At 64.9% G+C, this 57,671-nt stretch carries 44 protein-coding genes and 3 pseudogenes (1 of these 47 running past the window's edge); 16 read left to right on the top strand and 31 right to left on the bottom strand.

Annotated elements, in window-relative coordinates:
* The 4 genes and pseudogenes from H3V53_RS08320 to H3V53_RS08305 all read left to right on the top strand — a co-directional run.
* Window positions 1-2,699, top strand: the 3' portion of a protein-coding gene (locus tag H3V53_RS08320; RefSeq protein WP_336597554.1) for a response regulator. It extends 2,272 nt beyond the left edge of the window; 2,699 of the gene's 4,971 nt are visible here — the last part of the coding sequence; its start codon lies beyond the left edge, outside the window; its stop codon occupies window positions 2,697-2,699.
* A 110-nt stretch (window positions 2,700-2,809) separates the two neighbouring features.
* Window positions 2,810-3,439: a DUF2239 family protein gene (locus H3V53_RS08315; protein WP_336597553.1), complete on the top strand. Its 630-nt coding sequence runs from the start codon at window positions 2,810-2,812 to the stop codon at window positions 3,437-3,439.
* Between the two features lie 340 nt (window positions 3,440-3,779).
* A pseudogene (locus H3V53_RS08310) lies at window positions 3,780-5,318 on the top strand (methyl-accepting chemotaxis protein).
* A gap of 192 nt (window positions 5,319-5,510) precedes the next feature.
* On the top strand, window positions 5,511-6,818 hold the full coding sequence (locus H3V53_RS08305; RefSeq protein ID WP_336597552.1) for a solute carrier family 23 protein: 1,308 nt from the start codon (window positions 5,511-5,513) through the stop codon (window positions 6,816-6,818).
* 61 nt (window positions 6,819-6,879) lie between these two features.
* On the opposite strand, the gene H3V53_RS08300 is transcribed toward H3V53_RS08305, so the two are convergent.
* Window positions 6,880-8,544 carry a Na+/H+ antiporter gene (locus H3V53_RS08300; protein ID WP_336597624.1) on the bottom strand — a complete coding sequence of 555 codons (1,665 nt, stop codon included), beginning with the start codon at window positions 8,542-8,544 and terminating at the stop codon, window positions 6,880-6,882.
* A 379-nt stretch (window positions 8,545-8,923) separates the two neighbouring features.
* Between H3V53_RS08300 and H3V53_RS08295 the strand changes: the two genes are divergently transcribed.
* Both H3V53_RS08295 and H3V53_RS08290 read left to right on the top strand, forming a co-directional pair.
* Entirely contained in the window at window positions 8,924-10,198 is a 1,275-nt protein-coding gene (locus tag H3V53_RS08295; RefSeq protein ID WP_054917751.1) for an EAL domain-containing protein, read from the top strand.
* Window positions 10,199-10,234: 36 nt separating this feature from the next.
* A complete protein-coding gene (locus tag H3V53_RS08290) occupies window positions 10,235-10,939 on the top strand; it encodes a copper homeostasis protein CutC (RefSeq protein WP_336597551.1) in 705 nt (234 codons plus the stop codon).
* A 65-nt stretch (window positions 10,940-11,004) separates the two neighbouring features.
* Here the strand turns inward: H3V53_RS08290 and H3V53_RS08285 are convergent, their stop codons facing one another.
* Window positions 11,005-14,595 carry an indolepyruvate ferredoxin oxidoreductase family protein gene (locus H3V53_RS08285; RefSeq protein ID WP_336597550.1) on the bottom strand — a complete coding sequence of 1,197 codons (3,591 nt, stop codon included), beginning with the start codon at window positions 14,593-14,595 and terminating at the stop codon, window positions 11,005-11,007.
* A 320-nt stretch (window positions 14,596-14,915) separates the two neighbouring features.
* Between H3V53_RS08285 and H3V53_RS08280 the strand changes: the two genes are divergently transcribed.
* On the top strand, window positions 14,916-15,533 hold the full coding sequence (locus H3V53_RS08280; protein WP_336597549.1) for a glutathione S-transferase family protein: 618 nt from the start codon (window positions 14,916-14,918) through the stop codon (window positions 15,531-15,533).
* A gap of 62 nt (window positions 15,534-15,595) precedes the next feature.
* Here the strand turns inward: H3V53_RS08280 and H3V53_RS08275 are convergent, their stop codons facing one another.
* The 8 genes from H3V53_RS08275 to H3V53_RS08240 all read right to left on the bottom strand — a co-directional run bounded on the left by H3V53_RS08275 (window position 15,596) and on the right by H3V53_RS08240 (window position 24,125).
* Window positions 15,596-16,534: an ion channel gene (locus tag H3V53_RS08275; protein ID WP_336597548.1), complete on the bottom strand. Its 939-nt coding sequence runs from the start codon at window positions 16,532-16,534 to the stop codon at window positions 15,596-15,598.
* A gap of 145 nt (window positions 16,535-16,679) precedes the next feature.
* Entirely contained in the window at window positions 16,680-16,925 is a 246-nt protein-coding gene (locus H3V53_RS08270) for a hypothetical protein (RefSeq protein ID WP_054917745.1), read from the bottom strand.
* A gap of 82 nt (window positions 16,926-17,007) precedes the next feature.
* Window positions 17,008-17,229: a hypothetical protein gene (locus tag H3V53_RS08265; protein WP_336597547.1), complete on the bottom strand. Its 222-nt coding sequence runs from the start codon at window positions 17,227-17,229 to the stop codon at window positions 17,008-17,010.
* A gap of 208 nt (window positions 17,230-17,437) precedes the next feature.
* Window positions 17,438-18,364, bottom strand: coding sequence for a carbohydrate kinase family protein (locus H3V53_RS08260; RefSeq protein ID WP_336597546.1), 927 nt, complete (start codon window positions 18,362-18,364; stop codon window positions 17,438-17,440).
* A gap of 18 nt (window positions 18,365-18,382) precedes the next feature.
* Window positions 18,383-19,645: an AGE family epimerase/isomerase gene (locus H3V53_RS08255; RefSeq protein WP_336597545.1), complete on the bottom strand. Its 1,263-nt coding sequence runs from the start codon at window positions 19,643-19,645 to the stop codon at window positions 18,383-18,385.
* Window positions 19,642-20,628 carry a substrate-binding domain-containing protein gene (locus H3V53_RS08250; protein WP_054917731.1) on the bottom strand — a complete coding sequence of 329 codons (987 nt, stop codon included), beginning with the start codon at window positions 20,626-20,628 and terminating at the stop codon, window positions 19,642-19,644. Before H3V53_RS08250 ends, H3V53_RS08255 begins: the two co-directional genes overlap by 4 nt.
* A gap of 360 nt (window positions 20,629-20,988) precedes the next feature.
* Window positions 20,989-22,830 carry a phosphodiesterase gene (locus tag H3V53_RS08245; RefSeq protein WP_336597544.1) on the bottom strand — a complete coding sequence of 614 codons (1,842 nt, stop codon included), beginning with the start codon at window positions 22,828-22,830 and terminating at the stop codon, window positions 20,989-20,991.
* Between the two features lie 272 nt (window positions 22,831-23,102).
* Window positions 23,103-24,125: a bile acid:sodium symporter family protein gene (locus H3V53_RS08240; RefSeq protein WP_336597543.1), complete on the bottom strand. Its 1,023-nt coding sequence runs from the start codon at window positions 24,123-24,125 to the stop codon at window positions 23,103-23,105.
* Between the two features lie 552 nt (window positions 24,126-24,677).
* On the opposite strand from H3V53_RS08240, the gene H3V53_RS08235 reads away from it, so the two are divergent.
* The 4 genes from H3V53_RS08235 to icmF all read left to right on the top strand — a co-directional run bounded on the left by H3V53_RS08235 (window position 24,678) and on the right by icmF (window position 31,591).
* Window positions 24,678-25,334: a hypothetical protein gene (locus H3V53_RS08235; RefSeq protein WP_336597542.1), complete on the top strand. Its 657-nt coding sequence runs from the start codon at window positions 24,678-24,680 to the stop codon at window positions 25,332-25,334.
* Between the two features lie 519 nt (window positions 25,335-25,853).
* Window positions 25,854-26,933: a porin gene (locus H3V53_RS08230; protein WP_336597541.1), complete on the top strand. Its 1,080-nt coding sequence runs from the start codon at window positions 25,854-25,856 to the stop codon at window positions 26,931-26,933.
* A 164-nt stretch (window positions 26,934-27,097) separates the two neighbouring features.
* Window positions 27,098-28,036 carry a LysR substrate-binding domain-containing protein gene (locus H3V53_RS08225; RefSeq protein ID WP_054917724.1) on the top strand — a complete coding sequence of 313 codons (939 nt, stop codon included), beginning with the start codon at window positions 27,098-27,100 and terminating at the stop codon, window positions 28,034-28,036.
* A gap of 183 nt (window positions 28,037-28,219) precedes the next feature.
* Window positions 28,220-31,591 (top strand): fused isobutyryl-CoA mutase/GTPase IcmF, encoded by a 3,372-nt coding sequence (icmF, locus tag H3V53_RS08220; protein ID WP_336597540.1) that lies wholly within the window; start codon window positions 28,220-28,222, stop codon window positions 31,589-31,591.
* A gap of 87 nt (window positions 31,592-31,678) precedes the next feature.
* Here the strand turns inward: icmF and H3V53_RS08215 are convergent, their stop codons facing one another.
* On the bottom strand, window positions 31,679-32,638 hold the full coding sequence (locus H3V53_RS08215; protein ID WP_336597539.1) for an NAD(P)H-dependent flavin oxidoreductase: 960 nt from the start codon (window positions 32,636-32,638) through the stop codon (window positions 31,679-31,681).
* Window positions 32,639-33,003: 365 nt separating this feature from the next.
* On the opposite strand from H3V53_RS08215, the gene H3V53_RS08210 reads away from it, so the two are divergent.
* A complete protein-coding gene (locus H3V53_RS08210) occupies window positions 33,004-33,894 on the top strand; it encodes an alpha/beta fold hydrolase (protein WP_336597538.1) in 891 nt (296 codons plus the stop codon).
* Between the two features lie 40 nt (window positions 33,895-33,934).
* On the opposite strand, the gene H3V53_RS08205 is transcribed toward H3V53_RS08210, so the two are convergent.
* Complete coding sequence (locus H3V53_RS08205; protein ID WP_336597537.1) at window positions 33,935-34,420, bottom strand: Lrp/AsnC family transcriptional regulator; 486 nt, start codon at window positions 34,418-34,420, stop codon at window positions 33,935-33,937.
* A 114-nt stretch (window positions 34,421-34,534) separates the two neighbouring features.
* Here H3V53_RS08205 and H3V53_RS08200 point away from each other — a divergent pair, with 114 nt between their 5' ends.
* The gene (locus tag H3V53_RS08200; protein ID WP_336597536.1) at window positions 34,535-35,434 is read left to right on the top strand and encodes a DMT family transporter; all 900 of its coding nucleotides are present in this window, start codon (window positions 34,535-34,537) and stop codon (window positions 35,432-35,434) included.
* Between the two features lie 227 nt (window positions 35,435-35,661).
* Here H3V53_RS08200 and H3V53_RS08195 read toward each other — a convergent pair whose 3' ends face one another.
* The 6 genes and pseudogenes from H3V53_RS08195 to H3V53_RS08170 form a co-directional block, all read right to left on the bottom strand.
* Window positions 35,662-36,615, bottom strand: coding sequence for an MBL fold metallo-hydrolase (locus H3V53_RS08195; protein ID WP_336597535.1), 954 nt, complete (start codon window positions 36,613-36,615; stop codon window positions 35,662-35,664).
* Window positions 36,612-37,070: a MaoC family dehydratase gene (locus H3V53_RS08190; protein WP_336597534.1), complete on the bottom strand. Its 459-nt coding sequence runs from the start codon at window positions 37,068-37,070 to the stop codon at window positions 36,612-36,614. The genes H3V53_RS08195 and H3V53_RS08190 overlap by 4 nt, the downstream gene beginning before the upstream one ends.
* The gene (locus tag H3V53_RS08185; protein ID WP_336597533.1) at window positions 37,067-37,315 is read right to left on the bottom strand and encodes a DUF1289 domain-containing protein; all 249 of its coding nucleotides are present in this window, start codon (window positions 37,313-37,315) and stop codon (window positions 37,067-37,069) included. The genes H3V53_RS08190 and H3V53_RS08185 overlap by 4 nt, the downstream gene beginning before the upstream one ends.
* Window positions 37,312-37,837: pseudogene (locus tag H3V53_RS08180) on the bottom strand (YbaK/EbsC family protein). The gene H3V53_RS08185 and the pseudogene H3V53_RS08180 overlap by 4 nt, the downstream one beginning before the upstream one ends.
* A 44-nt stretch (window positions 37,838-37,881) precedes the next feature.
* Entirely contained in the window at window positions 37,882-38,808 is a 927-nt protein-coding gene (locus H3V53_RS08175; RefSeq protein ID WP_336597532.1) for a hydroxymethylglutaryl-CoA lyase, read from the bottom strand.
* Between the two features lie 102 nt (window positions 38,809-38,910).
* Window positions 38,911-39,852: a 2-hydroxyacid dehydrogenase gene (locus tag H3V53_RS08170; RefSeq protein ID WP_336597531.1), complete on the bottom strand. Its 942-nt coding sequence runs from the start codon at window positions 39,850-39,852 to the stop codon at window positions 38,911-38,913.
* Window positions 39,853-40,067: 215 nt separating this feature from the next.
* Here H3V53_RS08170 and H3V53_RS08165 point away from each other — a divergent pair, with 215 nt between their 5' ends.
* Window positions 40,068-40,667 carry an alpha/beta fold hydrolase gene (locus H3V53_RS08165; RefSeq protein ID WP_054917950.1) on the top strand — a complete coding sequence of 200 codons (600 nt, stop codon included), beginning with the start codon at window positions 40,068-40,070 and terminating at the stop codon, window positions 40,665-40,667.
* A 16-nt stretch (window positions 40,668-40,683) separates the two neighbouring features.
* Here H3V53_RS08165 and H3V53_RS08160 read toward each other — a convergent pair whose 3' ends face one another.
* Entirely contained in the window at window positions 40,684-40,998 is a 315-nt protein-coding gene (locus tag H3V53_RS08160; protein ID WP_054917700.1) for a hypothetical protein, read from the bottom strand.
* Between the two features lie 272 nt (window positions 40,999-41,270).
* Here H3V53_RS08160 and H3V53_RS08155 point away from each other — a divergent pair.
* Window positions 41,271-42,295 (top strand): annotated as a pseudogene (locus H3V53_RS08155) (sulfate ABC transporter substrate-binding protein).
* A 103-nt stretch (window positions 42,296-42,398) separates the two neighbouring features.
* On the opposite strand, the gene bioB reads toward H3V53_RS08155, so the two are convergent.
* The 12 genes from bioB to H3V53_RS08095 form a co-directional block, all read right to left on the bottom strand.
* Window positions 42,399-43,460 (bottom strand): biotin synthase BioB, encoded by a 1,062-nt coding sequence (gene bioB, locus H3V53_RS08150; protein WP_336597530.1) that lies wholly within the window; start codon window positions 43,458-43,460, stop codon window positions 42,399-42,401.
* A 48-nt stretch (window positions 43,461-43,508) separates the two neighbouring features.
* A complete protein-coding gene (gene bioD / locus H3V53_RS08145) occupies window positions 43,509-44,228 on the bottom strand; it encodes a dethiobiotin synthase (protein WP_336597529.1) in 720 nt (239 codons plus the stop codon).
* Window positions 44,225-45,409 carry an 8-amino-7-oxononanoate synthase gene (gene bioF, locus H3V53_RS08140; RefSeq protein WP_336597528.1) on the bottom strand — a complete coding sequence of 395 codons (1,185 nt, stop codon included), beginning with the start codon at window positions 45,407-45,409 and terminating at the stop codon, window positions 44,225-44,227. Before bioF ends, bioD begins: the two co-directional genes overlap by 4 nt.
* On the bottom strand, window positions 45,409-46,752 hold the full coding sequence (gene bioA / locus H3V53_RS08135) for an adenosylmethionine--8-amino-7-oxononanoate transaminase (protein ID WP_336597527.1): 1,344 nt from the start codon (window positions 46,750-46,752) through the stop codon (window positions 45,409-45,411). The genes bioF and bioA overlap by 1 nt, the downstream gene beginning before the upstream one ends.
* Window positions 46,753-47,493: 741 nt before the next feature.
* Window positions 47,494-48,777 (bottom strand): dienelactone hydrolase family protein, encoded by a 1,284-nt coding sequence (locus tag H3V53_RS08130; RefSeq protein WP_336597526.1) that lies wholly within the window; start codon window positions 48,775-48,777, stop codon window positions 47,494-47,496.
* Window positions 48,778-49,343: 566 nt separating this feature from the next.
* Entirely contained in the window at window positions 49,344-49,805 is a 462-nt protein-coding gene (locus H3V53_RS08125) for a YchJ family protein (RefSeq protein WP_336597525.1), read from the bottom strand.
* 17 nt (window positions 49,806-49,822) lie between these two features.
* Complete coding sequence (locus tag H3V53_RS08120; protein ID WP_054917682.1) at window positions 49,823-50,953, bottom strand: acyl-CoA dehydrogenase family protein; 1,131 nt, start codon at window positions 50,951-50,953, stop codon at window positions 49,823-49,825.
* Window positions 50,954-51,036: 83 nt separating this feature from the next.
* Entirely contained in the window at window positions 51,037-51,714 is a 678-nt protein-coding gene (locus H3V53_RS08115) for an SDR family oxidoreductase (protein WP_054917681.1), read from the bottom strand.
* Between the two features lie 40 nt (window positions 51,715-51,754).
* Window positions 51,755-52,948 carry an acetyl-CoA C-acetyltransferase gene (locus H3V53_RS08110; RefSeq protein WP_336597524.1) on the bottom strand — a complete coding sequence of 398 codons (1,194 nt, stop codon included), beginning with the start codon at window positions 52,946-52,948 and terminating at the stop codon, window positions 51,755-51,757.
* Window positions 52,941-53,714 (bottom strand): carbonate dehydratase, encoded by a 774-nt coding sequence (can, locus tag H3V53_RS08105; RefSeq protein WP_054917678.1) that lies wholly within the window; start codon window positions 53,712-53,714, stop codon window positions 52,941-52,943. The genes H3V53_RS08110 and can overlap by 8 nt, the downstream gene beginning before the upstream one ends.
* Before the next feature lie 64 nt (window positions 53,715-53,778).
* Window positions 53,779-55,608 (bottom strand): bifunctional isocitrate dehydrogenase kinase/phosphatase, encoded by a 1,830-nt coding sequence (gene aceK / locus H3V53_RS08100; protein ID WP_336597523.1) that lies wholly within the window; start codon window positions 55,606-55,608, stop codon window positions 53,779-53,781.
* Between the two features lie 198 nt (window positions 55,609-55,806).
* A complete protein-coding gene (locus tag H3V53_RS08095) occupies window positions 55,807-56,256 on the bottom strand; it encodes a MerR family transcriptional regulator (RefSeq protein WP_336597522.1) in 450 nt (149 codons plus the stop codon).
* 200 nt (window positions 56,257-56,456) lie between these two features.
* Between H3V53_RS08095 and H3V53_RS08090 the strand changes: the two genes are divergently transcribed.
* A complete protein-coding gene (locus tag H3V53_RS08090; RefSeq protein WP_336597521.1) occupies window positions 56,457-57,533 on the top strand; it encodes an MBL fold metallo-hydrolase in 1,077 nt (358 codons plus the stop codon).
* Window positions 57,534-57,671 lie beyond the last annotated feature (138 nt).

The following is a 57,671-nucleotide window of genomic DNA, read 5'->3' as shown; positions in this document are numbered from 1 at the left end:
CCGACGACTATCTGATCAAGCCGTTCGCGGCGCGCGAGCTGCTCGCGCGCGTGGCGGGCAATCTGCAGCTCGCGCGTTTGCGGCGCGAGACGGGCAACCGGCTGCGCGACGAATCGCGCACGCTCGAAATTCTCAACCGCGTCGGCACGGCGGTGGCGGCGGAGCTCGATCTGAACCGCGCGGTGCAGGTAGTCGTCGATGCCGCGACCGAACTCACGGGCGCCGCGTTCGGCGCGTTCTTCTACAACGTGCAGGACGATCAGGGCGGCAGCTACATGCTGTACGCGCTATCGGGCGTGCCGAAGGACAGCTTCTCGAAGTTCCCGATGCCGCGCAACACGGCCGTGTTCGCGCCGACATTTTCGGGCGAAGGCATCATGCGCTCCGACGACATCACGAACGATCCGCGCTATGGCCGCAATCCGCCGCATCACGGCATGCCCGACGGGCATCTGCAGGTGCGCAGCTATCTCGCCGCGCCCGTCGTGTCGCGCACGGGCGAAGTGCTCGGCGGGCTGTTCTTCGGTCATCCCGTGCCGGGCGTGTTCACCGCGCGCGCCGAGCGTCTCGTCGAAGGCATTGCCGCGCAGGCCGCGACGGCTATCGACAACGCGCGTCTCTATCAGGCCGCGCAGCGCGAAATCGCTGAGCGCACGAAGGCGGAAGAGGCGCTGCGCGAACTGAACGAAACGCTCGAGGCGCGTGTGGTCGAAGCCGTCGCGGATCGTGACCGTCTGTGGGAATTCAGCGAAGACCTGCTGGTGGTGGCGAGCTTCAATGGCCAATTGCAGCGCGTGAGCCCGTCATGGACGCGCGTGCTCGGTCACGACACGCGCTGGCTCACGCTGCAGTCGTACTACTCGCTGATCCATGCCGACGACCGCGCGATGGTCGAAGCGCAACTCGACGACCTGCGCCGCACGCGCGTGCCCGTGCGGCACGAAAACCGTCTCAGGCACATCGACGGCTCGTGGCGCTGGATTGCGTGGACGCTTTCGCTCGATCCCGATACCGCGCGCATTCACGGTGTCGGGCGCGACGTGACGAACGACCGCGAAACGCAGGAAGCGCTGCGTCACGCCGAAGAGGCGCTACGCGTCGCGCAGAAGATGGAAGCGATCGGCAAGCTGACGGGCGGCGTCGCGCACGACTTCAACAATCTGCTGCAGGTGATCGGCGGCAATCTGCAGCTGCTCGCCGACGACGTCGTCGGCGAAGAGCGGCCCGCGCGGCGCGTGCGCAACGCGCTCGCGGGCGTGGCGCGCGGCGCGAAGCTCGCCTCGCAGCTGCTCGCGTTCGGACGCCGGCAGCCGCTCGCGCCGAAGGTGGTGAACCTCGGGCGCTTCGTGCGCGGCCTCGACGACATGCTGCGCCGCGCGCTCGGTGACGGGATCGAGATCGAGACGGTCGTGTCGGGCGGACTGTGGAATACGCTGGTCGATCCGTTCCAGGTGGAAAACGCGCTGCTCAATCTGGCCATCAACGCGCGCGACGCGATGGACGGCCACGGCAAGCTCACTATCGAAGCAGGCAATGCATCGCTCGACGATTCCTACGCAAAACGTCACGCGGACGTGACGCCCGGCCAGTACGTGATGGTCGCTGTCACCGATACGGGCTCGGGCATGTCGGCCGATGTGCAGGAGCATGTGTTCGAGCCGTTCTTCACGACGAAGCCCGAAGGCCAGGGCACGGGGCTTGGCCTGAGCATGGTGTACGGCTTCGTCAAGCAGTCGGGCGGCCACGTGAAGATCTACAGCGAGCCTGGCCACGGCACGACCATCCGCCTGTATCTGCCGCGCGTTCGCGACGAAGAAGATCTCGAAACGGATATCGACGCCGGTCCCGCGAAGGGCGGCAGCGAAACGATCCTCGTCGTGGAGGACGACGAAGATGTGCGCACGACGGTGGTCGAGATGCTGGCGTCGCTCGGCTATCGCGTGCTGAAGGCGAAGGACGCGCAAAGCGCGCTCGCGATCGTCGAGAGCGGCGTGCCCATCCATCTGCTGTTCACGGATGTCGTGATGCCCGGCCCGCTGCGCAGCACCGAACTCGCGCGCAAGGCGCGCGAGCGGCAGCCGGGCATCGCGGTCCTGTTCACGTCGGGCTATACGGACAACGCGATCGTGCATGCGGGGCGGCTCGACGAAGGCGTCGAGCTGCTGAGCAAGCCGTATTCGCAGGAAGCGCTCGCGCGCAAGATCCAGCACGCGCTGCGCCTGCAGTACGCGCGGCCCGACGACGGGGTGACGTTGCACGCAGAAGACTCGCAGACGGTGAAGTTCGTCGACCGGCACAGCAACGAGACCTTCGAGGCGATCCGTCACCTGCGCATCCTGTTCGTCGAGGATGACGAGCTGGTGCGCGTGAGCACGGCGGAACTGCTGCGCACGTTCGGGCTCGACGTCGTCGAAGCGGCCACGGCGGCGCAGGCGTTGCAGATGACGGACAGCCTGCCCTTCGACGTGCTGCTCACTGACGTCGGACTGACGGACGCTTCGGGCGTCGATCTGGCCATCGAGGCGACGGCGCGCCAGCCCGCCATGTGTGTGATCTTCGTGACGGGCGCCGAGGCCGCGATGTCGCCGCAGCAGCGCGCGCAACTGCGCGACGCCGCGCAGTTGCGCAAGCCCTACGATCCCCTCGACCTGATCGACGCGCTGCAAGCGTGCGCCGGGGAGCGGCGGCGCACGCAGTAGGTGGGTCGTTCGTCGACCGCGTGGTTCGATTAATTTTATCCGGGCAATATTGCTTTTTCTATTTATACCCGGATAAAATGCGCGCATCGACATTGATGATGCGAGACATCATGACCACGAATCACATGGCAACCTGCACCGCTTTCGAAGGCGTCCGGCGCCTGGCGTCAGGTGAACTCAAAGGCGTCGCGCTGGCCGCCAGAGCCGCGATCGAGCGCGATGCCGGCGCGTCCGTGCTGATCTTCGACGACGAAACCAGCCGCCCCATCGACCTCGATTTGCGCGGCTCGGAGCGCGACGTGCTCGCAAGGCTCGCGGACCGCGCAGCCGGCAGCGCGCCGTCAACGGAAGACGCGGGCGAGGCGCCTTCGGCATCGCGCGGGCGCGGACGGCCGAAGCTCGGCGTCGTCGCGCGCGAGGTGACCTTGCTGCCCAGACATTGGAACTGGCTGAACGAACAGCCGGGCGGCGCATCGGTGGCGCTGCGCAAGCTGGTCGACGCAGCACGCATCGCGAGCGAGGGGAAGGACCGCATGCGCCGCGCGCAGGAATCGGCGTACCGGTTCATGACGGCGATGGCGGGCGATCTGGCGGGCTACGAAGAAGCGACCCGCGCGCTGTACGCGAACGACGCCGCCCGCTTCGACGCAATGACGGCCGCATGGCCCGCCGACGTCCGTGATCACACGCGCAAGCTGGCGGCGCCTGCATTTAGCCAGGACGTTGCCCGCAACGGGTGACGCGTTTGACCCGCGAGGCGCGGCGAAAATCGACAGGCGAAAAAAAAACCGCTCATGCCGGGGAGCATGAGCGGAAAGTCGGAGAGTTACAACATCGCTTGCGCTACTCAAAATCGGGGTCACGCAGCCCATCAAGTGTAGAGAGCGCGGCATGCGCTCCGATATCAGAAAACTCCCAAAGCAGACTTCATTGCAAAAAACCTCATGCCGGCTTCCTTATGCCCGGCATCCGTTCATCAAGTCCGCGTCACGCACGCCGTAAAGCCTTGCAGCCCGCGGCCTGCGATGCCTGCGAGTCGACCCGTCGCTGAACGGCTGATGAACTGTCGAGGATCACACGATGAAGTGGTTTGACCGCATGACTGTCTGGAAGAAGTTGCTGATCGCGTTCGCGATCGTGATCGGCTTTGGCGTCGCGGTGGGCGCGGCGGGCCTGTCGGCGCTCGCGTCGATGCACGGCATCACCGAAGCCATTTCGAGCCGGCACATGGACGGCCTCTACTGGATGGAAGAGGCGAACCGCTACAAGATCGACACCGATCTCGACGCCGCCAATCTCGGCTATGCGCCCGACGAAGCCGCGCGCCAGAAGCTCAAGGACGACATCGTCGCGTCGCTGAGGAACATGCACGACGGATACGCGCGCTATCGCACGACCATCGCGGGCAACGACGGGCAAGCGCTCTACGACGACGTGCTGCGTAAGACGGCAGCATGGGAAGCCATCGTGCATCAGCAGATCGGGCTGCAGCCCGTGCCCGCCGGCGTCGACAACGCCGAACTCGTGCGGCGCGCGATTGCCGCGAGCGAGGCGTTGCGCGACAGCATCGTCGGCTGATCGATCACGCGCGAGCAGCTGCGCGAGCAGCGCGAGCAGCGCGAGCAGCGCGAGCAGCGCGTGCTGCGCGCGCTGGTGCTGGCGTCGGTGGCGGCGGGCGCGGCGCTCGCCTGGCTGATCGCGCGGCGCCTTACGCGCCAGCTCGGCGGCGAGCCGGACTACGCCGCGCAGATCGCAAACCGCATCGCCGCGGGCGATCTGGCCGTGCGCGTCGAGACGGAACCCGGCGACACGGCGAGTCTGCTGCACGCGCTGGCGAACATGCGCGGGCAACTGGCGTCGATCGTCGGCAGGATCAGCGAGTCGAGCGAATCGATCCTGCTCGCGTCGGGCGAGATCGCGCAGGGCAACACCGATCTGTCGCAGCGCACGGAAGAGCAGGCGGCGTCGCTGGAAGAAACGGCGGCGACGATGGAGCAGCTGACGGCAACCGTGCGGCAGAACGCCGACAACGCGCAGCAGGCGGGCGGCGTCGCGCGCGGGGCGTCGGAGGTGGCGGCGCGCGGCAGCGGCCTGGTCGGCGACGTGGTCGAGACGATGCGCGAACTCGCGGCGGGTTCGAAGCGGATGACGGACATCATCGGCGTGATCGAAAGCATCGCGTTCCAGACCAACATCCTCGCGCTGAACGCGGCCGTCGAAGCCGCGCGCGCCGGCGAGCAAGGCCGCGGCTTCGCCGTCGTCGCGGGCGAGGTGCGCGCGCTCGCGCAACGCAGCGCGGTGTCGGCCAAAGAGATCAAGGAGCTGATCGAAAACTCGACCTCGCGCGTCGACAGCGGCGCGCGGCTCGCCGAGCGCGCGGGGAGCACGATGGCGGAAGTCACGCAGGCCGTGCAACGGATGACGGACATCATGGCTGACATCTCGGCGGCTTCGGGCGAGCAGAGCACGGGCATCGAACAGGTGAACCGCGCCGTCGCGCAGATGGACGAAGTCACGCAGCAAAACGCGGCGCTCGTCGAAGAGGCGGCTGCGGCGGCGGGCGCAATGGCCGATCAGGCGAGGCATCTGAAGACGGCCGTCGCCGTGTTTTCGCTTTGATACTTTGATACAACACTTGCCGCGCATCGATGCGCACGGGCATTTTGCGCGGCTTGTCATGGGCAAGCGCTCTCCGTAAACTCGCGCGTAGTTCAAGAATCCCATCCTGGACCGCGCCGCCTCGAGGTCCGACCACGCGTCCGGCCACGGCGGCGTCACCACACAAACGCCAATAGAGGAGAACCCCCCGCGATGGCCGATTCCTGGTTTCCGCGCTGGCGCGTCCAGCCGGCGAGCGTCGAAGGGCGCGTCGTCAATACCGACGAGCGCCTGCCGTTTCCGCAAATGCTCGCGATGGGCATTCAGCACGTCGTCGCGATGTTCGGCTCGACCGTGCTCGCGCCGCTGCTGATGGGCTTCGATCCCAACCTGTGCATATTCATGTCGGGTATCGGCACGTTGCTGTTTTTCGTGCTGGTCGGCGGCCGCGTGCCGAGTTATCTGGGTTCGAGCTTCGCGTTCATCGGTCTCGTGATCGCGATCACGGGCTACACGGGACACGGCCCGAACCTGAACATTCCCGTCGCGTTGGGCGGCATCATCGCGTGCGGCGTGACCTACATCGTGATCGGCTTCATCGTGTCGGCCATTGGCACGGCGTGGATCGAAACGCTGATGCCGCCCGTCGTGACGGGCTCCATCGTCGCGGTGATCGGCCTGAATCTCGCCCCCATCGCGGTGAAGGGCGTGAGCGGCAGCGCGTTCGAATCGTACATGGCGCTCGTCACGGTGCTGTGCGTCGGCGGCGTGGCCGTGTTCGCGCGCGGCATGGTGCAGCGTCTGCTGATTCTCGTCGGGCTGCTGATCGCCTACGTGATCTACGCAATCGTCACCAATGGCATGGGCATGGGCAAGCCGGTCGATTTCTCGATCGTCGCAAACGCGCCGTGGTTCGGCATGCCGCATTTCACGTCGCCCGTGTTCAACGGCCAGGCCATGGCGCTGCTCGCGCCCGTCGCGGTGATTCTCGTCGCGGAGAATCTCGGCCACATCAAGGCCGTCAGCGCGATGACGGGACAAAATCTCGACGGCTACATCGGCCGCGCATTCATCGGCGACGGCATCGCGACGGTGGTGTCCGGCTTCGCGGGCGGCACGGGCGTGACGACGTACGCGGAGAACATCGGCGTGATGGCCGTGACGCGCATCTACTCGACGCTCGTGTTCGTGATCGCCGCCGTGATCGCGCTGATTCTCGGCTTCTCGCCGAAGTTCGGCGCGGTGATCCAGACGATTCCCGGCCCCGTGCTGGGCGGCGTGTCGATCGTCGTGTTCGGGCTGATCGCGGTGACGGGCGCGCGCATCTGGGTGGTGAACAAGGTGAACTTCTCGGACAACCGCAATCTGATCGTCGCCGCCGTGACGCTCGTGCTCGGTGCGGGCGATTTCTCGCTGAAGTTCGGCGGCTTCGCGCTCGGCGGCATCGGCACCGCGACGTTCGGCGCGATCATTCTTTACGCGCTGCTTCGCCGTAAAGGTCCGCAAGAGCCCGCTGTCTGACGCGGCGTTTCAGTACGGAGCCGGCGCATCAACATGGCGCTGGCTCCCTTCCGCATCACCCTCACTTCTTTCCCATGCCGCGCGTCAGCAGCGCGGTTTCCGTCAGGTCCACCTCGCGCATCAGCTTGTTCAGCGTGTCGTCGTTGATGAACTGCTGGCCGCGCAAGTCGAGCAGCGCCGCGCGTTCGGCGCGCATGGCGGCGAGCTTCATCTGGAACTCCAGCATCTCGCTGCGCCGCGCGTTCGCGGCGGGCTCCTTGTCGTCGTCGAGCGTCGCGAGCCGGCGACGGTAGATGCCCATCACGCGTGCCGTCACTTCGGCGGCGCGCGCGGAATCCGCTTCGTCGAGATCGGCGGTCGCGCGCTGCTGATAGTCGTCGATTGCGCGAATCGCCGACTGCGCGGCCTGAATGCGCGCGGCGCGTTCTTCGGCGGCATGCGGATCGGCACGGCGGCGCGCGCCGTTCATCAGAAGCGGCAAGCCGATCACAGCGACGACGAGCGACGCGAGTATCACACCTGACGCAATGAAGATCGCGGTATCGCGTCCGGGCAGCGGCTGTCCGTTCGACAGCGCGACGGGCAGCGACAGCACGCCCGCGAGCGTCACCGCGCCGCGCACACCCGCGATCGTCGTGAGCGACACGGTGCGCAGGCCGGGCACCGCGTTCGCGACGCCGTGCTTCGCCGCGCCGCGGCTCGAGAACCAGCGCAACAGCCACACCCACACGAAGCGCAATGCGTAGAGCGCGAGCAATACAGCCGCGACGTAGAAGATGAGCCGCAGCTCCGAGCCGCTCGCTTCCGCGTGCGCATCGAGCAGCGCGCTGCCGATGATGTGCGGAAACTGCAGCCCGAGCAGAATGAACACCATGCCGTTGAAGATGAACTCGATCATCGTCCACGTAACGCTGGCGCGCACGCGCGCCGACGCCGGGCTCGTGCGCGTGAATGCCGACGAATTCATCGTCATGCCGCCCGCGACGGCAGCGAGAATGCCCGAGAAACCGAAGTGCTCGGCGAACAGATAGGCGGCAAACGGAATCAGCAGCGTCATCACGACGCCGGGCGCGGGGTCGCCTTCTTCGGTGAGATTGAGGATGCGCGTGGACGCATAGCTGAAGAGCCACGCGACAGCCGCGCCCGTCGCGAGTCCGCCGAGCGCGATGATGACGAAGCTCACCGACGCGTCGCGCAGCGAGAACACGCCCGTCAACGCGGCGGCAATCGCGAACTTCAGCGCGACGAGACCCGACGCGTCGTTCATCAGCGCCTCGCCTTCGAGGATATGCATCAGATGATCGGGCAGCCGGTTGCGTCCCACGATGCCCGACAGCGCGACGGCGTCGGTCGGCGACAACACGGCCGCGAGCGCGAACGCGACGGGCAGCGAGATCGACGGCACGATGGCGTGAACGAAGTAGCCGACGGCGACGACCGTCATGAACACGAGGCCGAGCGCGAGCATCAGGATCGCGCGGCGCTGCATGAAGAACTCGCGCTTCGGCATGCGCCAGCCGTCCGCGAACAGCAGCGGCGGGATGAACAGCATCATGAACAGTTCGGGATCGAAGGTGACGTGCAGCGAAAGACGCGGCCACGCAAGCAGTGCGCCGAACACGATCTGCACGAGCGGCAAGGGCAGCCTGAACGGCGCGAGCCGTACGACGATGCCCGACGCAGCAACGGCCAGCAGCAGGATCAATACGGTAAAGACGATATCCATCTGAAGCGGGATGTGGGGAAAGAAGCACTGACGCGCGACGAACAGAGCGACACTACAAGTCTGCGTCACGCAGCGCGAAGCGCCGCGTTGGAAAGCCATGCGGCGCACCGGTAGGCCGAAGTGTAGCCCGATCGAACGAACGCGCGCCGCAGAGGTTGCAAGTCGCCCGAAAGCTGCGCGCACCGTTGCGGTGCGGAAAACGCCCTCGCGCGACGCATACGCTCTCGGCGCGGTGCAGCCCTCGATGCAAATTTCGAGGATACGTGCGCCTTCGTGCGCATGGAGCTTGCTTAACAGCTGTCGATAACGCACATTTCGAGGACGGCGCACGCGTGCCAGACGCGCTGCGCGCGCCGTGACGCTTGCGTGAGAGGACTGCATGACCATTGCGCAACAGGAAAGAACAGCGGTGCCGCACGGCTTCGAACTCAGCATGACTTCGGGCCTGCAGCGCTATTCGGTACAACATGGCGAACTGACGCTCACGAGCGTCTTCCAGCCGATCTTCAGCCTGTCGCACATGCGTGCCGTGGGCTACGAGGGCTTGCTTCGCGCGCACGACGCTTTTGATCGCGTCGTGTCGCCCATCGACGTGTTCGGCCACGCAGCGCGCGTCGGCGACGTGCTGCAGGTCGACCGGCTCGCGCAGTCGCTGCATCTCGAGAACTTCAAGGTGCTCGGCGCCGAGCGCGAGTGGCTGTTTCTCAACGTGCATCCGGGCGTGCTGATCGACTCGTATCATTCGGCCGCGCTGCTCGCCAATCTGAAGCGGCTGAATCTGTCGCCGCGCCGCATCGTGCTCGAGGTGCTCGAGCAGAGCGCGCAGGACATCGACCGTCTCGCCGATGCCGTGCGCCAGTTTCGCGAGCGCGGCTTTCTGATCGCGCTCGACGATTTCGGCGCGGGCCATTCGAACATCGAGCGCATCTGGCAACTGAACCCCGACATCGTGAAGCTCGATCGCATCATGCTGTCGCACGCGTCGCACCGCGCGGACGTCGCGTCGATCCTGCCGGGGCTCGTGGCGCTGCTGCACGAGGCGGGCAAGCTGGTGCTGATCGAAGGCGTGGAGACGGAGCACGAAGCGCAGATGGCGCTCGAATGCAATGTCGATTTCGTGCAGGGCTTTTATTTCGGGCGTCCGCATCCGGGGCTGGCCGACGCGCCGCATGCGGCTGAGTGCATCGGCGAGCTGACCGAGCGGTTCCAGAAGCAGACGGAAGAGCGCGAGCGGCGGAGGGCGTCGCGGATCGCGCCGTACATTCGCGCCTTCGAGCGGGCAGCCGAGCGGCTTGCGGCGGGTGAGCTGCTCGACGAAGTGTGCTGGAATTTCCTCGCGCTCGATCACGCCGCGCGCTGCTATCTGCTCGACGAAAAGGGCCGGCAGGCGGGGCGCAACGTCGTGCTGCGCGCGGACCGCGCGTCGCACGAAACGCGCTTTCTGCCGCTCTCCGACGCGCAGGGCGCGAACTGGCTGCGGCGCCCGTATTTCCGCGCCGCGATCGACGCGCCCGAGCGCGTGCATGTCACGCGGCCGTATCTGTCGATCAACGAGGCGGTGCCGTGCGTGACGCTATCCGTGGCAACGCTGATCGGCAATCGCATGTGCGTGCTGTGCGGCGATATCGACTGGTTCGAGGAGCCGCACTTCTGAGATCATGTCGGTCCTCCTCACCACTTGATCCCTGACATGAAAACAGAACGCGTGCTGCTCGAAGTCATCGCGACGACGCCCGCCGATGCGCACGCTGCCGCGCGCGGCGGCGCGGACCGTCTCGAACTCGTCACCGCGATGGGCGAGGGCGGATTGACGCCGAGCATCGGCATGATGGAAGCCGTGGCGGCGGCCGTCGATATTCCCGTGAACGTGATCGTGCGGCCGCATAGCCGCTCGTTCGTCTACGATGCCGACGACCTTGCCGTGATGCTGCGCGACGTGCGCGCGGCGAAGCGGGCGGGCGCGAATGCCGTCGTGATCGGCATGCTGACGACGTCGCGCGAAGTGGATCGCGAGAGCCTGAAGCGTGTGGTCGACGCCGCCGACGGCATGCCCATCACGTTTCATCGCGCGTTCGACGAAACCCGCGATCTGCACGAAGCGTTCGATGTCCTGCTGGGTTTCGATGCTGTCACGAACGTGCTGACGTCGGGCGGCAAGGCTTCCGTGCTCGACGCGGCGGCCCGGATCGAGGCGTTGGTGACGCGCGCGAGCCTGTCGCATTGCACGGTGCTGGCGGGCGCCGGATTGACCGTGGACCGTGTCGCGGACTTCGTGTGCGCGACGCGTGTGACCGCGGTTCACTTCGGTTCGGGCGTGCGCGTCGGCGGCAACGGTTTGGCTCCCGTCGACGAAGACCAGGTCCGACGCGTGCGGAGTCTGCTGGACGCCGTGTGAGCGTCGTCGGCGTGTGCCGTGTGCATGGATCGCTCTTTGCACGGCACACGCTTTCATCCATCACGTCATTTCGCCACGACGACGGGAATGCCCCGCAACGTACCCGCGCCCTTCGCTTCTTCCAGCGCCTGCTTGACCGCGGTGCCCGTCGCCGCGTCGATATGCAGACGCGCGGCCAGTTCGCGCTCGCTACGTTTCACTGCCGCGAGGTTCGCCAGCTTCACGTGTCCATAGCCGCGCACGCGTGCAGGCAGATCGGCGAGCCTGACGATGTCGTCGGCCGTGACGTTGTTCAGCATGGCGAACGCGCGCTGCATGGTCGTTTCGTAGTCTGCGGGCAACTCGCGCTCCATCCGCCGCTCGACGGTGCGGCCGAACGGATCGAGCATCGTGCCGCGCAGCCCGCGCCATTTCGCCATCACGCCGAACACGGGCCACATCCATTGACCGAAGGTTTTCTTCTGGGGCTTCGCGCCGTGGCGGGCGCGTGAAATGGTCGGCGGCGCGAGATTGAACTTCACGCCGAAGTCCTTGCCCGCCACGCCTTCGAATTGCGCTTCGAGCGCCGCGCGGAACGCGGGATCACTGTGCAGACGCGCGACTTCATATTCGTCTTTCACGGCGAGCAGACGATAGAAAGTGGTGGCGACCGCGCGGCTCAGGCGGCCCTCATGCGCCTTTTCGAGCTTGCGCTCCGCCCGACGCGCCGCATCGACCAGCGCGCGATAACGCTGCACGTACGCCACGCCACCGTAGGCCGACAGACGCGCCTCGCGATCCGCGATCAACGCATCGAGCGTTTCCAGCGATGCAGCGGGCTTCGCGGCATGACGCTGCGTCCACAGCGCTTCGAGTCCGACGGGATCGGCGGCCGCCATGCGTCCGATCGAAAACGCCAACTGGTTCATCTGCACGGCAACGTTGTTCAGTTCGATCGCGCGCATCATTGCGGCGAACGACACGGGCACGAGACCCAACTGCCACGCAAAGCCGAGCATCAGGATATTCGCGCCGATCGTATCGCCGAGAAAACGCGTCGCGAGGGCTTGCGCATCGCACGACGACATGCGCTCTTCGCCAGCGGCGTGGCGCATCTTGTCGAGCAGGGCATCGGCGTGCAGATTTGCGTCCGGGTTCTGCACAAACGACGCGTTCGGAATCGCATGCGTGTTCACGACGATGCGCGTGCGCCCATGCCGCACTGTCTGCAATGCATCCGCGCTCGCGCCCACGACCATGTCGCACGCGAGCAGCACGTCGGCCTGCTGCGTATCGATGCGCACCTGATTGAGCCACTCGTCGCGCGCGGCGAAACGCACGAACGACAGCACCGAGCCGCCTTTCTGAGCAAAGCCCATGAAATCGAGCACCGACGCGCTCTTGCCTTCGAGATGCGCGGCCATGCTGATCAGCGCGCCGACCGTCACGACGCCCGTGCCGCCAACGCCTGTCACGAGGATGTCGTACGGCGCGGCGTCGAGTTGCGTCGCGGGCAGCGGCAAGGCGTCGACGCGCGCAGCGAGCGCTGCCGTATCGAACGCTGCGCCCGCTGCCTTCTTCAGCTTGCCGCCTTCGATCGTCACGAAGCTCGGGCAGAAGCCGTTCACGCACGAATAGTCCTTGTTGCACGACGACTGATCGATGCGACGCTTGCGGCCAAGCGGCGTTTCAACCGGCTCGACCGACAGGCAATTGGATTGCACGCCGCAATCGCCGCAGCCTTCGCACACTTCTTCGTTGATGAAGAGGCGCTTGTCCGGGTCGGGAAACTCGCCCTTCTTGCGGCGACGGCGCTTTTCCGCCGCACACGTCTGGTCGTAGATCAGCACCGTCACGCCGTCGATGTCGCGCAGCTCGCGCTGCACCTTGTCGAGTTCGCTGCGATGGTGGAATGTCGTGCCCTTCGGAAAAAGGCCGTGATGTCCGTCGTATTTTTCAGGCTCATCGCTGACCACGACGAAGTGCGACACGCCTTCGGCTTCGACCTGTCGCGCGATTTGCGGCACGGAGATGCTGCCATCCACCGGCTGGCCGCCCGTCATCGCGACGGCGTCGTTATAGAGAATCTTGTATGTGATCGTCGCCTTGGCCGCGACCGCCTGGCGGATCGCGAGAATGCCCGAGTGGAAGTACGTGCCGTCGCCGAGATTCTGGAACACGTGGCGCGTTTTCGTGAACATCGAATGCGCGGCCCAGTCGACGCCTTCGCCGCCCATCTGGATCAGCCCTGTCGTGTCGCGCTCCATCCACGACGCCATGAAGTGACAGCCGATGCCCGCCTGCGCAATCGAGCCTTCCGGCACTTTCGTCGACGTGTTGTGCGGACAGCCCGAGCAGAAGTAGGGCGTGCGCTTCACGGCGTCGGCGGCATTGGAGAGGATTTGCGGCGCGACGAGATCGACCACGCGCTCGCGGCGGTCGAGCGCGGGCTTGTGCTTCGCCAGCCACTGCGCGAAAACGGGCAGGATGCGCGACGGCCGCAATTCGCCCAGCGACGACAGCAGCATCGAGCCATCCTGCGCGTGCTTGCCGACGATCACTGGCCGCGCGCCTGCCGTGCGGTTGTACAGATAGTCCTTGATCTGCTGCTCGATCACAGGCCCTTTCTCTTCGATCACGAGCACTTCGGAAAGGCCGGACACGAACGCATCGATACGCGTCATTTCGAGCGGAAACGACAGGCCCACCTTGTAGATGCGCACGCCCGCCTTGTCCAGATTGGCGACGGTGAGGTCGAGCCGGCGCAGCGTTTCCATCAGATCGAGATGCGCCTTGCCGCAGGTGATGATGCCGACGTTCGCGTGCGGGCTGGGCGCGATCCACTTGTCGATGCTGTTGAAGCGCGCGAAGTGGCGCACGGCGTCGAGCTTCGCGTGCAGACGCTGTTCGATCGTGAGGCTCGGCAAGTCGGGCCAGCGGTTATGCAGGCCGCCTGCGGGCGGCTCGAACCCTTCGGGCGCCGACCAGCTGGTTTGCAGCGCGTCGAGATCGACAGTCGAGCCGGATTCGACCGTTTCGGAAATCGCCTTGTAGCCGACCCACGCGCCCGAGTAGCGCGACAGCGCCCAGCCGTACAGGCCGAATTCGAGCATATCGGCGATGTTCGACGGATTCACGACGGGCATGTGCCACGCGATCATCGCAAAGTCGCTCTGATGCGGCATCGACGACGACACGCAGCCGTGATCGTCGCCCGCAACGACCAGCACGCCGCCATGCTGCGACGAGCCATACGCGTTGCCGTGCTTGAGCGCATCGCCCGCGCGGTCCACGCCGGGGCCCTTGCCGTACCACATCGCGTACACGCCATCGACGGTGCGTTCGGGGTCCGCTTCGACGCGTTGCGTGCCGAGTACGGCCGTGCCGCCGAGTTCTTCGTTGATCGCGGGGAGGAAGCGGACATCGTGCGCGTCGAGCAGCTTTTTTGCTTTCCACAACTGCTGATCGACCATGCCGAGCGGCGAGCCGCGATACCCGCTGATGAAGCCGGCCGTGTTCAGACCGCGTGCCTTGTCCAGCTCGCGTTGCATCAAGGCGAGACGCACGAGCGCCTGCGTGCCCGTCAGAAAGATGCGGCCGCGCGTAGCGGTCAGGTTGTCCGAAAGGCGGTAGTCGGCGAGTGCGGGCGTGCCGTCGATGGGTTGACGCGCGGTCATGGGGGAGTCTCCGTTTTTGGGTTCCGCAGCGGCGCCATGCATGCGAATGGCCGCCGTGGCGAAAGAGACTCCATTGTTTCGCGTCAAATGGAGAGAATTCTTGCTACTTTTTGCGGCAGATCGCGGCTTCGCGAGACGTTTCCAGGCATTCCGGCTGAAATTGAGATAGATCCACCGTCCGTTTGCAAACAGCTGATTTCGCAAAGTTTCGGATGGCTCTTTGGCCGCTCTTAGGCCGTTTGGACGAGGCGCGCCCGGCTTGCCATTGCGTTACGCTATCCCGACTGCGCTTTGCAACCACCGCAACCGGGAGACGGGCGATGAAACTGTATTACTGGCCGAAGACGCGCGCGTTCCGTGCGCTGTGGATGCTCGAAGAGATCGGCGCGCCGTACGAACTCGCGCGGGTGAACCTCCGCGCCGGCGAGCAGGACACCACCGATTTCCACCACGTCAATCCGATGTGCAAGCTGCCCGCGCTCGACGACGCCGGCGTGCAGGTCGCCGAATCGGGCGCGGTGCTGCTGTATCTGGCCGACCGTTTTCCGCAGGCCGGTCTTGGCGCACCCGTCGGTGATCCGTCGCGCGGGCGGTTCCTGCAATGGCTCTTCTTCACGCCGGGCTGTCTCGAGCCTGCGATGGCCGAAAAACTGACGGGCGCATCGGGCAATTCGTTCAGCTTCGGCTGGGGCAGTCTGGAGCGTGTGAAAGCCGCGATCGACATGGCGCTCGACGAAGGCGAGTGGCTGCTAGGCGCGCGCTTTTCGGCCGCGGATCTGCTGCTGGCGAGCACGCTGCAAATCGCGTTTATCGCGAAGTTGCTGGAACCGTCGGGGCGCATCGGCGAATACGTCGAGCGGGCCATTGCGCGCGACGCGCATGCGCGCGCAATGGCCATCGAACAACGGGAAACCGATGCGCTGAAAGTGGCGAAGTAGCGTCGGCTTCGGCTTTGGCTTCGGCTTTGGCTTTGGCTTTGGCTGCGGGCGGGAGAAGCGCGTCAGCCTGTCGGCTGTTGTTGCAGATCGGCTGGACGTAGCGGTTCGACGTCGTCGAAGTGCGTGTAGTCGATGTGGCTCACGCCGTTCTCTTCGCGGATCAGATCGACGAAGCGGTATTGCCAGCGAATGTCGTCGCTCGGCCACGAGTAGCGCGCCTGCATGGTCTGCGAGGTGTTCTCGTCGGAGCCTTCAATCGTGATCAGCAGCGAGGCGTCCTGCGCGCCAAGGCTCTCGGCCGTTTGACCGTGCAGCGGGCTTGCTTCGTCAATCACGTGCATCAGGTTCCAGCCCAGATAGAACATCGGCTGCTGGTCGCGCACCAGCTTGAGGTCGTAGATCTTGCGCAGCACGTAGCCTTCGCTCGACTGCTCAAGGCGCATCAACCGCAGCCGCGCGCGCGCTTCGACGATCACGTTCTGCCGCGCGTTGGCCGTGCGCACCATCAGCGTCGTGCGTCCGTCGATGGGGCGCACGATCGCGAAGCGCGAGAACATGATCTTCGCGCGCGGCCGCGAGAAGCGCGCGAAGATCAGACCCGTGGCCAGCGCGATGCCCGACATGCCGATGAAGATTTCGAGCGTCGCGACGAGATGCGCGTAGAACGTCTGCGGATGCATGTCGCCGTAGCCAACGGTGGCGAGCGTCTCGACGCTGAAGAAGAACGCGCCCGCGAAACCCTTGGGATTCTGGTTCGCGATCGACGCGCCGCCCAGTTCGTAGAGCGACGCGAACATCGAGTTCAGCAGCAGGAACAGGACGGCGAGCGACGTGAAGAACACGGGCCAGCTGATGGTCAGCGCGCGGTGATACAGGTCTTGCCAGACGCGCAGCGGCAAGCCGTGCACGATGACGGTATGGGAGCGCATGCGAATCTTGCGATCGGCGATGCGACTTTTGCGTGCGGGATAGTCGTTGAATTCAGGCGGGGTCGCGCTCATTCTTTTTCTGTTCTGCTGACGAGTGGGTCTCGCAGCGTGGCGGCGCAGCCGTGACGCGCAGCGCCCGCTGCGGTAGCTAGTGTAGCCCGGCCGCTACGTCAGAAGCGGCAATGCGTCGTGTCAGGCGGCCCGACCGCCTGCGCGATCACGGAAACGCGCGCGGCTTCGGCACGCCTGCGCCGTGTTCGATGTCGGCCACGGCTTGCTGGTGCGCGGTTTCGACGGCTTCGGCCGCCGTCGCAAATCCTGTGTCGCCACCCACGGTCGTCCAGTGCTGCACAGGGTGATCGCGATGCCGGATTTCGTATTCTGCGTCCCAGCGCGCGCCTTGCAGCTCGAGTGGACGCACGTGTATCGAATACACGCCGTAGAGAAAGAGCGGTTCTGCCATGATCGCCTCCGCCTGTTCGACATGAAAAGACCGTGGGCGCGGCGCGCGGCGGACGCGCCGTGCCTCGTTTGCGCAAAGAGCCCTAGAGTTCGATCTCGCCGAGAATTCTGTGGGCCAGCGCCTTGGCTTCTTCGAGCGCTTCGTCGGCTGTCGCCGAGGTGGCTTCGACTTCGTAGACGGTGTCCTCCGTCTCGTCGCCCTCGTCGCGCGAGAGCGCAACGACGCCCTGATACTGCCCGCCATCTACCGGCCGGACGGTTGCCGTCGCCGTATAGAGACCTTTGGTGTAGGTGACGTCCTCCATGATGCATCTCCTGCAAGGGGGAGATTCCATCCTAGCACGCGATTTCGACGCTCACATGTCGGCCTTCTGCACCCTTTCGGGACGTAAAAGCGGGCTCGCGCGTCGCCGCGCCGGTGGCGAAAGGGCCGGTCCGGCGCTTGCTCTGGCAACCTCTTGCGCCCGTTTATCGGAGCGTCTTTTGAGCCGGCTTCAGGACAAGGTAGCTAGCTCAATCCTGCAGCAGCGATACCACTTCATCGAGCGTCGGCGAATGCGCGCCCGAATGACGGCACGCCGCCGCGCCCGCTGCGAGCGAGAACGCAAGATGCTCGTTCCACTTGCGCTGCGGCGCCGTCATCAGGCTGAACAGCAGCCCGCCGATCGACGCGTCGCCCGCGCCCACGGTGTCCGCGACGGCCACGCGCGGCGGCCGCGCCTCGAAGGTCTGGTCGCCGTCGATCAGCGTCGCCTGCTCGGAGCCGCGCGTGACGAGCACGATCGCCTTCGGGTTCATCGCGCGAAGCTGCGTGAGGGCGGCGGCTTCGTCGTCCGTCTTGAACAGCAGGCGCAGGTCTTCGTCGGACACCTTGATCAGATCGGCCAGCGACGCCATGTGCCGCAAGGTCGGCTCGTAGCCGTGCGCCATCAGGTTGCGGTAGTTCGGATCGAAGCTGATCTTCACGCCGCGCGCGCGCAGTTCGGCGGCGAGTCTGGCGAGCGTCGCGCCAAGCGGCTGGCGCACGAGGCTGATGCAGCCGAAGTGCGCCCATTTCACATGCGACATCCAGCCTTCGGGCAGCTTCGACGGATCGAACGCGAGGTCCGCGCTGTTGTCGCCCATGAAGAAGTACGCAGGCGGATGCGTCTGATGCACGACGGCCAGCAGCGGCGCACGCTCGACGCGCTGCATGAAGCGCATGTCGAGACCGGCGGCGACGCTCGCGTTCCACAGATCGTCGGAGAAATTGTCGACACCGAGTGATCCGGCGCAGGCCGTCGGCAGACCGAGCCGCGCGACGGCGCGCGCGACGTTCCAGCCTGCGCCGCCCGGCACGGACAGCCAGCTGGCCGGGCCCGTGCGCACGAGATCGGTGAGGATGTCGCCGGCGGAAACGAAGTCAGGATACTCAGCGGGAAATTCGGGACTCGCGTTCATTTTGCTCACCCTACCAGGTTATGCGGACGCGCCCGAAGGCTGCAACGCATGGTGCAGCACTTCGTAGCAGGCGCCCATCGTGTGATAGTCGGTCTTGCCGGCCGGGCTCTTTTCGTCGCTGTACTTGCGGTTGTCGCACGTCAGGATGCGATACCACGCGCCGTAGCGATGATCGACGAAATGCGTCCAGCTGTAACGCCAGATCTCGTCGTACCAGTCCCAGAAGCGTTCGTTGCCGGTGCGCTTGCCGAGCAGCGCCGCGGTAGCGAACGTCTCGGCCTGCACCCAGAAGTATTTGTCGTGATCGCAAACCGTGCGGTCCGGGCCGAAGCCGTAGTAAAGGCCGCCGTGATCGTTGTCCCACGCGTGGGTCATCGCGGCGTCGAACAGTTCGAGGGCGCGCGGCAGCAGCCACGGCAGCGGACGATGCCGCTCGAGAATCAGCAGCAGCTTTGCCCATTCCGTCTGATGGCCGGGCTGGAAACCCCACGGGCGGAAGATGTTCGAGCTGTCTTCCTCGTTGTAGTGCCAGTCCACCGACCAGTCCGCGTGAAAGTGCTCCCACACGAGTCCTTGCGACAGCTTCGCCTGACGCAGCGTGATGTTGGTCGCGACGCGTTCGGCACGGTCCAGATACACGAGGTGGCCCGTCGCTTCGTACGCGGCGAGCAGCGCTTCGGTAGTGTGCATGTTCGCGTTCTGGCCGCGATACGAACTCACGCGCCAGTCGGCCGTGGCTTCGTCGGCGTAGAGACCGGCGGCCGGGTCCCAGAAGCGGTGCTCCATCAGTTCGAACGTCGCGGCGATCATCGGCTTCGCTTCTTCGATGCCCGCCATCGCGGCGTGCGCGTAGGCGAGCAGCACGAACGCGAGGCCGTAGCAGTGGCGCGTCGCGTCGAGCGTGCGCCGGTGGCCGTCGCGCCAGTCGATTTCCCAGTCGTAGCCCTGATGATGCGCGTCCCAGTGGCCGTCGCGCAGGAACTTCAGGCCGTGCTGCGCGTATTCCAGATGCTGCGGATCGCCGAACTGGCGGTACGCCATCGCGTAGTTGAAGACGTAGCGGCAACTGCTGACGAGGTGGCGCGCGGTGCGGTTGTAGATCGAGCCGTCGTCGCGGAAAAAGTGAAAGAAGCCGCCGCTCGGATCGAGCACGTTGGGCGCGTAGAAGCGCAACGTGTCCTCGATGTGCGACAGCAGAAACGCGCCGTCGCGGAAACTCTCGACGGGCGGGGCCTCGTGGGTGGCGGTGTTGTTCGAAAGAGTCGTGTCGGGTTGTTTCATGGCGTATTCACCGAGGTGCTGGCACGGACAACGAGTTGGACCGGAATGCGGATGTCGAGTGCGGGCGGCGCGTCTTCGAGCAGCAGTTCGACGCCGCGGCGGCCGAGCGCTTCCTTGTCGACGGCGATCGTCGTGAGCGGCGGGCGCGCATGCGCGGCGGCGGGAATGTCGTCGAAGCCGACGATCGCGATGTCGTCCGGCACGCGCACGCCGCGCGCGAGACACACGCGCAGCGCGGCGAGCGCGGCGAGGTCGTTGTAGGCGAAGACGGCGTCGGGGCGCGGGCCGGGACGGTCGAGCAGTTGCTCCATTGCGAGCGCGGCGCCGGAATCGGGGTCGAGGCCCGCGTCGATCGTCAGTTCCAGCGACGGATCGAACAGCAGCCCGGCATCGAAGAACGCGCGCCGGTAGCCCAGCGCGCGCTGCGCGATGCTGTAATGCGCAAGCGACCCGCCGATGAACGCGATGCGCTTGCGGCCCTGCGCGAACAGATGCTGCATCGCGAGCGCGGCGCCCGCCTGGTTGTCGAGATTCACCGAGCGCAGGTTCGGCGCCCACAGGTCGATCAGCACCAGCGGGCGCTGCATCGCGGCGAGCGTCGTCAGCGTTTCCGGCTCGACGAAGCCGGCCACGGCGATCGCGTCGGGCGCGTGCAGGCGCATCTGCTGGACCACGTCTTCCGTGGGGCCGGCCGTCAGCACGGACGGAACGATGCCGCGCTCGCGGCACGCGTCTTCGACACCGTGCAGCACGTGCGAGAAGAACGGGCTCACGGCGAAGTTGTTGTGATGACGATGGAGCAGGAACGTGAGCCGGCGGATGCGTGGACGCAGCTGCGCGGAATCGTAGCCGAGCCGGCGAGCAGTTTCGACGACGCGCTCGCGCGTCGATTCCGACAGCCCTGGCTGGTTTTTCAGCGCGCGCGAGACAGTGCCGATCGACACGCTGGCCGCGCGGGCGACGTCGCGGATGGTAGTGGCCATCAGGAAAAACGGCGGCAAGCGGGTGCGCCGCGGCGGAGTTCAGGTTCGGGTGATTGTATAGTAAAACGGCTCGCCGACATCCCGATCTGACTGCATCCGGTACGCGTAGATACCCGTATATAGGCGCAGGCAACGGACCGCGTGTGTTTAGTAAAATTCACTAAACGTTCCGCTCGATGCATGAATCGAAACGATCGAGCTGCTGTCTCGCCGACGGCGCGTGCGCGGCGCAGCACGCCGCGCGGGCGGCGCGCGGCGGACGGGAATCCGCGGAGGGAAAACGTGCAATCCAGCAGGGCGACCGCGCGTCGTGACAGGGACGCGTCGCGGCGGCGCGTTTCGCTGCCGCCGATGATTGGCTCAGTCGATCAGGGCGGCGGACGTGCGGCCCTGCAGCAAGGCCTGGCTTTCTTCGAACTCGACTAGCACGAGGCCGAAAGGCTCGCTCTTCGCGCGACGCTTCGCAAGCGCGGCCACCGACGCGATGTCCTCGCTGCTGTACATCGCGTCGCCGGTTTGCGGCAGGACGTGCACGCAGCCGATCGCCATCGTCACGAAACCGAAAAACGTCGGGTTGCCGCGCCGGTCCTCGCCGTGGATGCCGCCCGCGAGCCGATCGCCCGGCGCGTAGAAACGTTGCGCGCCGTCGTTGAACAGCTGGATGGCGCGTTGTGCGCGCTCGTGCCAGTCGTCGCTCTGGAACAGGATCAGGAAGTCGTCGCCGCCGACGTGCCCGAGAAAATCGCGCGTCGGATCGCACACTTGCGCGAGCACGTGCGCGGCGAACTTCAGCACTTCGTCACCTTGCCAATAGCCGTACTGGTCGTTGAACGGCTTGAAGTGGTTCAGGTCGACGTAGCACGCGCAGAAGCCGGCGTCGTGGCCGAGCAGCCGCGTGATGTGCGAGCTGATGGGAATGTTGCCGGGCAGGAAGGTGAGGGGATTGGCATAGCGGGCCGCCTCGATGCGCACCTCCGTCACCGCGCGCACGAGGCTTTCGCCCGTGCCCAGACCGACGTACTTGCCCTCGTCGGTGATGACGAAGCCGTCCGCGAGATAGCGCTGGTCGTCGCTGGCGAGCAGCTTGGCCATGTCTTCGACCGTCATCGACTTTTCGATCACGACGGGCGACGCGTTCGCGAACAGCATGCACGGCCGCTTGCCGAACAGCTCGCGGTGATACGGCAGGGCGTAGCGGTCCATGAATGCGCGCCGGTTGATCAGCGCGATGGGCACGTCGTGCTCGACGACGGCCACGGCATGCAGGTTCGGCAGTCGGTTGAAGAGTTCGAGCACGTCGTTGTTAGTGGCCTCGCGCGGCAGCGCGGGCGCGTGCACGACCATCTTCGCCGACGCCATGCCGCCAGACGGCGACGCGCTCACCGTGCGCGTGGCTTCCGGGAATACGGCGATGTGGCCGGCGCGCAGCGCCTCGCGGGCAGCGTCGGGGACGGCGCGCGGCGGCTGCGCGAGCGGCTTGCCGAAGAAATAGCCCTGTCCGCACGTGATGCCCATGTCGCGCACGACGATCAGGTCCGCCTCGTTCTCGATGCCCTCGGCCACGAGCCGCGCGCCGCTCGCCGCCGCGAAGTGCTGCATCGCCTTGACGGCTTCGAACTTGAGCGGATCACTGGCGATGTCGTGAATGAAGAAGCGGTCGAGCTTCACCATGTCCGGTTTCAGCCGCACCCACAGGTTCATGCTGGCGTTGGCTGTGCCGTAATCGTCGAGCGCGAACTGGGCGCCCGCCGTGCGCAGCACGGAGATCGCGGGCAAGAAGCTGGCGACGTCGGGAATCGCGCTCTGCTCGGTCAGCTCGATCACGATGCGCTCCGCATCGACGCCCAGGTCGCGCAGCATGACGAACGTGCCGTCGCGGTCGTCGGCGAGCTGGCGGATCCCGCCTGCACTGAAATTCAGGAACAGCTTGCCTTCGCACGCAAGCTGCGCGAACGCCTCGATGCACGTGCACGCGGCCGCGCGCTCCAGCGCGATCACGCTGCCTTCGGCAGCGGCTTGCGCGAACAGCGCATACGGCGTCTCCAGCGCGGTACCGGCCGGACCGCGGATCAGCCCTTCGTAGCCGAGAATCGCGCCCGCTTCGAAATCGACGATCGGCTGAAAGACGGCGGACAGCTTACGTTGCGCAATCAGATCGACGATGCGCAGCGCAGGAGCGGGGAGCGGCGAGCGTTGGGACATGAGGCACGGCGGGAGCATTGGACCGTCGGCTTATCGGCAGCAAGGCGCTGAAATTAAATGAATTTTTAATGACGACTGGCACCGTTGCGGTGCGTGCTGCGCGCTTTTTGACTATCTGGGATGGGAGCGGGCTATGCGTTTGTCCTATGCCGTCGAGCCGAGGCGACGGCGAGCGGATTCAGGGCTGAAATAGCAAAAAGCCGCCCAGAGGCGGCTCTCACGACAAGCACTCAGGGAGAGCGCTCATGAATCTGGTTTCATTCGAAGCAAGCCTAACGGCGCGACACAGCCGCCGTCGTACCTTTTTGCGCGGCGCGCTTTTCGGCGCTGACGTCGCGGGCGCCCCAGCGCTGCGCGAGCGCAGCGCACACCATCAGCTGGATCTGATGGAAGAGCATCAGCGGCAGCACGACGGCGCCCACGGCGTGCGTGGCGAAAATCACCTTGGCCATCGGCACGCCTGCGGCGAGGCTCTTCTTCGAGCCGCAGAAAATAATCGTGATCTGATCGGCTCGGCTAAAGCCGAGGCGCCGGCTGACAAACATGGTCACGACAAGCGCGAGCGCCAGCAGCACCACGCATACCACCAGCAGACCGCCCAGCGCGGCAAGCGGAATCTGATGCCACAGTCCTTCGTTGAGGGCCTCGCTGAACGCCGCGTAGACCACCAGCAGGATCGAGCCCTGATCGACGAACTTCAGCACGGCGCGGTTGCGCTCGATCCACCCGCCGATCATCGGCCGCAGCAATTGCCCGGCCACGAACGGCACCAGCAGTTGCAGCACGATGTTCCAGACGGTGTGCCACGGCGAGGCGCCGCTCGCGGCCTGGTTCGAGACGACCAGGCTGACGAGCGCCGGCGTGATGAAGATGCCGAGCAGGCTGGACGCGGACGCGCTGCAAACGGCGGCGGGTACGTTGCCCTTGGCGATCGACGTGAACGCAATCGACGACTGAACCGTCGACGGCAGCGTGCAGAGGAACAGGATGCCGGCGTAGAGCGCAGGCGTCACGAGGGGCGAAAGAAGCGGTTTGAGTACGAGCCCGAGCACCGGAAAGAGCGCGAAGGTGCTTAACAGGACAACGAGATGCAGGCGCCAGTGCGTCGCGCCTGCGATGATCGCCTCGCGGGACAGCTTGGCGCCGTGCAGGAAAAACAGCAGCCCCACCGCGATGTCCGTGACCCAGTTGAATGCCATCGCCGCCTGGCCGCGAACGGGGAGCAGGCTCGCCAGAACCACCGTGCTGATCAGGCAAAGCGTGAAGTTGTCGGGAAGGAGCTTGGGACGGGCCATCTTACGATCTCGATGCGGGGAGGCGGTAATGATGCGAATAGGCGCGCAGCGAGCGCCATGCCTACAGCTTGCTATTGTCGACGCAAAGCGATTGAAAAAGCAAATTCATTTGCCGAATTGATTAATTACTTTGACGCATGAAAGCGCGGTGTGGCAATGGTTGCGTTCGCATCGGCATGGGCGGCGCACCGCCACGTCATCGGCACACGCAATGCTCAGACGAAAACTTCGCAATGCAGCATTTTTCGCGCCTTCTGATCAGACGAAATCAGTTGTTCGAAGCACTTTGGCGCAGCGTTTTTTCCCCTCGATCCGCAAGGCACCTGTGGCGAAAAAACGTCGCAGTAACAATGCGTTACAAGAGTGCCGACGACCTAACATATTTTGGCTCGACACCCCTGTGGGGTGCCCATAAATTACTGTTCGAAGGCCGTTGGGGTATTGCGCGAAGGTATCGCGCGACGCAGGTTTCCAGATTCGCGTTTGCCCCGGAATCAGCCCAGCCGTAGCTCGAACGGCGGGCTCTCAGGCAGGTCGTCGGGCAGGTGAAACATGGTGCATGTAGGGCTGTCGAGGATCAAATGGTGGATGACGGGCGCGCTGATCGTGGCCCTGACCTCGCTCGCCTATGCGAAGCCGGCCTTCGTCGGTCATGAAGGACATGGCTTGTTCAGCGGCGGTTCGGTTTTCCACGGCTCGCCGCATGGTTCGTCGTGGGGATCGTCGGTGGGTTCGTCTTTTGGCGGCCCGGTCCACGGCAATCCGGTGCCTCGGGCAAGCCTTTCGCGCAGGGCGCCGAGCGGCATGGCGGCGGCGAACCGCGCGGGCAAATTTGCGCGCAATGACGCACCCCAACGCGCGCGCGCCAACCCGGCAGAGCGCGCGGGCCCGAACGACGCATTCGCGGGACGCGTCTACGGCGCCAACGCCTCGGGCTACAGCGCGCAGCGCATGGCGCTCCCCGCCGACGTCTATCGCAATCGTCCGGCAGCACAATACGTCGGCACGCAATACGCCGGCGCCATCACGCCCATCAGCACCGACACGCGCAACGTGCCGCGCCCGCCCGCCAATGCGCAATCGGCGCATGTCGGTTCGATCCGCGACGACGTCGCGCGATACAACGAAGAGCGCGGTGCATCCCGTCAGATTCCGCGTCCGCCTGGCGATTCGCCGCGCGTCCCTTCCGTTTCGCCGTATCGCAACTGATCCCTGGTTCTGTTCTGAACCACGTCTGATCCCACTCTGACTTTTGACCCGCCTCATGCAGAGGCGCCTGGTCCATTTCTTTTCCGTCTCCTTCGGCTTTCCGTGTCCGGCCGCTCGATGACAGCGATGTGACGTACGCACGCCACACTTTATTGAAATCGCTCGTCAGCGATCGGCCTTTTGTCATCAAATCCCGTCTTCGTTGGCGCAGTGCGTCAAAACATCTGCGATGCGAGCCGCATCGCGGGCGATGACGGCCAGTGCGCTTGCTGCAAAGCGTGAACGCGGTTTTGCGGCGCTGCGAAAACAAGATGCGCGGGCAACGAGTAACCGGCTGAAAGTCCAACAAACTATTCAGTCCCATATACCCGCAATAACGACAGATATTTTTGTCCGCAAAAATGGTCCGCAAAGATTTGTCCAGCCCAGATTGGCTCGACGTTTCAGACGGATAACAAACACGGACCGGCGAGCGCCCCGCCGCACAGCCACACCTTTTTGACAAAGACAGGAGAACCCATGAATACAACCGTCAGCCGTGCGCTGAGAACCACCCTGAAGGCGAGCGTCATCGGCGCGGCGCTGGCTCTTGCTTCGGCATCGTCGTTCGCGCAATCGAGCGTGCAACTGTATGGTCAGGTCGACGAATGGGTCGGCGTGACCAAGTTCCCGGGCAGCCAGTCCGCGTGGAACGTGTCGGGCGGCGGCATGTCGACGTCGTACTGGGGCATCAAGGGTGCGGAGGATCTCGGCAACGGCTACAAGGCGATCTTCACCCTCGAAGACTTTTTCCGCGCGCAGAACGGCAAGTTTGGCCGCTTCGACGGCGACACGTTCTTCGGCCGCAACGCCTACGTGGGTATCGAATCGCCGTACGGCACGTTCACAGCGGGCCGTCTGACGACGCAACTGTTTGTGTCGACGATCCTCTTCAATCCGTTCATCGACTCGTACGTGTTCTCGCCGGCCGTGTATCACGTGTTCCTCGGCCTCGGCACGTTCCCGACCTATACGACGGACATGGGCGTCGTCGGCGATTCGGGCTGGAACAACGCGGTGCAATACTCGACGCCCGATTTCAGCGGCCTGTCGGGCAGCGCGATGTATGCACTCGGCAATTCCGCCGATCACAACGGCTCCAAGAAGTACAGCGCGCAGTTCCTGTACTTCCACGGACCGTTCGCGGCCACGGGCGTGTTCCAGTACGTCAACTTCAACAACTCGCCGACCGACCTCGGCTCGCTGGTTGCCGGCCTGAAGAGCCAGTCGGTGGGGCAGCTGGGCGTGTCGTACGACCTGAAGTTCGTCAAGTTCTACGGCCAGTACATGTACACGAAGAACGATCAGGATGTCGGCAGCTGGCACGTGAACACGGCGCAAGGCGGCGCATCGGTGCCGCTCGGCACGGGCACGGTGATGGCGTCGTACGCGTACTCGCGCGATGCGGGCGGCCTCGACCAGATGCACCAGTCGGCCGCCATCGGCTACGACTATCCGCTGTCCAAGCGCACGGACGTGTATGCGGCGTATCTCTACGACAAGTACACGAGCCAGTCGTCGGGTTATACGGCGGGCGTCGGCCTGCGCGCGAAGTTCTGATCGCGGCAGCGCGGTCCCACGGCATCCCCTTCGCAAAGCCCCGCCTTTCGGACGAAAGGCGGGGCTTTTTTCTTTCCGAAGCCCGCCCGGCTCGCGCATTGTCGACGGTGCCTTGATAAAGTCGCGGAATTCAGCCTGATTCATTCCTGTTCCGAGCGACTGCCATGGATACCCTCGTCAGCATGAAAGTGTTTCGCCACGTCGTCGAAGTCGGCAGCTTTGTCGGCGCGGCCGAGAAGATGGACATGTCGGCGGCGATGGCGAGCAAGCATGTGATGCATCTGGAGCAGCAGCTCGGCGCGCGGCTCCTGAACCGCACGACGCGCCGCGTCGCACCGACGGAAGCGGGCCGCGAGTATTACGAGCGTCTGAGCCAGGTGCTGACCGAGCTGGACGAGGCCGAGCAGGCAGTCGGCGCGGCGAGCGTCGTGCCGCAAGGCCGGCTGCGCGTGTCGTCGCTGTCGGCGTTCGGGCTGCGCCACGTGATGAGCGCCGTCGCCGATTACGCCACCGGGCATCCGCAGGTCACCGTCGATATCACGCTGTCGGACCGCGTCGTCGAACTGATCGACGAGGGCTTCGATGTCGCCATTCGCGCGTCGCCGCTGGGGCTCAAGTCGTCGTCGCTGATCGCGCGGCAGGTGGCGACGGCGCATCTCGTGCTGTGCGCGTCGCCGGAATATATCGAGCGGCACGGCGCGCCGAAGCGGGCCGCCGATCTCACGCGCCACAACTTCATCCAGTACGCGGGCGTGTCGGCGCTGGAACTGGTGGCGGGCGCGAATGCCGAGCTTGCGCGCGTGAAGCTGTCGGGCAATCTCGTCGTCAATCATCTGGAGGCGCAGCGCGTGGTCGTGCTGCAGGGCGCGGCGCTCGCGCTGCTCGGCACGGAAGTGATCGGCGACGATCTGGCGGCCGGTCGCCTCGTGCCACTGCTCGTCGACGAACTGCCGCCGCGCGAGCTGCCGATCCACGTCGTCTATGCGAGCCGCCGGCATCTGTCGGCGAAGGTGCGTTCGTTCGTCGATTTCATCGCCGGGCGCTTTGCGAGCGAGACGCTCTGGCCGACGCTCGAACAGATCCGGGAACTTGCAGTGCGATGAGTTTTCCGCCGCGCGGCTGGGCGCGGCGTGGTGCGGATGCTCAGACTCCGCGCAATGCGCGCCCGGCAGCCCGATTTCGCTTTCCGCTGAACGCCGCACGGTCGATCGGGTCGTATCGCTATACTGGTTTGAGCACCCGCGAAGTCGCGACGAACGAACTTGACGATTCGATCCGGGGGAGACATGACCGATCTTTCCACGCCCCAGCCCGTCGGCGGCGACGTGCCCGCGTCCCAGCGTTCCGGGCAGCCGCCGGGCGCCGCGCAGCCGCCGGCGCGCCTGCGCTTCGTCACTGCCGCCGCGCTGTTCGACGGCCACGACGCGTCGATCAACATCATGCGGCGCATTCTGCAGGCGAGCGGCGTCGAAGTGATCCACCTCGGGCACAACCGCTCGGTCGAGGAAGTCGCGACAGCAGCGCTGCACGAAGACGCGGACGGCGTCGCCGTCTCGAGCTATCAGGGCGGGCATGTCGAGTACTTCCGCTATCTGGTCGATCTGCTGCGCGAGCGCGGCGGTGAACGGATCAAGGTGTTCGGCGGCGGCGGCGGCGTGATCGTCCCCGACGAGATCTCGGAGCTGCAACGCTATGGCGTCGAGCGCATTTACTCCCCGCACGACGGCCAGCGGCTCGGGCTGCAAGGCATGATCGACGACATGATCGCGCGTTGCCGGAACGCCGCGCATGCCGGCGAGCCGACGGTGCAACTCGCTCGCGCGCTCAAGCGCACGCCCGGCGGACTCGATGGCGCGGAGCGCATCGCCGCGTTTCGCCAACTCGCGCAACTGATCAGCGCGCTTGAAACCGGCGCGCTCGATCCGGGCATGCGCGCGGAACTCGCGGCGCGCGCCGGGCAGGCAAAAGTGCCTGTGCTGGGCATCACGGGCACGGGCGGCGCGGGCAAGTCGTCGCTGACCGACGAACTGATCCGGCGTTTCCGTCTCGACCATGGCGATACGTTGAACATCGCCGTGCTCGCGATCGATCCGTCGCGCCGCAAGACGGGCGGCGCGCTGCTCGGCGATCGCATCCGCATGAATGCAATTGGCGACTGGGGCAACGGCGCGCGGGTTTTCATGCGTTCGATGGCGACGCGCGGAGCGTCGAGCGAAATCTCCGACGCGCTGCCCGACGCGATCGACGCGTGCAAGCTCGCGGGCTTCGATCTGATCGTCGTCGAGACATCGGGCATCGGGCAGGGCGATGCCGCGATCGTGCCGCACGCGGACAAATCGCTGTACGTGATGACGCCCGAGTTCGGCGCCGCGAGCCAGCTCGAAAAGATCGACATGCTCGACTTCGCGGATTTCGTCGCGATCAACAAGTTCGATCGCAAGGGCGCTGCCGACGCCTTGCGCGACGTCGCCAAACAGGTTCAGCGTAACCATCAGAAGTTCGCCGCGCCCGTCGACCAGATGCCTGTCTTTGGTACGATTGCGTCCCGTTTCAACGACGATGGCGTGACCGCCGTGTACCAACACGTCGCAAGCGCGTTGCGCGAGTTTGGCTTACGCGATAGCGACAGCCGTCTGCCGAAACTGGAGCAACTGCGTCATTCCACCGGCCGCAACGCGATCGTGCCGCCCGCGCGCGTGCGCTATCTGTCGGATGTCGCGCTGACGGTGCGCGGGTATCGCGAGCGCGTCGAGGCGCAGTCGCAACTCGTGCGCGAGCGCTGGCATCTCGACGAAGCGCGCCGCATGCTGAACGAGTCCGGCACGGACGCGCAACACGACGGTGCGTTGGGCGCGCTGATCGACGCGCGCGCGTCGCAAATCGGCGAGCGTGAGAAGGCGTTGCTCGACGCATGGCCGCAAACCGTCGCCGCCTATTCCGGCGACGAACAGGTCGTGAAGATTCGCGGCAGGGAAATCCACACGGCGCTTACCGTCGAAACGCTGTCCGGCTCGAAAATCCGCAAGGTCGCGCTGCCGAAGTTCAAGGACCCCGGCGAAACGCTGCGCTGGCTGATGCTCGACAATCTCCCCGGCTACTTTCCGTTCACGGCGGGCGTGTTTCCGTTTCGCCGCGAGAACGAAGACCCGACGCGCATGTTCGCAGGCGAGGGTGATCCGTTTCGCACCAACCGGCGTTTCAAGCTGCTGTCGGAAGGCATGCCCGCCAAGCGGCTGTCGACGGCGTTCGATTCCGTCACGCTGTATGGCGAGGAGCCGCACGAGCGGCCCGACATTTACGGTAAGGTCGGCAACTCGGGCGTGTCGGTGGCGACGCTCGACGACATGAAAACGCTCTATGACGGCTTCGATCTATGCGCGCCGGAAACCTCGGTGTCGATGACGATCAACGGCCCGGCGCCGACCATTCTCGCGATGTTCTTCAACGTGGCGATCGATCAGCAGATCGCGCGTGCGCGCGCAAAGGCGCAGCAGGAAGGCCGCGAGCCGTCGCCGCAAGAACTCGACGCCGCGCGCCGCTTCGCGCTCGAAAACGTGCGCGGCACCGTGCAGGCCGACATCCTGAAAGAGGACCAGGGCCAGAATACCTGCATCTTCTCGACGGAATTCAGCCTGAAGGTGATGGGCGACATTCAGGCGTACTTCGTCGAGCACGGCGTGCGCAATTTCTATTCGGTATCGATTTCCGGCTATCACATCGCCGAGGCCGGCGCGAATCCAATCTCGCAGCTTGCGTACACGCTCGCGAACGGCTTCACGTACGTCGAGGCGTATCTGGCGCGCGGCATGGCGATCGACGATTTCGCGCCCAACCTGTCGTTCTTTTTCTCGAACGGCATGGACCCGGAGTACACGGTGCTCGGCCGCGTCGCGCGGCGCATCTGGGCCGTCGCGATGCGCGACCGATACGGCGCGAACGAGCGCAGCCAGAAGCTGAAGTACCACGTGCAGACGTCGGGCCGCAGCCTGCACGCGCAGGAAATCGACTTCAACGACATCCGCACGACGTTGCAGGCGCTGATCGCGATTTACGACAACTGCAACTCGCTGCACACGAATGCGTTCGACGAAGCGATCACCACGCCGACGGAAGACTCCGTGCGCCGCGCGGTGGCGATCCAGCTGATCATCAATCGCGAGTGGGGACTGGCGAAGAACCAGAACCCGAATCAGGGCAGCTTCATCATCGACGAGCTGACGGATCTCGTCGAAGCCGCCGTGCTCGCCGAGTTCGACCGGCTCACCGAGCGCGGCGGCGTGCTCGGCGCAATGGAAACGGGCTATCAGCGCGGGCGGATTCAGGACGAGTCGATGCTGTACGAGCATCGCAAGCACGACGGCTCATATCCCATCGTTGGTGTGAACACGTTCCTTGGCGCGCATGCACACAACGCCCCGCCGCCGATTGCCCTCGCGCGCTCGACGGAAGAAGAGAAACAGGGGCAGTTGATGCGGCTGCGAGCGTTCCAGTCACGCTATCAAAGCGATGCGCCCGCGATGCTCGAACGTCTGAAACAGGCCGTGATCGACGATGAAAACGTGTTCGCCGTGCTGATGGACGCGGTGCGCGTATGTTCGCTCGGACAGATCACGCACGCGCTGTTCGAAGTGGGCGGGCAGTATCGGCGGAGCATGTGACGCCGACGCCGTGAAGCAAAAGGGCCGCGAGTGTCAAACTCGCGGCCCTTCGTCCTTTCGCCAGAGCGAATCAGCGCCCGATACGAATCAGCGCCCGATACCCAGGCGCGTTTTCGCCGCCTGATATTCGTCCTTCAGGCGCGCGACCAGCTCGGCGACGCTCGGTACGTCATGCATCAGCCCCACGCCCTGGCCTGCGCCCCAGATGTCTTTCCATGCCTTCGCCTTGTCGCTGGCAAAGCTCATCTTGGTCTTGTCCGACTCGGGCAGCGCATCGGGATCGAGGCCCGCGTTCACGATGCTTTCGCGGATGTAGTTGCCGTGCACGCCCGTGAACAGGTTCGTGTAGACGATGTCGGCGGCGTTCGCGTTGATGATCGCCTGTTTGTAGCCTTCGACGGCGTGCGCTTCTTTCGTCGCGATGAAGCGCGTGCCCATGTACGCGAGGTCGGCGCCCATCGCCTGCGCGGCGAGAATCGAGCCGCCGTTTGCAATCGAGCCGGACAGCACGATCGGGCCGTCGAACATGCGCCGCACTTCGCCGACCAGCGCGAACGGCGAGGTCGTGCCCGCGTGGCCGCCCGCGCCCGCTGCAACGAGAATCAGGCCGTCGACGCCCGCCTCCAGCGCTTTTTGCGCGTGACGCAGATTGATCACGTCGTGCAGCACGATGCCGCCATAGCTATGCACGGCATCGACGATCTCCCGCGCGGGTGCGCGCAGGCTGGTGATGAAAATCGGTACCTTGTGCTCGACGCACACGCGCACGTCGTGCTCGAGCCGCGCATTCGACTGATGGACGATCTGGTTGACGGCGATCGGTCCGATCAAGGCATCTGGGTTCGCGGCCTTGTGCTCGGCAAGCGACGCCTGGATTTGCATCAGCCATTCGTCGAGCAGTTCGGCGGGGCGCGCGTTAAGTGCCGGAAACGACCCGACGATGCCCGCCTTGCACTGGGCAAGCACGAGTTCCGGGTAGCTGACGATGAACATCGGCGAAGCGACGACGGGCAGAGCAAGGTTTTGCAGAACGGCGGGCAAGGCCATGATGCGGGTCTCCTGTGTCGGCCGAAGTCAGCGTTTGCTCCGGCCCTGTGCAAAGTAGTTCGAGTTGACACGCCGACACAACGGCATGCGCGGCGAAATCGGCGAAACGGCTACGAAAGCGGCGCCGAAACGGTCATGAGGCGGCGATCCACCCATTCAGCGCAGCGTATCGGACGCCGCCTGGCGCGCAACCCTCAGACCAATTTTGAGAACGATCGTTCGATTATAGGCGAGTCTTCGCTCGATTGCGCGCATGCGGGCGTTCGAAGGAGTGTTCAGGTTCTACGAAAGCGTGGCTTATCCCACTCGCATCGACATGTCGGGCTTCTACAATGCCCAGACCCACAACGACAACGAGATCCGATATGCCCTTCACGGAGTTCACACCGTTTCGCGTCGCGGCCGGCGACGTCGAAATCTACGGCGTCAAGGGCGGAGCAGGGCCGCCTTTGCTGCTGTTGCACGGTCATCCGCAGAGCCATTTGATCTGGCATCGATGCGTGTCGGAACTCGCCCAGCATTTCACCGTGATCGCCACCGACTTGCGCGGCTACGGCGCGTCGGCCAAACCGCCGAGCGACGCCGCGCACACACCGTATTCAAAATGCGCGATGGCCGCCGATCAGATTGCTGTGATGCGTCACTTCGGCTACGAGCGCTTTCTCGTCTGCGCGCACGACCGCGGCGCGCGCGTCGCGCACCGGATGGCGCTCGATTTTCCCGACGCCGTCGAACGCCTGATGCTGCTCGACATCGCGCCGACGCTCGCGATGTACGAGGCCACCGACCGCACGTTCGCGACGCTCTATTTCCACTGGTTCTTCCTGATCCAGCCGGAGCCGTTGCCGGAGACGCTCATCGAAGGCAATCCCGACGTCTACGTGGACCGCGTGATGGGCAGCCGTCACGCCGGCCTCGCGCCGTTCGCGCCCGATGTGCTCGCCGAATACCGCAAGGCGCTGCGTCAGCCGGGCGCCGTGCATGCGATGTGCGAGGACTATCGCGCGTCGACCACGATCGATCTCGAACACGATCGCGCCGATATCGAACGTGGCCGCAAGATTGCCTGTCCGCTGCGCGTGCTGTGGGGCGCGCAAGGCGTGATCGAGCAATGCTTTGAGCCGATCGCCGAATGGCGCAAGGTCGCGCGCGACGTCAGCGGACGCCCGCTGCCGTGCGGCCATTACATCCCCGAGGAAGCGCCCGGCGAACTCGTCGTGGAGATGCTGTCTTTTTTCGAAGCCATGGAGCGTTGAGGATCGAGCATCGAGGTAAAGGGCGTTGCCGCGCCCTCGCTCAGGCGAGCGGCGGCAAGCGCCGCGGCACGGGCGTCGACTTGACGATCGCAGTGCTCGTTTCCGCACGCTCGGTCACTTTCGACAAAATCACGTCGAGCTGCCCGATCGAGCGCAGATACAGACGGCAGATGAAGCAATCGTCGCCCGTCACCTTGTCGCATTCGACGAACTCCGGAATGCGGCGGATCACTTCCTCCACCAGATGCAGCTGTCCGGGCAGCGGCTTGACACGCACGATCGCCTGCAGCGTGTAGCCGAGCGCGCGCGGATCGAGTTGCACGGTGAAGCGCTCGATCACGCCCTGTGTGTCGAGCCGGCGCAAGCGGTCTGCGGTGGCGGGCGCCGACAGGCCGACGTTGCGTGCCAGTTCGCTGACGGGCTGACGGGCATCGTCGGCGAGCGCGGCGAGCAGCAGGCGGTCGGTGTCGTCGAGCACCGCCGGTGTGGGCGCGTGTTTCGACGCGGGAGTAAGGCGTTTCGTCATGTTGACCTTCACTTATTAGGACGATGACATCGATCACCTTATTTTAGAGATGCCATCCGTTCAACGGATTAATTAAACTGCTCTCCCGATGGGTTGTGTTCTGGAGAGACAGGGATGGCAGCAAACAACGAGTTGCGGCGCGGCGCGTTCGAGATGACGCTTGCAATGCTGATGTCGGGATCGATTGGCTGGCTGGTCGTTTCGTCGCAGCAATCGGCGCTGAACGTCGCATTTTTCCGGTGTCTGTTCGGGGGCGCGACGTTACTGGCGATCTGCGCCGTGCTCGGCGTGATCAGGCGCGAGCTGTTCTCGTGGAAGATGGTCGGGCTCGCGGCACTCGGCAGCGCGGCCATCGTCGCGAATTGGGTGCTGCTGTTTGCCGCCTACTCGCGCGCGTCGATTTCGATGGCGACGACCGTCTACAGCACGCAGCCGTTCATGCTCGTCGCGCTCGGCGCGCTGGTGTTCCGCGAGCGCGTGACGCCCTCGACGCTCGCGTGGCTCGCGATTGCGTTCATCGGCCTGGTGTTCGTCGTGAAGGTCGAGCCCGCCGTGCTCGCGGTGCCGGGACAATATCTGGAAGGCGTCGCTTATGCGGTGAGCGCGGCGTTCCTGTATGCGCTGTCGTCGATCATCACAAAGCACTTGAAGAACACGCCGCCGCACCTTATCGCGCTGATCACGGTGGCGACGGGCGTGGTCGCGCTCGCGCCGTTCGTCCAGTACGACGCGCTGCCGTCGACAGCGACGCACTGGCTTCAGCTCGTCGCGCTCGGCGTGGTCAACACGGGGATCATGTATGTGCTGCTGTACGGCGCGATCCAGAAACTGCCGACGGCAATGACGGGCGCGCTGTCATTCATCTATCCCGTGGTGGCAATCGTGGTGGACCGGGTGGCGTTCGGACAGAAGCTCGCGTGGATTCAGGTGTTCGGGGCGGTGCTGATCCTGCTCGCGGCGGCGGGCGTGAATCTCGGATGGCGCATTGTGCCGGCGCGCCGTTTGTCGATATAACGGTAGTTCATACCGATAGTACGGATTCCGAATAAGGCGCGGCGTCGGACCTCGGCCCGGGCGTTAAGATTCTGTAGGGAAATCACCGATGCGTCCGAAAGCTTCGCACGGTTATCATTTAATCGACGCTGATCACGTCAATAATAATTACGCCGCTCGAACTGAAAGCCGAGCGGCTTTCTTTTTTCCGCGTCCGCTTTGCGCGTAAATTTTGTCCGACGCAAGAATCATTCGATACGCGCGCTGACCTGTTCGCCGTCGAATCGCAGCGGACCATTCCCGAGCGTCAATCCCTCGATCAGTTCGCGCAGCAGCGCAGGCCACGCGCTGCGCGGCTGGAGCATCGACGCGGCGGCGCGCATCACGCTGGCTTCATCGAGCATCTGCAACAGCGCGTCGAACGGCAATGTGCGCGCGTCGAGCAGTCTGAACACGATCAAGACTTTCAGCGCGTTCTTTGCGTTGCGCGCGGGATCGACGCGCAGCCATGCGAGCCGCGACATCGCGCGGTCGAGCGCCGCGCGCACGTCGGAGAACGGCGCGCCGTGGCCGGGAATCACCGTCTTCACATCGAGCGTGCCGATCAGTTCGAGCACCGCCTGCTGTTCGGCGAAACCGCTTTCGCCCTCCAGCTCGGGAAAGATCACACCGAAGCCGTTTTCCCAGAGCGCGTCCGCGCTGATCAGCAGACGCTGTTCGGCGCAATAGAGCATCAGCGAATGCGGGTCGTGGCCGGGCGCGCCGAGCACGTCCCAGTCGAGCGCGCCGAGCGTAACGCGCATGCCTGGCGCAATCGAGCCGGAATAGGCGAAGCGTTCGCAGAATTGGCCGGTCGCGCGGAAGGTCAGACGCGTCTCGTCCCAGTCGCGCACGGCTTCCGTTTCCGTCGACGGAATCAGCGTGCGGCATGGCCATGCGGCCTGCAACTGCGCATTGCCGCCGCAGTGGTCGGAATGCAGATGCGTGTTGACGATCAGGTCGAGCGGCCGCGCGCCGAGCGCGTGCCTGACGAGCGCCACCGTTTGCGCCGCATGCGATGCGTAGCCGGTATCGACGAGCGCCGCGCATGCATCGTCGACCAGCAGCACATTGTTCGACGACAACCAGCCGCGCTCGAACACGCGCACGGACGCAGGCAGCCGTTCAGGCGACGCGGCCGACGCGGCAGGCAGCGCGCTCATGCGTCGCCTGCCTGTTCGACGACTTGCTTCGGCATCACGAGTATCGTCGACTTACCGAGCAGCACGGTTTCCGAACGCTGGTTGACGACACTGCCTTCCAGCTGTGTGAGGTCGCCGTTCAGGCTGGCTTTCCAGAACGCGCCGGCGACGCGCCATGTCATCGTCAGCATGTCGCCGCAGTGCACGGCTTTCTTCAGCTTGATGTCGAACTCGAGTCCGAGCGGCTGCGCGTAGGTGGAGAAATGCGTGGCGAGCAGCGCCATGAAATGCGCGGTGGGTTGCGTGCCCGACGCGATCAATCCGCCGAAGCGGCTTCGCGCCGCGTAGGCGTCGTCGTGATGCAGCGGGTTGAGATCGTTGACGAGCGTGGCGAACGACTTGATCGATTCCGCCGGGACTTCCAGCGTCGCGCTGAACGTCTCGCCGATCGTCACGACGCGCGGCGGCGTGTTCATGTGTTGGCCTCGCGCGTGCTGTTTTGCTTCGCCATGATGTCCGCGTGGCGCTGTTCGATGGCGTCCCATACCGCGCGCTTCGCGTCGTCGTCGAATGACGACCAGCTCGCGATTTCGTCGATGGTCCGCAGGCAGCCGTCGCACAGGCCCGTGGCCGCGTTCATCCGGCACACGTTGATGCATGGCGACGGAACGTTCGCGCCGCGTTGGGCGGCGGAGACGTTAGGCGCGGTGTCGGCCGTCATGCCGTTTCGCGCAGCGCCACGTCGACGACGGGCGCGCCCGTCATCGCGGCCAGCTGCTGCGGCGTCAGATTGAAGACGGCGTGCGGATGACCGGCGGCTGCCCACAGGCTGTCGAGCGTGAAGAGATCGGCGTCGATCAGCGTGACGGGCGTCGTCGCGTGGCCGATGGGGCACACGCCGCCGATTGCGTAGCCCGTCTTTTCGCGCACGAACTTCGCGTCGGCGCGCGCGATGTCGCCAACCTGCGCCGCCACCTTTTTTTTCGTCGACACGATTCGCGCCGCTCGCGACGATCAGCACGGGCGCGTCGTCTTCGCGGCGGCGAAACAGGATCGACTTGGCGATCTGCGCAATCGAGCAGCCGAGGCCCGCCGCCGCTTCCGCCGACGTCTTGCCCGTTTCCGGCAGCATCACGATCTGCCCGTCATGGCCGCGCTCGCGCAACAGCAGCGCGACGCGGCGCGCCGACTCGGGCAGCGAATCGATATCGGGCCGGTGAGGGGTGGTTGCGTTGTCCGTCATGTTGTTCGTTCCTGTGGTGCTTTCTGTGGTGCTTTCGTGGCGTATCACGCGCAGGTGACTTTCTCGCTGCGCGCTTTCGCCAGCAGCGCCTTGCCCGCGCGCGACACGTTCGGCCTGCCGATCGACGTCGAGATGAAATCGCCGATCTCCACGACCTGCGCGAGATCGATGCCCGTTTCGACGCCCAGGCCGTTCATCAGATACAGCACGTCTTCCGTCGCGACGTTGCCGGTTGCGCCCTTCGCGTACGGACAACCGCCGAGCCCCGCCACCGAAGCATGAAAGATTTCGATGCCTTCCTGCAGCGCGGCGTAGATGTTCGCGAGCGCCTGGCCGTATGTGTCGTGGAAATGTCCCGACAGGCGTTCACGCGGAAACACCTGCGTGACGGCCTGAAACACTTCGCGCGTGCGCTTTGGCGTGCCGACGCCGATCGTGTCGGCGATGTCGATCTCGTCGCAGCCGAGCGCCGCAAACCGTTCGACCACATCGACCACGGAGGCCACGGGCACATCGCCCTGGTATGGGCAGCCGAGCGCGCACGATACGCTGCCGCGCACGCGCAGGCCGTGTTCCTTCGCGGCTTGCGCGACGGGCACGAAGCGCTCGATGCTTTCGGCGATGCTGCAGTTGATGTTCTTTTGCGAGAACGCCTCGCTGGCTGCGCCGAAGATGACGATTTCGTCGGCGCGCGCGGCGAGCGCGCCTTCGAAGCCGCGCAGGTTCGGCGTCAGCACCGAATAGATCGTGCCCGCGCGGCGCTCGATGTTCGCCATCACGTCCGCGCCGTCTGCCATCTGCGGCACCCATTTCGGCGACACGAACGACGCCGCTTCGACGTTCTTGACGCCGGCCGCTGCGAGCCGGTTGATCAACTGGACCTTGATGTCGGTCGGCACGAACTCTTTTTCGTTTTGCAGTCCGTCGCGCGGACCGACTTCGACGATCTTGACTGCTTGTGGCATGGCCATGTTTGTCTCCTGCCGCGTGAAGCGGTCTGTGTTGCAGTGGGGGCCGGTACGCGCGCCGATATCCGCGTCGATATCCGCGTCAACACCCGCCTCAATACCCGCTCAATACCCGCGCGAAATATCGACGATGCCGCCAATCGGCTCGCCGCGCATCAACGCGCCGATCTTCTGCGCGATCTGCGCGACGCTTTCTTCGCGCAGCGTCAGCGCCGAGATATGCGGCGTGATCGTGATGCGCGGATGTTTCCAGAATGGGTGTTGCGGCGGCAACGGCTCTTCGACGAAAACATCCAGCGTAGCGGCCGCGATTTGCCCTTGCTCGAGCGCATCGAGCAGATCGCTTTCGACGAGATGCGCGCCGCGCGCGATGTTGACGACGTACGCGCCGCGCGCGAGCTTCGACAACGTGCGCCCATTGAGCACGCCGTGCGTGTCGGGCGTGTGAGGCAACAGATTGACGAGCACCTTCACGCCATCGAGAAAGGCATCGAAGTGCGCCTGTCCCGCGTACGTTGCGACGCCTTCGATACTGCGCGCGCTGCGGCTGAAACCCCGCACGGGAACACCGAGCGACGTCAGCGAGGCTGCCACATGCGAGCCGAGCACGCCGAGACCCAGCACGCCGACCGTGAACGTGTCGCGTGGATGCGGATCGAGCACGTGCCAGCGCTGTTCTGCCTTCAGCTGATCGTATTCGTCGAAGCGGCGAAGATAGCGCAGCACGGCGTGCGTGACGTACTCGACCATCTGCTGCGCCATGCCGGTGTCTTCCAGTCGCACGAGTTGCGCGTTGCGGGGCAGCGTGCCGGGATGATCGTGCTCCAGCTCGAGGATCGCATCGACGCCCGCGCCCAGGTTGAATATCGCGCGCAGATCGTGGCGCCCTGCGAGCATCTCGCGCGGCGGCCTCCAGACGATCGCGACATCGGCGGGAGCGTGGTCGCCCGGTTGCCATTCGCGCAATTGTGCGCCGGGCAGCGCGCGCGACAGGTCGCGCAGCCAGGCCGCGGCATCCGATTGCGGGGTATAGAACAGGACTTTCATACGGAGGACGAGTGGCGCCGTCAGCTTTTTGGACAGGCTTCATTCTACTTTTTCGCCGCCCTTCGCGTGCATTCGACCATACGGCATAGGACCGCAAGCCGTTGCTTCCGGCACGCGCCACGGCATGGCGATATGCAAAGCACGAAAAATTGGTTCAGGCAGTGCAGGGCGCACGCGACAATGATTCCCGGAACTTCCGTAGCGAGGAAAGAATCATGTTTTCGTGCACCCGATCGATCTGGCCACCGCGGCTCGTGACCGTGCCGGGCTTGCACGGCAGCGAAAGTGCGCATTGGCAGACGTGGCTGGAGCGCCAGTTTGCGCGGTCATTGCGCGTGGAGCAGAGAGACTGGGACGCGCCCGATCTCGCGCAATGGGCGCAGGCCGTGCGCGATCTGCTGGCGAGAGAGCGTGGCCCGTTCATCCTCGCCGCGCACAGCTTCGGATGCCTTGCAACCGCGCACGCATTGGAAACCATTCCAGCCGCCGATATCGCCGGCGTGTTGTTCGTCGCGCCCGCCAGCCCGAAGAAGTTCGAGTTTGCGGGTGCGTTCGAAGCGAGGCGCCTGGGCGTGCCCTCGATTCTGATCGGCAGTGAGACCGACCCGTGGATGCAGGCTGGCGACGCGCGCATGTTGGCACGGCGACTGGGCAGCGCGTTCGTCAATCTCGGCGACGCGGGACACATCAATACGGCAGCGGGCTTCGGGCCGTGGCCGCGCGCGAAATATTTCGTCGATACGCTTGCGCATTGTGCGGCGCCGCTGCGCTTTCACGACGAGGAAGTCGAGTTCGCCTCTCACGTGTCGGGCTAGTAGCGCGCCGCACGCATCAGATCCAGTGAAAGCCCTTCGCGAGGATGCCTGCCAGCGCGAAGTTCGCCGCCCATAGCAGACGGAATTCGGTGCGCATGGTGCTTTCGAAGGTGGCGAATCGAGTCTCCATCTTTGCTTCAAACAGACGGAACCGCTCGTCGACGTAGGATCTCAGCTCACGCACTTCACGTTTAATGTCTTCGAGGTCCTGAAGGATATGTTCGATTGTGGTTTCGGCTCGGGTCATTCGCGCCTCCATGTTGAGACCGCCATGTATCAACCGAAGCGCGCGGAAGCGGCGCTTCGTCAAGGACTTTTCTAACGTTTCCATTGGCACGATCGTAAACAATTGCGTTCCTAAACGGGTTTCTGCTTGATCAGAATTTCGATTAATAGATAACTGCCAGGCACGGTGTTGTGTGGACGTTCCCATATTCGTATGCGAGACCGTGCGTTGATCGTACGTGGGACGTTCGAGCGAGAAGATTCAGCCAGACGACATAAGACATACACCCAGAACGCACATCCGGTGATCCGCTAGAATCGCCAATCCGGCCGCAGCACCGCGGCCACATGCTTCATCATCGACCAAGCGGGGAACACATGGCAGGAAGAGGGGATTCGACGCGCTGGCTTGCGGCCGGCTTGACCGCGTTGGCGCTTTCGCTCGGCGCGGCGCAGAGCGCGCACGCGGACACATCGCTGCTCAATGTCTCGTACGACGTCACGCGCGAGCTGTACAAGGACATCAACACCGCCTTCGTCGCGGCCTACAAGCAGAAGACAGGCGAGACGGTGACGCTGAAGCAGTCGCACGGCGCGTCGAGCGCGCAGGCGCTGTCGGTGTTGCAGGGCTTGCAGGCCGACGTCGTGACGATGAACCAGCCAAATGACATCGACCTGCTCGCCGAGCGCGGCCATCTCGTGCCCGACAACTGGCGCGCGCGCCTGCCCGACAACAGCGCGCCGTACACGACGACGATGGTGTTCCTCGTGCGCAAGGGCAATCCCAAGCACATCAAGGACTGGGACGATCTGGCCAAGCCCGGCGTGCAGGTCGTGATTCCGAATCCGAAGACGGCGGGCAACGGCCGCTACACGTATCTCGCGGCGTGGGGCTACAAGAAGCAGAGCGGCGCGACCGACGCCCAGGCGCTCGACTTCGAAAAGGCGATCTTCCGCAACGTACCCGTGCTCGACACGGGCGGACGCGGCGCAACGACGACCTTCACGCAGCGCGGCATCGGCGATGTGCTCGTCACGTTCGAAAACGAAGTGTCGCTGATCGATACGGGCGTGGGCGCGGGCAGCTTCGAAGCCGTGTATCCGTCGATGAGCATTCTGGCCGAGCCGCCCGTCACGATCGTCGACAAGTGGTAGACAAGCGCGGCACGCGCAAGGAAGCGCAGGCATATCTCGACTATCTGTACACGGCGCCCGCGCAGGAAATCATCGCGCAGCATCATCTGCGGCCGCGCGATGCCGCCGTGCTCGCGAAGCACGCAAGCGAGTTCAAGCCGCTGAAAACATTCACCGTTGAGCAGGTGTTCGGCAGCTGGCAGAAGGCGCAGCAGACGCATTTCGCCGACGGCGGCACGTTCGATCAGATCATCGTCGATCGCAAATAGCCTTCGGGTAACACGCAAAAAAGGCCGCTTCGACAGTTTCGAAGCGGCCTTTTGCACGTCAGGCGCGTCTCGTCCAGAAACGCCCCTGGCACCAACTAAAAACTTAGTGCCCGTCGCAGCCGTGCTCGCAGGCGTTGCGTTCGACGGGCATCTGCTGCGCCGCTTCCGCGCGAATGCCGAGTCGTTCGAGCAGCTTGCGGTCGGCTTCGGCTTGCGGGTTGCTCGTCGTCAGCAACTGGTCGCCGTAGAAGATCGAGTTCGCGCCCGCGAGGAAACACATCGCCTGCAGTGCTTCGTCCATCTGCTCGCGTCCCGCCGACAGGCGCACCATCGCGCGCGGCATCGTGATGCGCGCGACGGCGATCGTGCGCACGAATTCGAACGGATCGAGTGCTTCCGTGCCCGTCAACGGCGTGCCGTCGACCTGCACCAGATTGTTGATGGGCACGGATTCCGGATACGGTTCCATGTTCGCGAGCTGCGCGATCAGGCCCGCGCGTTCGCGGCGCGACTCGCCCATGCCGACGATGCCGCCGCAGCACACGTTGATGCCCGCGTCGCGCACGCGCTCGAGCGTCTCCAGCCGGTCCTGATACGTGCGCGTCGAAATGATCTGGCCGTAGAACTCCGGCGACGTGTCGAGGTTGTGGTTGTAATAGTCGAGGCCCGCGTCGCGCAGCGCCTGCGCCTGATGCGTCTCCAGCATGCCGAGCGTCACGCAGGTTTCGAGGCCCATCGCCTTGACGCCGCGAATCATGTCCTTGATCGGTTCGAGGTGGCGGTCTTTGGGATTGCGCCACGCGGCGCCCATGCAGAAACGCGTCGCGCCGTTGTCTTTCGCGACACGCGCGGCGGCCAGCACCTCGTCGACTTCCATCAGCTTTTCAGCCTTGAGGCCCGTGTCGTGATGCACGGATTGCGGACAATACGCGCAGTCTTCCTCGCAGCCGCCCGTCTTGATGGACAGCAGCGTCGACAGTTGCACGGTGTTGGCGTCGAAGTGCTCGCGGTGCACCTGTTGCGCGCGGAACAGCAAGTCGTTGAACGGCAGATCGTACAGTGCGACGACATCCGCGACGCGCCAACGCGCGGCAGCGGCATCCGTGGCTGCTGCAGCGGCTTGCGACGGCGTGACGGGCAAAGGGGCAGTGGTGATATGGCTCATGAGGTTCTTCCGGGGTTTTTCCTGACTAATTCGAATGGTCGATGACCGTCAGCCGCGCGCGCCGCGCAGCGTCTGCAACAGTCGGGCTGTGTCGAGGTGTGTCGCGGCGACATCGGGCGACGCGGGATTCAGATGCGGCACGATGCCGAGCAGCGGCGCGCCGTACTGGCGATCCAGCCGCTCGCGCAGCGCCGCGATGTTCTCGTCGGCGAACAGCATCGCGGGATCGACGCGATTCGCGACCCAGCCCGCGATGGGCAGCCCGCGCGCGGCGATGGCTTCCGCCGTCAGCAGCGCATGGCTGATGCAGCCGAGCCGCATGCCCACGACGAGCACGACGGGCAGATTCAGCGCTTCGGCGAGATCGGCAGTGTCGAGCGTATCGGTGAGCGGCACCCGAAAGCCGCCGACACCTTCCACCACCACGATATCCGCCATCTCCCGCGCGGCATTGTGCGCGTCCAGGATAGGCGCCATGTCGAGCGTGACGTTTTCGTGTGCGGCGGCGATGTGCGGCGCGGCGGGTTCTTTCAGCATGAACGGCGTGCGAATATCGGGCGGCAGCAGCACGCTCGAAGCGGCGTCGAGCTGATCGGCGTCTTCGTTGTGCAGCACGCCGTCCACGAGCGCGGCGCCTGCCGCGATCGGCTTCATCGCGGCCGCGCGCAGACCTTCGCGCGCGAAGCCGCGCAGCAGCGCCGCGGAAACGAGCGTCTTGCCGATTTCGGTGTCGGTGCCCGTCACGAACAGGGAGAGGGCGAGGCTCATGCGAGCGCCTCCGCCGTTTTCGTCAGCGCGCTTTCGAGCAGATCGAGGTCGCTGTGCGAATGCGCCGCCGACAACGAAATGCGCAAGCGCGACGTGCCTTCCGGCACGGTCGGCGGCCGGATCGCGGGCACCCACAGGTTCGCGCGATCGAGCGACGCGGCCACGTCGAGCGTCGCGTCGTTCGCGCCGATGATGAGCGGCTGCACGGCCGTATTCGAATCGACGGGCAGCCACGGCGTGCGTGTGAGCATCTCGCGCGTGCGCGCAATCAGCGAGCGCAGGTGCCTGCGCCGATGCTCGCCCTCGTCGCCGCCGATGATGCGCAGGCTCGCCGACACGGCATGCGCCGCCGACGGCACCGACGCCGTCGTGAAGATATACGGGCGCGCGCGCTGCACGAGCCATTCGATCACCGTCTCGTGCGCGACGACGAACGCGCCCGACACGCCCGCCGCCTTGCCGAGCGTGCCGATCGAAATCAGGTGCGGCGAACGCAGCGCGGCCTGGGCGATGGCGCCGCGTCCTTGCGGGCCGAGCACGCCGAAGCCGTGCGCGTCGTCGAGGACGAGCCACGCGCCGTGCTGCTCCGCCAGTTCGAGCAGGCGCGCGAGCGGCGCGATGTCGCCGTCCATGCTGAACACGGTATCGCTGACGATCAGCTTCACGGCAGCGTCCGACGCATCGAGCATCGCGCTCAACGCTTCGGCGTCCGCGTGCGGATAGATCTGGATCTCGGCGCGCGAGAGCCGCGCGCCGTCGATCAGCGAGGCGTGGTTCAGCGAGTCGGAAAAGAGTGTCGTGCCGCGTCCCGCGAGCGCCGTGAGCGTCGCGAGATTCGCCATGTAGCCGGTGCTGAAGTACAGCGCGCGCGGATTGTCGACGAAGCCGCCCGCGAATTCCGCGAGATCGTCTTCGAGTTGCGCATGCGCGCGCGAGTGGCCGCCGAGCAGATGCGAGCCGCCGCTGCCCGCGCCATATTGACGCGCGCCTTCCGCGATCGCGGCGACGAGCAGCGGATGCGCGGCCAGCCCGAGATAGTCGTTGCTCGCGAAACCGATGATGTCGCGCCCGTCGACGCTCATATGCGCCGAGCACGGTGAATCGGCGGTGCGCCGGCGACGGCGCAGGCCGCGCGCGTCGATGTCCTTCAAACCTTGTTCGAGCGAGTCGAGCAGTTGCATCAGCACGCCTCCGTCAACGTCGCGTCGAAGGTCGCGCGCGTGCGTTCGGCGAGCAGCGCGATGTCTTCGTCGTCGAGAATGTACGGCGGCATCAGATAAACCGTCGTGCCGATCGGGCGCAGTAGCAGTTCGCGCTGCAGCGCGTTCTCGAAGAAGCGGCGCGAGAAGGTTTTTGCCGCGTCGGCGTCGTCGATCGCTGCGTCGAAGGCGAAGATCGTGCCGCGCCGGCGCAGATTGCGTACCTGCGCGTGCTGCGCGAGCGGTTCGAGCGCGGCGCGCAGCGTGGCCGACTTGCCTTCGTTGGCGGCGAGCACGTTGTCGCTCGCGAACAGATCGAGGGTGGCGAGCGCCGCGCGGCACGCGAGCGGATTGCCCGTGTACGAGTGCGAATGCAGGAAGCCGCGCGTCGTGTCGTCGTCATAGAAGGCGGCGAAGATTTCGTCGCGCGACAGCACGATCGACAGCGGCAGATAACCGCCGCTGATGCCCTTCGACAGGCACAGAAAATCCGGCCAGACGCCTGCCTGCTCGCTCGCGAAGAAGGTGCCCGTGCGCCCGCAGCCGACGGCGATTTCGTCGGCAATCAGATGCACGCTGTAACGGTCGCACAGCGCGCGCAAACCGGCGATATACGACGCGTCGTGCATCGCCATACCCGCCGCGCATTGCACGAGCGGCTCGACGATCAGCGCCGCGATGTTCTCGGCGCGCGCTTCGAACAGCGCGCGCACATCGTCGACGCGCTGCGCGACGTCGGCGGCCGTTTCGCCGTTGCGCGCAAAGCGTGCATCGGGCGACGCCACCACGTGCGCGTTGCGGATCAGCGGATCATAGGCGTCCTTGAAGAGGGCGACATCGGTGACGCCGAGCGCGCCGATCGTTTCACCGTGGTAGCCGTTCGCGACGCAGACGAACTCGCGCTTGTAGTCGTAGCCGCGATTGCGCCACGAATGGAAGCTCATCTTCAACGCGATCTCGACGGCCGATGCGCCATCCGACGCGAAGAACGCGTGGCCCAGCGTGTTGTGCGTGAGCGCGCCCAGGCGTTCGGCGAGTTCGATGGCGGGCTCGTGCGTGCAGCCGGCGAGCATCGCGTGTTCGAGCGTGTCGAGCTGGTCTTTCAGGGCCGCGTTGATGCGCGGGTTCGCGTGGCCGAACAGGTTGACCCACCACGAACTGATTGCGTCGAGATAGCGGTGTCCTTCGCGGTCGTACAGCCACGCGCCGGCGCCGCGCGACACGGGCACGAGCGGATAGCGCTCGTGATGCTTCATCTGCGTACAGGGATGCCACACGGCGCGCAGGCTGCGGGCGATCCAGTCTTCGGTTGCTTGTGTATTCAAAACTGCTCCGGAACATGAACCGGGCCAAGGCGCGGGCGGCGGGCGCGGCGCGTCTCGCGTGTCGGTCATGCAAATGCTGCTGGCGATTCGGGACGGTCGACGTCCACCTGAAATCCGGCGGCGGGAAGCGTCGTCGCATGCGTCGATGCGCTCGCTTTCCGTCACGCCGGATGAGCTGTTGCCGGACGGCGCCGCGACCGTTCGGAGGTCGGTCGCCGCGCCCTTTTTTGCGACAGCGGGAGTGAGATTAGCGCGATATCCGCCGCGATGCACTATCTGAAAATGCTGTGTTTTCAAGGGCCTGCGCGCGATTTGCAGCGGTTGTCGACAGCTCGCGACAGTTCGATTTCAAACGCCGCAGATGACAGTAGATGACGACGGCAAAGTCACGCACCCCTGTGAAGAAAAATTTGGGGCGGCGTGGGCGGACTGGCGGAATCAGGGCGCGTATGGTTTGGCGCTATCGCCGTGCCGGGCGGCTGGAAACTCGTGCTGCCGTCCGGAGCCTCGCTCGGCGGATGAGCGTTTGTTCACCGGGAATGCAGCGACGCAACCTTGGCAATCCTTACCACACCAAGATCGGTGAGGACGGGCGAGAGAATTCAGGTGCGGATGCCGGCGCGGCAGATTACGCGCGCGCGCTCGACGCAGCGGCGGCGCGCGTCAGGAGGAGGGCTGCGGAGAGGACAGGGGACGCCCGGCGCGCACTGCACGCACTGCACGCAGCGGGCGACAAGGAGATCAGCGGCTAGCCAATGCGGGCTTGGCGCCGTTCTTTGCCGGCGAATCGGCGTCGTCGGCTTCAGCTGTGCGGGTCGAAGCGTCCTTCCATACGACGGCATCGTTCACCGCGTACAGGTGGCACGGATCGGAGCTTTGCTTCTGGCAGTTGGCGATCGCGACGGACATCGGATCATCGCCGCCTTCCGCCCACGACCACGCGCCCGAATCGGACACGGCAAACGCGCGGCTCGGATACTGGTGCAGGAAGTTGCGATAACCGGCGCGGCCCGCTTCGTCGACGAACGGCACGGAATCGACGGCATCGATCGAAGCGAAGTGCGTCGCCTTCGGTTGCGCCGGCTCGGTGACGCGATACTGAACGCCCGTCGGCATGCCGATGCGCGCGAGGAACGCTTCCACCGACGGCCACCACACACGCACGCCGTCGCGATCGCCGACCAGACGATGCGCGTCGTTCTTGTACGAGCCGAAATCGACCATCTTCGCCGTCGCGCCCACGTTCTGCGCGTGCTCGGTGTACGCCGTGTACATCCGCGAGACCAGTTGCGACGGCCAGATCGAATCGTTGTCGCCGTACAGCCACAGCGACGGCACGTGCGTCTTTTCGCCGTACGTGCCGAATGCGTTGGTCAGGTTGCCTTGCCAGTCGGTGCAGGCGTCCTGGCGCAGGCCGCCCGAGAAATTGATCAGGCCGCGCACGCCAGGCGCCGGATTCGTGCCGTAGGCGATGGTCGCGAGACCGCCGTGCGACGTGCCTGCCACGACGATGTGCTGCGGGTCGATATAGCTCTGCTTCGACATGAAATCGACGGTTGCCGCGACGTCCGCGGCCTGGCTCATGCCGTTGCGCGTCACGTCGCAGCCGTCCTGCACGTACTCGCCGCCCGAATTCGCGAAACCCTGGCGGTTCGGCGCGACGACGACATAGCCGCGCCGCACGAATTCGCGCGCGAGCGACACGGGATCACTGCGCGTCTGCATGCGCGGATCGCCGTGAATCTTGCCGTGGTTGAAAACGACCATCGGGAATGGACCCGCGCCGTCCGGCTTGTAGATGGTGGTTTCGAGCGTGACCTGACTGTCGCCGCCGACGGGAATGCGAATGATCTGTTCGGTCAGCTTGACGACGGGCAGATAGCCGTCTTCGTCGAGTGCCAGGCGCTGCACCTGGGCGCGGCCGAGCGGGCCGCCTTCGAGCGGGTCAGCGTGCGCGAACGTCACGGCGCTTGCCATGAAGGCTGCCGACATCGCACATACCATCAGAACTTTGCTGTACACCATCCGCTGCACCTGCTCTCAAAAACGTCTGAAGCATCCCTGACCGGTTTCCTGACGGCTGGCCGTACGGGCTGATTGCGCTTCGATGACACCCCAAGGATCAAGGTCAAAAGGATCACACATGCCGCGCAATTCGCACAGGCAGACAGATCAAGACCGCATTGGAATGAACCGAAGCCGGTCGACGCGACCCCGACGCGTCGAAGTGAGTGCTTCGCGACGCCCTTGATCGCGTGCCCGCTGAAGCAATCAACGGGCGGTGCGTCGGGACATCCTGTGGGGGCGGTGGACCGCCACCTCACGACGAAGCACTGCAACATCTGTGAGGCTCATACTGGCACGACAATTTATATTTGTGCAATTCAGTACAAACCCCTTGCGGCACTAATTGCTGCCTCCACAGCGCGGACATGCCTTGTAGATGCGGCCTTCCGAGCGGGTCGGCAAGAATTGGAAATTGAGGGACGTGGCGTCGATCCAACACCTTGATTTTCTTACAGAAACGGCCCTTTTTTGAGGTTTGCAGAAGGTATTTAATACGCTGCTGCGACGCAGCGTAAAACGCAGCGTCAGCGATCGCTCACATCGCCGTCGACATAGCGCCAGCAACCGTCGTCGCCTCTTACGAAGCGGCTGGATTCGTGCAGCCGATGCGCGCGTCCTCCGACTTTGTAGCGGGCGACGAATTCCACTTCGGCGTGCGTAGCGTCGAGCGGCGCAAAGCGTTTGATTTGCAGACCTAGCCAACGCGGCGCGTCGGGCGCGGCGGGATCGATGTCGAGATCGGCGGGGCAGGTTTGCGGCGCCCAGGTGTTGCGCAAATATTGGGATTCGCCGAGCACATACGCGCTGTAGCGCGAGCGCATCAGTTCGAGCGCGGACGGCGCGGCGGCGCCGCCGTCGATGTAGCGGCCGCAGCAATCGATGAAACGCGGTGGCTTGCCGGGGGCGCGGCCGTTCGGCGCCGCGCCCCCGCACGGACAGTCAGCAGGACGTGATTTCAGGCTCGGTTTCGCTGATGAAGCAGTCATTGAGATCGTCAGAAGGTTTAGCCAAGTCCGCGCGCGATCAGAATCTTTTGGATGTCGCTGGTGCCTTCGTAAATCTGGCACACCCGCACGTCGCGGTAGATCCGCTCGACGGGGAAATCGCTCAGATAGCCGTAGCCGCCGTGAATCTGCAGCGCGGCCGAGCAGATGCGTTCGGCTGCTTCCGAAGCAAACAGCTTCGCCATGGCCGCTTCCGTCAGACAGGGCTGGCCCGCGTCCTTCAGCGCCGCTGCGTGCCAGATCAGCTGACGCGCGGCTTCAAGTTGTGTCGCCATGTCGGCGAGCCGGAATTGCACGGCCTGGTGCGCGAACAGCGGCTGGCCGAAGCTTTCGCGTTCTTTTGCGTATGCGAGCGCCGCATCGAGCGCCGCGCGCGCCATGCCGACGCTCTGCGCGGCAATGCCGATGCGGCCGCCTTCCAGTCCCGACAGCGCGATACGGTACCCTTCGCCTTCCGCGCCGATCCGGTTCGCGGCGCTCACGCGGCAGTTCTCGAACACGATCTGCGCGGTATCCGACGAATGCTGGCCGAGTTTGTCCTCGACGCGTGCGACGACGTAGCCGGGCGTATCCGTCGGCACGATGAACGCGCTGATGCCGCGCTTACCCGCGCTTTTGTCGGTGACGGCCATCACGATCGCGACGTTGCCGTTCTTGCCGCTGGTGATGAACTGCTTGACGCCGTTGAGCACGTAGGAATCGCCGTCGCGCGTCGCCGTCGTGCGCAAGGCCGACGCGTCCGAGCCCGCCTGCGGTTCCGTCAGACAAAACGCGCCGAGCATCTCGCCGCGCGCGAGCGGCGTCAGCCAGTCGCGCTTTTGCTGATCGTTGCCATAGGTCAGAAGAATGCTGCAGACAGGGCAATTGTTGACGGAGATCGCCGTGGACGTGCCGCCGTCGCCCGCCGCGATTTCTTCGAGTATCACCGCCAGCGCCAGCGCATCGAGGCCCGCGCCGCCGTATTCGTCGGGCACAAGCACGCCGTACGCGCCGAGTTCGGCGAGTTGCCGGTGGACGTCGGCGGGAAAGGTGCGCTCGCGGTCCCACTGCGCGGCGTTCGGGGTCACGGCGTCACGCACGAAAGTGCGGACGGCGTCGCGGATCATCAGGTGATCCTGATCGAGCAACATGCGGGTGTCTCCTCGTTATGTCTCGTTCTATGCGCTCATTGGTCGGATCGGCAGTCGAATCGATAGTCGAACCGGCCGACGAATTACCAGTCGAGCGCCGTGCCGTCGTACTGGAAAAAGCGGCCGTGAAACAGGTCCGGCGAACTGGCCGCCTGCGCAAGCACCTCGCGCATGCCGCGCACGCTGTGCTCGGGATCGACGGCCGCCTGCGCGCCGCCCATATCGGTGCGCACCCAGCCGGGATGCAGCGACACGCAGGTGGCGCGGCGCGTCTGCAGCGACGTCACTTTCAGCACGTCGTTCAACGCGGCCTTGCTCGCGCGATACAGCCAGCCCGTCGTGCCGCTCGCTTCGCTGATGCTGCCCATGCGGCTCGACAGCACGGCGAGCACGCCGTTCGCGTCCTCGACGAGCGGCAGCAGAACGGGAATCAGCTGCATCGGACCGCGCACGTTGGTCGACATCACGGCGTCGAAGTCTTCGGCGGTGATCGTCTCGATGCCTTCCGTGCGCGGGCCGTACACACCCGACACGATCACGGCGGCGTCGAGCCGCTCGCCGTCGAGCTTCCAGCCGAGCGCGGCGATGTCTTCAGGCGCGGTGATATCGAGCGAAAAGGCCTCGGCGCCGAGCGCGACGAGCTCGCCGAGCGATTGCGCGTCGCGCGCCGTGGCGAGCACGCGCCAGCCGTCGTGCGCGTATTGCCGGACGAACTCGCGGCCGATGCCGCGCGACGCGCCTACGATCAACACAGTCTTCATTGCATGTCCTTTTGCGCGCGGATGGGCCGCGCGCGCCTCGTTAGATCAGTTCGACGCCCATCGCCGTCGCCTCGCCGCCGCCGATGCACAGGCTCGCGACGCCGCGCTTGCCGCCGCGCTTCTTCAGCGCGCCGATCAGCGTGACGAGAATGCGCGCGCCCGATGCGCCGATCGGGTGGCCGAGCGCGCACGCGCCGCCGTTCACGTTCACCTTGTCGTGCGGCAGGTCGTGCTCTTTCATCGCGGCCATCGTGACGACGGCGAACGCCTCGTTGATCTCGTACAGATCGACGTCTTCCGCTTTCCAGCCGTTCTTGTCGAACAGCTTGCGGATCGCGCCGACGGGCGCCGTGGTGAACTTCGCCGGTTCCTGCGCGAACGTGGAATGGCCGACGACGCGCGCGAGCGGCGTCACGCCGAGCTTTTTCGCCGTCGATTCGCGCATCATCACGAGCGCCGCCGCGCCGTCGCTGATCGACGACGAGTTCGCCGCCGTCACCGTGCCCGTCTTGCTGAACGCGGGCTTGAGCGTCGGGATTTTGTCGAGATTCGCCTTGAACGGCTGCTCGTCGCGCTCGACGGTCACGCTGCCTTTCTTGCCTTCGAGCGTGACGGGCGCGATTTCCCACGCGAACGAACCGTCTTCGTTGGCGCGCTTCGCACGCGTCAGCGATTCGATCGCGAACTTGTCCTGCGCGTCGCGTGTGAAGTCGAACCAGGCCGCGCATTCTTCCGCGAACGTGCCCATCAGACGGCCCTTGTCGTACGCGTCTTCGAGGCCGTCGAGGAACATGTGATCGAGCACCTGGCCGTGGCCCATGCGCATGCCGCCACGCGCCTTCGGCAGCAGGTACGGCGCGTTCGTCATGCTCTCCATGCCGCCCGCGACGATCACGTCGACGGAACCGGCTGTCAGCATGTCGTGCGCGAACATCGCAGCGCGCATGCCGGAGCCGCACATCTTGTTGACGGTAGTCGAGCCGACCGACAGCGGCAGCCCCGCGCCGAGCGCCGCCTGGCGCGCGGGCGCCTGGCCTTGGCCCGCGGGCAGCACGCAGCCCATCACGGCTTCGTCGATCTGCTCGGGCTTGAGCCCCGCGCGCTCGACCGCCGCCTTGATCGCGATCGCGCCGAGTTGCGGCGCCGTCAGCGACGCGAAATCGCCTTGAAACGCCGCCATCGGCGTACGCGCGACGGAAACGATGACGATGGGATCTTTGTTTGTCTCACTCATGTTTCAGCTCCTTGATAACACCGTGAACGGCAGCGGCCACGCCGTCGAGCTTCGCGGCATCGGCGGCGACCATGTCGAGATCGGTCGAATGCGCGCGGCTCGCGGACACGGCCGCGACGCAATTCGTGTAAGTCTCTTCCAGCTTGGCGGGGTCTTTCACCGTCATGCCGAGATCGCGCACGCGGCCGTCATGCACGCCGTAGACCCAGCCGTGAATGGTGAGGTCCTGGCCGCGCGCCCACGCATCGTTGATGATCGTCGTGCGGCACACGTTGACGACCTGCTCGATCGTGTTCAGCTCGACCAGCCGGCGATGGCGCGCTTCGCCCATCGGCCATTCTTCGAGCAGCGCGGCGTGCTTCGAGCGCACGTCCTGCACGTGATGCAGCCAGTTGTCGGCGAGACCGACGCGGCGGCCGTGCAGCGCCGCGCCGACGCCCGAGCAGCCGTAGTGGCCGACCACCATGATGTGCTTGATCTTCAGCAGATCGACGGCGAACTGCACGACGGACAGGCAGTTCAGATCCGAGTGCACGACGACGTTCGCGATGTTGCGGTGAACGAACACTTCGCCCGGCGGCAGGCCGATGATCTCGTTGGCGGGCACGCGCGAATCCGCGCAGCCGATCCACAGATATTCAGGCGCCTGCTGATGCGCGAGGCGCGAGAAGAACTCGGGATCTTCTTCGAGCTTGTGCGTGACCCACGCGTCGTTGTTCGCGAACAGATGTGCGAGGGGATGAGCGGAGGATGCGTTCGTAGTCATGATTCGTTCCGACTTGGTCTGGTTGTCCAGTGTTGGTGTTGTTCAATGGCGGATGCGCGCCCATTCATGCGGCGCGCGCCGCTGCCGTGTCCGCCTCGGCGGCGCGACTGGCGGGTTGGTCCGTCGCGAACCGTTCGGGGTAGCGCACGCTGAAGCGCAAGCCGCGGTCGTACGGATAAAAATCGGGCAATTCGCCGCGCAGCAGATGATCCTTGTGCTTTTGCCAGAGCGCGGGATCGAAGAAATCCGCGTGATGCTTGAGGAAAGACTCGCGCACGCGCGGATCGCCGAGCAAAAACGTGCCGTATGTCTCCGGAAAAATATCGTGCGGACCGACGGAGTACCACGGCTCGCCCGACAGCTCGTCTTCTTCGTTGCACGCCGGCGGCACGGCGCGCACGTTGCAGTCGGTCAGATACTCGATTTCGTCGTAATCGTAGAACACGACGCGACCGTGCCGCGTCACGCCGAAGTTCTTGTACAGCATGTCGCCGGGAAAGATGTTCGCCTGCATCAGTTCCTTCACCGCGTTGCCATATTCCTCGATGCCGTGGTCGATGTCGGCAGCGCTGCCGTTCTGCAGATAGAGATTGAGCGGCACCATGCGCCGTTCGATGTACAAATGCTTGATGACGAGGTTGCCGCCCTCGTATTCGAGCATCGACGGCGCTTGCGTTTGCAGTTCGCGCACGAGCGCATCGTCGAGTCGCGACAGCGGCAACGCGACGCTCGAATATTCGAGCGTGTCGGCCATGCGTCCCACACGGTCATGGCGCTTCACCAGTTGATATTTGCCGATCACCTGTTCGCGCGTCGTCTCTTTTGGCGGCGGAAATGCGTCCTTGATGACCTTGAACACGTACGGGAACGACGGCAGCGTGAACACGATCATCACCATGCCCTTGATGCCGGGCGCGATGATGAAGCGGTCGCTGGAATGCTTCAGATGCCGCAGCAGATCGCGATAGAAGAGGTTCTTGCCCTGCTTCTGCAAACCCAGCGACGTGTAGATTTCCGCCTTCGGTTTGCCCTGCAGCAGCGTGCCGAGAAATTCCACGTACGCGGACGGCACTTCCATATCGACGAGAAAGTACGAATGCGCGAAGCTGAAAATGATCAGCAGCTGATCGCGCTTGCAAAGCAAGGCGTCGAGCGCGAGCAGGCCCGGCCTCACGTGGTGGAGGGGCAGCGCGAACGGCATCATCGCGTCGCCGTTGATGATGCGGCCGACGATATACGCCGCCTTGTTGCGGAAGAACAGCGACGACAGCACGTGAATCTGGAAATTGGGCGCTTCGACGAACGTGCCGAAATTATCGCGCAGCGCTTCGATCACGCACGCCACGTCGCGCGTCAGGTTCTCGAACGGCGGATTCAGCTGGAAGTTCGTGACGATGCGCTCCAGCGTTTCGGCGAGCCCGTCCTTGCCAGGATAGTAAGCGCGATACGTCGATTTCGCGGCCGGCTCGTCGTTCTCGATGTACTCGGTCGAAATCGCGGGCCGCACGAAGATGAAATCGTTGTTGAAGTACGAGCGATGCAGGATATGGCAGCACACCGAATTGAAGAACGTCTCCGCACATTCGGGCTGGCGGTGCGTCGTCAGCAGGCCGATGTAGTGCAGCTTGATCTGCTGCCAGACATCGTCGCCGATGTTCTCCGCGTCGTATTCGTCTTCGAGCTTTTCGATGCACTCGCGCACGCGCTCGTCATACGACGTGATGCGCTCGCGCGCGAGCTTCTGCAGGCCGTGCCAGTCGCCGGCTTCGAACAGATCTTTCGCGCGGATCGCGGCTTCGCGGAAGATGCGATAGTGCCGGTCAAACCCCGCGAGCAGCGTCTCCGCGACGTCGAAGCCGATCTGTGACGACAGCAGTTTGGGAAAGTGATTCATGTCGACCGTGCATTCGCTCAGGGTTCGCTCAATGTCGTGAAGACTCCCGAGATTGTATCGTCGGGCGCGCTCGCGAGACGCATTCCAGCCTTTTGGGCGCGGCGCCGGCGCAATGTCAGTTGAAGCCTGTTGCACGGCGTTCGGCGCATCTTCAGTCAACGTCGCGCCAAATGCCGGGTTCGTCGTCCGATCTTTCGATCAGGATTTTTCTTTCAACGTGTCGTCGTGCGCGGCGTTCGCCTCGTTCCGGTAGCCGTCGCCGCGCTCGCCCTTTTCGAGCAGCGTGCGCGCCTGTGCTTCGTACTGCGCGAGGTCCTCGAGCGTCGCGTTGAGATCTTCCCGCTGACGCTCCAGCACTTCGCGGTGTCTGACCACCGTCGCGAGAAATGCCTGCAATTGCGGCACGGTATCCGTCGGCGAGTCGTACAGGTCGAGCAGATCGCGAATCTCCGACAACGTGAAGCCAAGGCGCTTGCCGCGCAGCGTCAGCCGCAGCCGGGTGCGGTCGCGGCCCGAGTACACGCGGCGCAGACCGCCCGATCCTTCGCGGCTCGGTGAGAGTAAACCCTGGTCTTCGTAGAAGCGGATCGCTCGCGGCGTCACGTCGAATTCGCGCGCCAGTTCGGTAATCGTGTATTGGGTGTTCATCGTTGGATGTTGGGTGCGTCGCCGGGTTTCCGTCGGACTTTCCGGCGAGCGCGCACGGAAACGGATTGAACGCTAGAATCGACGTTTACGTTATCGTCAACCTGAACAAAGCGCAACCACGCCGCGCCGACGCGATCTTGCGGCAGCAATACAGCGATAAAGCAGCGATGCGGCATGCGGCCGACGAAGGAAACCCCACGATGAATGCTCTCGAACACCAACTCGACTACCCGTTCGCCGACACGATGCCCGCCGCCGGCACGACGCAGGAAGTCGCGCCGGGCGTCTACTGGCTGCGCATGCCGCTGCCGTTCGCGCTCGATCACATCAATCTGTGGCTGCTGCGCGACGAGATCGACGGGCAGAAGGGCTGGACGATCGTCGATTGCGGCATCGCGTCGGATGAGATCAAGGCGAACTGGGAAAAACTGTTCGACACCGCGCTGGAAGGGTTGCCCGTGCTGCGTGTGATCGTCACGCACTGCCATCCGGATCACCTCGGTCTCGCGAGCTGGCTGTGCGAAGGCGGCGACCAGAAGCGCTGGAACGTGCGTCTGTGGATCACGCTCGGCGAGTACATGCTGGGCCGCGTGATGGCGGCGGGCGACGGCTCGAATGCGGGCGGCGAGGGCGCGGCGCGGCATTTCGCGCGGCATGGCCTGACGGACGAGGCGTCGCTCGACAAGCTGCGCAATCGCAAGAGCTACTACTCGACCCTCGTGCCGTCGGTGCCGGGCCAATACCGGCGTCTGCGCGAAGGCGACGCGGTGGCGATCGGCGGGCGCGCGTGGCGCGTCGTGACGGGCTTTGGCCATTCGCCGGAACATTGCGCGCTGCATTCGGCGGCCGACGGCGTGCTGATTTCCGGCGACATGGTGCTGCCGCGCATTTCGACGAACGTGTCGGTGTTCGATATCGAGCCGGAAGGCAATCCGCTCGCGTTGTATCTCGGTTCGCTCGGCCGCTACGAAACGATGGCCGCCGATACGTTGGTGCTGCCGTCGCACGGCAAGCCGTTTCGCGGCTTGCACACGCGCATCGGGCAATTGCGCGATCACCACGCGGCGCGGCTCGCGGAAGTGCGCGACGCGTGCGCTGCGAAGCCGTGCAGCGCCGCCGATATCGTGCCCATCATGTTCAAGCGCGAGCTCGATATTCACCAGATGACGTTCGCGATGGGCGAAGCGCTCGCGCATTTGCATCTGCTGTGGCTGCAAGGCGAACTGAAGCGGCTCACGGGCGGCGATGGCGTGATCCGCTTCGCGAACGTGAAGTAACGGCAAGCGCGCTCCAGACGAAAAAGCCCGGAAGAACCGGTAATGCCGTTCAGTTAAGGTCTTTTCTGAGGTACCGAACGGTGTAACGTGAAGGGCGGGATTTGACGACCCGGTCGCATGCGCGGCCGGGTCGTTTGT

The organism is Paraburkholderia bengalensis (assembly GCF_037126505.1).
Classification (GTDB): domain Bacteria; phylum Pseudomonadota; class Gammaproteobacteria; order Burkholderiales; family Burkholderiaceae; genus Paraburkholderia; species Paraburkholderia bengalensis.
This window is presented reverse-complemented; position numbering and strand designations above follow the sequence as displayed.

Coding starts and splice junctions, on each gene's coding strand:
- H3V53_RS08305 (WP_336597552.1), top strand. CDS start 5,511: ATGGCCGATTCCTGGTTTCCGCGCTGGCGCGTCCAGCCGGCGAGCGTC.
- bioB (WP_336597530.1), bottom strand. CDS start 43,460: ATGAGCCATATCACCACTGCCCCTTTGCCCGTCACGCCGTCGCAAGCC.
- H3V53_RS08175 (WP_336597532.1), bottom strand. CDS start 38,808: ATGGCCATGCCACAAGCAGTCAAGATCGTCGAAGTCGGTCCGCGCGAC.
- H3V53_RS08245 (WP_336597544.1), bottom strand. CDS start 22,830: ATGTCCCAACGCTCGCCGCTCCCCGCTCCTGCGCTGCGCATCGTCGAT.
- H3V53_RS08300 (WP_336597624.1), bottom strand. CDS start 8,544: ATGGATATCGTCTTTACCGTATTGATCCTGCTGCTGGCCGTTGCTGCG.
- aceK (WP_336597523.1), bottom strand. CDS start 55,608: ATGAATCACTTTCCCAAACTGCTGTCGTCACAGATCGGCTTCGACGTC.
- H3V53_RS08275 (WP_336597548.1), bottom strand. CDS start 16,534: ATGAGCGCGACCCCGCCTGAATTCAACGACTATCCCGCACGCAAAAGT.
- H3V53_RS08280 (WP_336597549.1), top strand. CDS start 14,916: ATGAAACTGTATTACTGGCCGAAGACGCGCGCGTTCCGTGCGCTGTGG.
- H3V53_RS08235 (WP_336597542.1), top strand. CDS start 24,678: ATGGTGCATGTAGGGCTGTCGAGGATCAAATGGTGGATGACGGGCGCG.
- H3V53_RS08205 (WP_336597537.1), bottom strand. CDS start 34,420: ATGACGAAACGCCTTACTCCCGCGTCGAAACACGCGCCCACACCGGCG.
- H3V53_RS08285 (WP_336597550.1), bottom strand. CDS start 14,595: ATGACCGCGCGTCAACCCATCGACGGCACGCCCGCACTCGCCGACTAC.
- H3V53_RS08270 (WP_054917745.1), bottom strand. CDS start 16,925: ATGGCAGAACCGCTCTTTCTCTACGGCGTGTATTCGATACACGTGCGT.
- H3V53_RS08260 (WP_336597546.1), bottom strand. CDS start 18,364: ATGAACGCGAGTCCCGAATTTCCCGCTGAGTATCCTGACTTCGTTTCC.
- H3V53_RS08095 (WP_336597522.1), bottom strand. CDS start 56,256: ATGAACACCCAATACACGATTACCGAACTGGCGCGCGAATTCGACGTG.
- H3V53_RS08225 (WP_054917724.1), top strand. CDS start 27,098: ATGGATACCCTCGTCAGCATGAAAGTGTTTCGCCACGTCGTCGAAGTC.
- H3V53_RS08265 (WP_336597547.1), bottom strand. CDS start 17,229: ATGGAGGACGTCACCTACACCAAAGGTCTCTATACGGCGACGGCAACC.
- H3V53_RS08255 (WP_336597545.1), bottom strand. CDS start 19,645: ATGAAACAACCCGACACGACTCTTTCGAACAACACCGCCACCCACGAG.
- icmF (WP_336597540.1), top strand. CDS start 28,220: ATGACCGATCTTTCCACGCCCCAGCCCGTCGGCGGCGACGTGCCCGCG.
- H3V53_RS08160 (WP_054917700.1), bottom strand. CDS start 40,998: ATGGAAACGTTAGAAAAGTCCTTGACGAAGCGCCGCTTCCGCGCGCTT.
- H3V53_RS08190 (WP_336597534.1), bottom strand. CDS start 37,070: ATGAACACGCCGCCGCGCGTCGTGACGATCGGCGAGACGTTCAGCGCG.
- H3V53_RS08125 (WP_336597525.1), bottom strand. CDS start 49,805: ATGACTGCTTCATCAGCGAAACCGAGCCTGAAATCACGTCCTGCTGAC.
- H3V53_RS08290 (WP_336597551.1), top strand. CDS start 10,235: ATGAAAACAGAACGCGTGCTGCTCGAAGTCATCGCGACGACGCCCGCC.
- H3V53_RS08230 (WP_336597541.1), top strand. CDS start 25,854: ATGAATACAACCGTCAGCCGTGCGCTGAGAACCACCCTGAAGGCGAGC.
- H3V53_RS08090 (WP_336597521.1), top strand. CDS start 56,457: ATGAATGCTCTCGAACACCAACTCGACTACCCGTTCGCCGACACGATG.
- H3V53_RS08200 (WP_336597536.1), top strand. CDS start 34,535: ATGGCAGCAAACAACGAGTTGCGGCGCGGCGCGTTCGAGATGACGCTT.
- H3V53_RS08110 (WP_336597524.1), bottom strand. CDS start 52,948: ATGAGTGAGACAAACAAAGATCCCATCGTCATCGTTTCCGTCGCGCGT.
- H3V53_RS08165 (WP_054917950.1), top strand. CDS start 40,068: ATGTTTTCGTGCACCCGATCGATCTGGCCACCGCGGCTCGTGACCGTG.
- H3V53_RS08295 (WP_054917751.1), top strand. CDS start 8,924: ATGACCATTGCGCAACAGGAAAGAACAGCGGTGCCGCACGGCTTCGAA.
- H3V53_RS08250 (WP_054917731.1), bottom strand. CDS start 20,628: ATGGCCACTACCATCCGCGACGTCGCCCGCGCGGCCAGCGTGTCGATC.
- H3V53_RS08195 (WP_336597535.1), bottom strand. CDS start 36,615: ATGAGCGCGCTGCCTGCCGCGTCGGCCGCGTCGCCTGAACGGCTGCCT.
- H3V53_RS08115 (WP_054917681.1), bottom strand. CDS start 51,714: ATGAAGACTGTGTTGATCGTAGGCGCGTCGCGCGGCATCGGCCGCGAG.
- H3V53_RS08130 (WP_336597526.1), bottom strand. CDS start 48,777: ATGGTGTACAGCAAAGTTCTGATGGTATGTGCGATGTCGGCAGCCTTC.
- H3V53_RS08240 (WP_336597543.1), bottom strand. CDS start 24,125: ATGGCCCGTCCCAAGCTCCTTCCCGACAACTTCACGCTTTGCCTGATC.
- H3V53_RS08315 (WP_336597553.1), top strand. CDS start 2,810: ATGACCACGAATCACATGGCAACCTGCACCGCTTTCGAAGGCGTCCGG.
- bioF (WP_336597528.1), bottom strand. CDS start 45,409: ATGCAACTGCTCGACTCGCTCGAACAAGGTTTGAAGGACATCGACGCG.
- can (WP_054917678.1), bottom strand. CDS start 53,714: ATGACTACGAACGCATCCTCCGCTCATCCCCTCGCACATCTGTTCGCG.
- H3V53_RS08185 (WP_336597533.1), bottom strand. CDS start 37,315: ATGACGGCCGACACCGCGCCTAACGTCTCCGCCGCCCAACGCGGCGCG.
- H3V53_RS08215 (WP_336597539.1), bottom strand. CDS start 32,638: ATGGCCTTGCCCGCCGTTCTGCAAAACCTTGCTCTGCCCGTCGTCGCT.
- bioD (WP_336597529.1), bottom strand. CDS start 44,228: ATGAGCCTCGCCCTCTCCCTGTTCGTGACGGGCACCGACACCGAAATC.
- H3V53_RS08120 (WP_054917682.1), bottom strand. CDS start 50,953: ATGTTGCTCGATCAGGATCACCTGATGATCCGCGACGCCGTCCGCACT.
- H3V53_RS08210 (WP_336597538.1), top strand. CDS start 33,004: ATGCCCTTCACGGAGTTCACACCGTTTCGCGTCGCGGCCGGCGACGTC.
- H3V53_RS08170 (WP_336597531.1), bottom strand. CDS start 39,852: ATGAAAGTCCTGTTCTATACCCCGCAATCGGATGCCGCGGCCTGGCTG.